General features: G+C 67.5%; 52 protein-coding genes (2 of these 52 cut by a window edge). 24 read left to right on the top strand and 28 right to left on the bottom strand.

The window, feature by feature from the left end:
* On the top strand, positions 1–179 hold the end of the coding sequence (locus ACR81A_RS02050) for a flavin monoamine oxidase family protein (RefSeq protein ID WP_440312413.1). It extends 1,126 nt beyond the left edge of the window; only the last 179 of its 1,305 coding nucleotides appear in the window; its start codon lies off the left edge, out of view; it ends in the stop codon at positions 177–179.
* Between the two features lie 111 nt (positions 180–290).
* Here the strand turns inward: ACR81A_RS02050 and ACR81A_RS02045 are convergent, their stop codons facing one another.
* The 8 genes from ACR81A_RS02045 to ACR81A_RS02010 all read right to left on the bottom strand — a co-directional run bounded on the left by ACR81A_RS02045 (position 291) and on the right by ACR81A_RS02010 (position 8,284).
* Complete coding sequence (locus ACR81A_RS02045; protein WP_440312412.1) at positions 291–1,904, bottom strand: amidohydrolase; 1,614 nt, start codon at positions 1,902–1,904, stop codon at positions 291–293.
* Between the two features lie 13 nt (positions 1,905–1,917).
* Positions 1,918–2,280, bottom strand: coding sequence for a cupin domain-containing protein (locus ACR81A_RS02040; RefSeq protein ID WP_202382329.1), 363 nt, complete (start codon positions 2,278–2,280; stop codon positions 1,918–1,920).
* Positions 2,281–2,351: 71 nt separating this feature from the next.
* Positions 2,352–3,722, bottom strand: a complete 1,371-nt coding sequence (locus ACR81A_RS02035) for an NAD(P)/FAD-dependent oxidoreductase (protein WP_440312411.1) — start codon at positions 3,720–3,722, stop codon at positions 2,352–2,354.
* Between the two features lie 110 nt (positions 3,723–3,832).
* A complete protein-coding gene (locus tag ACR81A_RS02030) occupies positions 3,833–4,861 on the bottom strand; it encodes an ATP-binding cassette domain-containing protein (RefSeq protein ID WP_202382331.1) in 1,029 nt (342 codons plus the stop codon).
* Positions 4,845–5,651, bottom strand: coding sequence for an ABC transporter permease (locus ACR81A_RS02025; protein WP_202382332.1), 807 nt, complete (start codon positions 5,649–5,651; stop codon positions 4,845–4,847). Before ACR81A_RS02025 ends, ACR81A_RS02030 begins: the two co-directional genes overlap by 17 nt.
* Complete coding sequence (locus ACR81A_RS02020) at positions 5,651–6,532, bottom strand: ABC transporter permease (RefSeq protein ID WP_202382333.1); 882 nt, start codon at positions 6,530–6,532, stop codon at positions 5,651–5,653. The genes ACR81A_RS02025 and ACR81A_RS02020 overlap by 1 nt, the downstream gene beginning before the upstream one ends.
* Before the next feature lie 3 nt (positions 6,533–6,535).
* Positions 6,536–7,651, bottom strand: coding sequence for an ABC transporter substrate-binding protein (locus tag ACR81A_RS02015; RefSeq protein ID WP_202382334.1), 1,116 nt, complete (start codon positions 7,649–7,651; stop codon positions 6,536–6,538).
* A gap of 48 nt (positions 7,652–7,699) precedes the next feature.
* On the bottom strand, positions 7,700–8,284 hold the full coding sequence (locus ACR81A_RS02010) for a helix-turn-helix domain-containing protein (RefSeq protein ID WP_202382335.1): 585 nt from the start codon (positions 8,282–8,284) through the stop codon (positions 7,700–7,702).
* Positions 8,285–8,652: 368 nt separating this feature from the next.
* Between ACR81A_RS02010 and ACR81A_RS02005 the strand changes: the two genes are divergently transcribed.
* Complete coding sequence (locus ACR81A_RS02005) at positions 8,653–10,059, top strand: MFS transporter (RefSeq protein WP_202382336.1); 1,407 nt, start codon at positions 8,653–8,655, stop codon at positions 10,057–10,059.
* Positions 10,060–10,203: 144 nt separating this feature from the next.
* Here the strand turns inward: ACR81A_RS02005 and ACR81A_RS02000 are convergent, their stop codons facing one another.
* From ACR81A_RS02000 to ACR81A_RS01985, 4 genes are read right to left on the bottom strand one after another with little or no spacing between them, the layout of a single operon-like run.
* On the bottom strand, positions 10,204–11,385 hold the full coding sequence (locus ACR81A_RS02000; protein WP_440312410.1) for an ABC transporter ATP-binding protein: 1,182 nt from the start codon (positions 11,383–11,385) through the stop codon (positions 10,204–10,206).
* A 5-nt stretch (positions 11,386–11,390) separates the two neighbouring features.
* On the bottom strand, positions 11,391–12,176 hold the full coding sequence (locus ACR81A_RS01995; RefSeq protein ID WP_202382338.1) for an ABC transporter permease: 786 nt from the start codon (positions 12,174–12,176) through the stop codon (positions 11,391–11,393).
* Positions 12,176–13,093: an ABC transporter permease gene (locus ACR81A_RS01990; protein WP_202382339.1), complete on the bottom strand. Its 918-nt coding sequence runs from the start codon at positions 13,091–13,093 to the stop codon at positions 12,176–12,178. The genes ACR81A_RS01995 and ACR81A_RS01990 overlap by 1 nt, the downstream gene beginning before the upstream one ends.
* Positions 13,094–13,098: 5 nt before the next feature.
* A complete protein-coding gene (locus ACR81A_RS01985) occupies positions 13,099–14,244 on the bottom strand; it encodes an extracellular solute-binding protein (protein ID WP_202382340.1) in 1,146 nt (381 codons plus the stop codon).
* Between the two features lie 303 nt (positions 14,245–14,547).
* Between ACR81A_RS01985 and ACR81A_RS01980 the strand changes: the two genes are divergently transcribed.
* Entirely contained in the window at positions 14,548–15,774 is a 1,227-nt protein-coding gene (locus ACR81A_RS01980) for a flavin monoamine oxidase family protein (RefSeq protein WP_440312409.1), read from the top strand.
* 28 nt (positions 15,775–15,802) lie between these two features.
* Positions 15,803–17,272: a PucR family transcriptional regulator gene (locus tag ACR81A_RS01975; protein ID WP_440312408.1), complete on the top strand. Its 1,470-nt coding sequence runs from the start codon at positions 15,803–15,805 to the stop codon at positions 17,270–17,272.
* A 45-nt stretch (positions 17,273–17,317) separates the two neighbouring features.
* Here the strand turns inward: ACR81A_RS01975 and ACR81A_RS01970 are convergent, their stop codons facing one another.
* Complete coding sequence (locus ACR81A_RS01970; RefSeq protein WP_440312407.1) at positions 17,318–18,457, bottom strand: AAA family ATPase; 1,140 nt, start codon at positions 18,455–18,457, stop codon at positions 17,318–17,320.
* A gap of 343 nt (positions 18,458–18,800) precedes the next feature.
* On the opposite strand from ACR81A_RS01970, the gene ACR81A_RS01965 reads away from it, so the two are divergent.
* On the top strand, positions 18,801–20,600 hold the full coding sequence (locus ACR81A_RS01965; protein ID WP_440312406.1) for a phospho-sugar mutase: 1,800 nt from the start codon (positions 18,801–18,803) through the stop codon (positions 20,598–20,600).
* Positions 20,597–21,517 carry an ADP-dependent NAD(P)H-hydrate dehydratase gene (locus tag ACR81A_RS01960; protein WP_440312405.1) on the top strand — a complete coding sequence of 307 codons (921 nt, stop codon included), beginning with the start codon at positions 20,597–20,599 and terminating at the stop codon, positions 21,515–21,517. The genes ACR81A_RS01965 and ACR81A_RS01960 overlap by 4 nt, the downstream gene beginning before the upstream one ends.
* Before the next feature lie 21 nt (positions 21,518–21,538).
* Here the strand turns inward: ACR81A_RS01960 and ACR81A_RS01955 are convergent, their stop codons facing one another.
* The 6 genes from ACR81A_RS01955 to sdhC form a co-directional block, all read right to left on the bottom strand.
* Positions 21,539–22,840, bottom strand: a complete 1,302-nt coding sequence (locus ACR81A_RS01955; protein ID WP_440312404.1) for a thymidine phosphorylase — start codon at positions 22,838–22,840, stop codon at positions 21,539–21,541.
* 167 nt (positions 22,841–23,007) lie between these two features.
* A complete protein-coding gene (locus tag ACR81A_RS01950) occupies positions 23,008–23,985 on the bottom strand; it encodes a YihY/virulence factor BrkB family protein (RefSeq protein WP_440312403.1) in 978 nt (325 codons plus the stop codon).
* A gap of 38 nt (positions 23,986–24,023) precedes the next feature.
* On the bottom strand, positions 24,024–24,788 hold the full coding sequence (locus ACR81A_RS01945; protein WP_202382348.1) for a succinate dehydrogenase iron-sulfur subunit: 765 nt from the start codon (positions 24,786–24,788) through the stop codon (positions 24,024–24,026).
* A 3-nt stretch (positions 24,789–24,791) separates the two neighbouring features.
* A complete protein-coding gene (sdhA, locus tag ACR81A_RS01940) occupies positions 24,792–26,624 on the bottom strand; it encodes a succinate dehydrogenase flavoprotein subunit (protein ID WP_202382349.1) in 1,833 nt (610 codons plus the stop codon).
* A 44-nt stretch (positions 26,625–26,668) separates the two neighbouring features.
* Positions 26,669–27,112: a succinate dehydrogenase hydrophobic membrane anchor subunit gene (locus tag ACR81A_RS01935; RefSeq protein ID WP_202382350.1), complete on the bottom strand. Its 444-nt coding sequence runs from the start codon at positions 27,110–27,112 to the stop codon at positions 26,669–26,671.
* Positions 27,113–27,127: 15 nt separating this feature from the next.
* Positions 27,128–27,544, bottom strand: coding sequence for a succinate dehydrogenase, cytochrome b556 subunit (sdhC, locus tag ACR81A_RS01930; RefSeq protein ID WP_440312402.1), 417 nt, complete (start codon positions 27,542–27,544; stop codon positions 27,128–27,130).
* 199 nt (positions 27,545–27,743) lie between these two features.
* On the opposite strand from sdhC, the gene ACR81A_RS01925 reads away from it, so the two are divergent.
* Positions 27,744–28,874: a mannose-1-phosphate guanylyltransferase gene (locus tag ACR81A_RS01925; protein WP_202382352.1), complete on the top strand. Its 1,131-nt coding sequence runs from the start codon at positions 27,744–27,746 to the stop codon at positions 28,872–28,874.
* Here the strand turns inward: ACR81A_RS01925 and ACR81A_RS01920 are convergent.
* Positions 28,871–29,587, bottom strand: coding sequence for a hypothetical protein (locus ACR81A_RS01920; RefSeq protein ID WP_440312401.1), 717 nt, complete (start codon positions 29,585–29,587; stop codon positions 28,871–28,873). The genes ACR81A_RS01925 and ACR81A_RS01920 overlap by 4 nt on opposite strands.
* Positions 29,588–29,622: 35 nt before the next feature.
* The gene (locus ACR81A_RS01915) at positions 29,623–30,429 is read right to left on the bottom strand and encodes a GntR family transcriptional regulator (protein ID WP_202382353.1); all 807 of its coding nucleotides are present in this window, start codon (positions 30,427–30,429) and stop codon (positions 29,623–29,625) included.
* A 181-nt stretch (positions 30,430–30,610) separates the two neighbouring features.
* Between ACR81A_RS01915 and ACR81A_RS01910 the strand changes: the two genes are divergently transcribed.
* The 4 genes from ACR81A_RS01910 to ACR81A_RS01895 all read left to right on the top strand — a co-directional run bounded on the left by ACR81A_RS01910 (position 30,611) and on the right by ACR81A_RS01895 (position 34,846).
* On the top strand, positions 30,611–31,690 hold the full coding sequence (locus ACR81A_RS01910) for an ABC transporter ATP-binding protein (protein WP_440312400.1): 1,080 nt from the start codon (positions 30,611–30,613) through the stop codon (positions 31,688–31,690).
* A gap of 88 nt (positions 31,691–31,778) precedes the next feature.
* Positions 31,779–32,957 carry an ABC transporter substrate-binding protein gene (locus ACR81A_RS01905; protein ID WP_440312399.1) on the top strand — a complete coding sequence of 393 codons (1,179 nt, stop codon included), beginning with the start codon at positions 31,779–31,781 and terminating at the stop codon, positions 32,955–32,957.
* Between the two features lie 166 nt (positions 32,958–33,123).
* Positions 33,124–34,008: an ABC transporter permease subunit gene (locus tag ACR81A_RS01900; protein WP_202382356.1), complete on the top strand. Its 885-nt coding sequence runs from the start codon at positions 33,124–33,126 to the stop codon at positions 34,006–34,008.
* A 28-nt stretch (positions 34,009–34,036) separates the two neighbouring features.
* Positions 34,037–34,846: an ABC transporter permease gene (locus ACR81A_RS01895; protein ID WP_202382357.1), complete on the top strand. Its 810-nt coding sequence runs from the start codon at positions 34,037–34,039 to the stop codon at positions 34,844–34,846.
* Positions 34,847–34,879: 33 nt separating this feature from the next.
* Here ACR81A_RS01895 and ACR81A_RS01890 read toward each other — a convergent pair whose 3' ends face one another.
* Entirely contained in the window at positions 34,880–35,662 is a 783-nt protein-coding gene (locus ACR81A_RS01890; protein ID WP_202382358.1) for a TetR/AcrR family transcriptional regulator, read from the bottom strand.
* A 148-nt stretch (positions 35,663–35,810) separates the two neighbouring features.
* Between ACR81A_RS01890 and ACR81A_RS01885 the strand changes: the two genes are divergently transcribed.
* The 3 genes from ACR81A_RS01885 (at position 35,811) to ACR81A_RS01875 (ending at position 40,437) form a co-directional block, all read left to right on the top strand.
* Positions 35,811–37,220, top strand: coding sequence for an amino acid permease (locus tag ACR81A_RS01885; protein WP_202382359.1), 1,410 nt, complete (start codon positions 35,811–35,813; stop codon positions 37,218–37,220).
* A 135-nt stretch (positions 37,221–37,355) separates the two neighbouring features.
* On the top strand, positions 37,356–38,981 hold the full coding sequence (locus ACR81A_RS01880) for an amidohydrolase (RefSeq protein ID WP_440312398.1): 1,626 nt from the start codon (positions 37,356–37,358) through the stop codon (positions 38,979–38,981).
* 40 nt (positions 38,982–39,021) lie between these two features.
* A complete protein-coding gene (locus ACR81A_RS01875) occupies positions 39,022–40,437 on the top strand; it encodes an APC family permease (RefSeq protein ID WP_337248962.1) in 1,416 nt (471 codons plus the stop codon).
* A gap of 76 nt (positions 40,438–40,513) precedes the next feature.
* On the opposite strand, the gene ACR81A_RS01870 is transcribed toward ACR81A_RS01875, so the two are convergent.
* Positions 40,514–41,347: a biotin--[acetyl-CoA-carboxylase] ligase gene (locus ACR81A_RS01870; RefSeq protein WP_440312397.1), complete on the bottom strand. Its 834-nt coding sequence runs from the start codon at positions 41,345–41,347 to the stop codon at positions 40,514–40,516.
* 226 nt (positions 41,348–41,573) lie between these two features.
* On the opposite strand from ACR81A_RS01870, the gene ACR81A_RS01865 reads away from it, so the two are divergent.
* From ACR81A_RS01865 to ACR81A_RS01855, 3 genes are read left to right on the top strand one after another with little or no spacing between them, the layout of a single operon-like run.
* Positions 41,574–43,181 (top strand): carboxyl transferase domain-containing protein, encoded by a 1,608-nt coding sequence (locus ACR81A_RS01865; protein WP_202382363.1) that lies wholly within the window; start codon positions 41,574–41,576, stop codon positions 43,179–43,181.
* Positions 43,178–43,492, top strand: a complete 315-nt coding sequence (locus ACR81A_RS01860) for a hypothetical protein (RefSeq protein WP_337248963.1) — start codon at positions 43,178–43,180, stop codon at positions 43,490–43,492. The genes ACR81A_RS01865 and ACR81A_RS01860 overlap by 4 nt, the downstream gene beginning before the upstream one ends.
* A 38-nt stretch (positions 43,493–43,530) precedes the next feature.
* Complete coding sequence (locus tag ACR81A_RS01855; protein ID WP_202382364.1) at positions 43,531–44,217, top strand: NUDIX hydrolase; 687 nt, start codon at positions 43,531–43,533, stop codon at positions 44,215–44,217.
* Between the two features lie 16 nt (positions 44,218–44,233).
* On the opposite strand, the gene ACR81A_RS01850 is transcribed toward ACR81A_RS01855, so the two are convergent.
* Together ACR81A_RS01850 and dgt are read right to left on the bottom strand one after the other, a co-directional pair.
* Complete coding sequence (locus ACR81A_RS01850) at positions 44,234–44,761, bottom strand: hypothetical protein (RefSeq protein ID WP_202382365.1); 528 nt, start codon at positions 44,759–44,761, stop codon at positions 44,234–44,236.
* A gap of 159 nt (positions 44,762–44,920) precedes the next feature.
* The gene (dgt, locus tag ACR81A_RS01845; protein WP_440312396.1) at positions 44,921–46,534 is read right to left on the bottom strand and encodes a dGTP triphosphohydrolase; all 1,614 of its coding nucleotides are present in this window, start codon (positions 46,532–46,534) and stop codon (positions 44,921–44,923) included.
* A 76-nt stretch (positions 46,535–46,610) separates the two neighbouring features.
* On the opposite strand from dgt, the gene ACR81A_RS01840 reads away from it, so the two are divergent.
* Together ACR81A_RS01840 and ACR81A_RS01835 are read left to right on the top strand one after the other, a co-directional pair.
* Positions 46,611–47,183: a hypothetical protein gene (locus ACR81A_RS01840; RefSeq protein WP_440312395.1), complete on the top strand. Its 573-nt coding sequence runs from the start codon at positions 46,611–46,613 to the stop codon at positions 47,181–47,183.
* Between the two features lie 116 nt (positions 47,184–47,299).
* Entirely contained in the window at positions 47,300–48,013 is a 714-nt protein-coding gene (locus ACR81A_RS01835) for a YceI family protein (protein WP_440312394.1), read from the top strand.
* Here ACR81A_RS01835 and ACR81A_RS01830 read toward each other — a convergent pair.
* On the bottom strand, positions 48,010–48,699 hold the full coding sequence (locus ACR81A_RS01830; protein ID WP_440312393.1) for a TetR/AcrR family transcriptional regulator: 690 nt from the start codon (positions 48,697–48,699) through the stop codon (positions 48,010–48,012). The two genes, ACR81A_RS01835 and ACR81A_RS01830, sit on opposite strands and share 4 nt — an antisense overlap.
* Positions 48,700–48,842: 143 nt before the next feature.
* Here ACR81A_RS01830 and ACR81A_RS01825 point away from each other — a divergent pair, with 143 nt between their 5' ends.
* Entirely contained in the window at positions 48,843–49,628 is a 786-nt protein-coding gene (locus ACR81A_RS01825; protein ID WP_202382369.1) for an SDR family NAD(P)-dependent oxidoreductase, read from the top strand.
* Between the two features lie 75 nt (positions 49,629–49,703).
* Here ACR81A_RS01825 and ACR81A_RS01820 read toward each other — a convergent pair whose 3' ends face one another.
* Positions 49,704–50,900, bottom strand: a complete 1,197-nt coding sequence (locus tag ACR81A_RS01820; RefSeq protein WP_202382370.1) for a RimK family alpha-L-glutamate ligase — start codon at positions 50,898–50,900, stop codon at positions 49,704–49,706.
* A 27-nt stretch (positions 50,901–50,927) separates the two neighbouring features.
* Here ACR81A_RS01820 and ACR81A_RS01815 point away from each other — a divergent pair, with 27 nt between their 5' ends.
* From ACR81A_RS01815 to ACR81A_RS01805, 3 genes are all read left to right on the top strand, one after another.
* Positions 50,928–51,404 (top strand): ATP-dependent zinc protease family protein, encoded by a 477-nt coding sequence (locus ACR81A_RS01815; RefSeq protein ID WP_440313120.1) that lies wholly within the window; start codon positions 50,928–50,930, stop codon positions 51,402–51,404.
* Positions 51,405–51,475: 71 nt separating this feature from the next.
* Positions 51,476–52,573 (top strand): N-formylglutamate amidohydrolase, encoded by a 1,098-nt coding sequence (locus ACR81A_RS01810; protein WP_440312392.1) that lies wholly within the window; start codon positions 51,476–51,478, stop codon positions 52,571–52,573.
* Complete coding sequence (locus ACR81A_RS01805; protein ID WP_202382372.1) at positions 52,563–53,195, top strand: GNAT family N-acetyltransferase; 633 nt, start codon at positions 52,563–52,565, stop codon at positions 53,193–53,195. The genes ACR81A_RS01810 and ACR81A_RS01805 overlap by 11 nt, the downstream gene beginning before the upstream one ends.
* On the opposite strand, the gene ACR81A_RS01800 is transcribed toward ACR81A_RS01805, so the two are convergent.
* A complete protein-coding gene (locus tag ACR81A_RS01800) occupies positions 53,192–54,535 on the bottom strand; it encodes an anaerobic C4-dicarboxylate transporter (RefSeq protein WP_202382373.1) in 1,344 nt (447 codons plus the stop codon). The two genes, ACR81A_RS01805 and ACR81A_RS01800, sit on opposite strands and share 4 nt — an antisense overlap.
* Positions 54,536–54,683: 148 nt before the next feature.
* Here ACR81A_RS01800 and ACR81A_RS01795 point away from each other — a divergent pair, with 148 nt between their 5' ends.
* Positions 54,684–56,075, top strand: the 5' portion of a protein-coding gene (locus ACR81A_RS01795; RefSeq protein WP_440312391.1) for a SulP family inorganic anion transporter. It continues 252 nt past the right edge of the window; the window shows 1,392 of its 1,644 coding nt (coding positions 1–1,392); the start codon lies at positions 54,684–54,686; its stop codon lies beyond the right edge, outside the window.

Raw genomic sequence — 56,075 nt, 5'->3', positions numbered from 1 at the left:
CCTGGATGACGCACCGCCCAGGCCAGCTCACGCGCGATCTTGCCGAGCTGCAGGAGCCCGCTGGCGCCGTGCACTTCGCGACAACCGACAACGCAAACCTCTGGGGCGGGTTCATCGACGGCGCCATCGAGAGCGGCCTCCGGGAGGCCCGCCGGGTGGCGGCCGCCCTTCGCGCATAGCAGCGCCCCCTCACCACGCGAATCGGGGTCACTTCGGCAGGGTGTTGCGCACGTATGGTGTGCGACACCGTGCCGAAGTGACCCCGATTCGGGTGCAGGGCGGCCGGGCGACTACGCCTCGTGGACCACGCGTCCCTCGACCACGGTGAGGCGGATCGGCAGCTCGGGCAGCTCGTCCGGCGTCGCCACAACCGGGTCGGCACCCCACACCGTGAGATCGCCGACCGCGCCCACGGCCAGCACGCCGCGGTCTGCGTGGCCGCGAGCCTGGGCCGGCCACAGCGTGTACGCGAGCACCGCTTCTTCACCCGTGAGCTGCTGGTCCGGCTCGAAGACGTGGGCGTGCGCATCGCCCGGCGTGTGCCGGCCGCGCGCCCAGGCCATGCCCAAACGCGGGTCGTACTGCGCCACCGGCCAGTCCGAGCCCAGCGTCAGCTGCACGCCAGCGTTCAACACATCGCGCACGCGATAGCCGGTCGCGTCGCGTCCCTCGCCGAGGCGAACCGTCCAGTTGTCGCTGTGGTCGGCCGCGCGCCACTGCATGTGCAGGGGCTGCATCGACGCAGTCACGCCCGAGCCGCGCAGCTGCGCCACATCCTCATCCGACAGCACCTCAAGGTGCTCAATCGAGTGGAACGGCAGGCCGTCGCGCTCCGGCAGGGTGGCGTACACGTCGAGCACCTGGCTCACCGCATAGTCCCCCACCGCGTGCGTCGCAATCAGCATGCCTGCATCGTGGTACGCGCGCACCACCTCGCCGTAGCGCTCCCAGCTCGGCCAGAACGGCACCCGACCATCGCCGCAGGCATCAACGCGGTGCAGCCACGCGGTGCCCGTGTCGATCACCCCGTCGCTGAAGAGCTTGATCGCGCCGGTCTGCCACAGGCGTCCCGCCCGATCCTTCCCTGAGATCACGCGCGCCACGTCCTCATCGGTGTCGCTCACGGCGTGCCAGTGGTGCACGGTAACGCGATGATCCAACTCGCCACGCTCTTCGAGCTCACCGAGCAGCTCGACGGTGCGATCCTTGCCGTCCATGATCGCGCCACCCGTAAGCCCCACCGCCGCGAGCGTGCGGAACATGTCGCGCAGCCCCTCACGCTCTTCCTCGTGGCTCGGCTTCGGCGCAGCATCAAACAGAATTTGGTACGCGGTCGGCTCACGAAGCTCGCCGGTGGGCGTTCCGTCCGCATCCACCACGATCTCGCTGGCGTCCTCGAACTCACGCGCCCCGGTGATCCCCGCTGCGGCGAGCGCCGGGGCGGTGCCGAGGCCGGTGTGCAGGTCGTAGCAAATGAGCGCGACCGGGCGACGGGGCGCCGCGTCGGCGAGCAGATCACCACGCAAACCGGTCTCTTCAAACGGCTCGTACTCGAGGTTCCAGCCGCGCACCCACGCCCCCTCGGGGAGACGTGCGTGCTCTGCCGCAATCGCCGCTCGCAGCTCGTCGATCGTCTCGAGCCCGCCCAGGTTGATCCCGGCGGTCACCTCAGCCGCCCAGTGCGGGTGCGTGTGCGAGTCAAAGAAGCCCGGCGTGATGGTGGCGCCTGCAAGATCCCGCACCGCGATCCCACGCTCTTCGGCCGCCGCACGCACCGTGGCGTCGTCCCCGATGAGCGCGATCCGCCCCTCCTGAATGAGCAGCGCCGTCGCGTCCGCGCCGGTCTCCGTGTTCGTGCGCAGCCGCGCGCCAACCAGCGCGAGATCGCCTCCGAGCTGTGCCATGTTGCTCCTAGCCTTAGTCCTGGATCGTGGTGAAGTGCTTGCGCAGCGGCTCGTGCACATGCCAGGTGCCCGCCCAGCCGGACGGCATCACCATCACGTCACCGGGACCGAACTCCTCCGGCGCTGCGCCGGCCACCTCAATCGTGACACGACCGGACAGGATCGTGCAGATCTCCGTGTACCCGATGCGCTCCGCCGTGAACGAACCCGGCGTGCACTCCCACAGTCCGGTGTCGATGCGATCGGCAGAGCCACCCGTCCACACCGGAAGCGAGGCCTCGGTGAGGCCCGGGGTCGTTGCGGTCGGCTTGGGTGCGTGCGCTCCCAGATCGGCCGCGGCCGTATCGTGCACAGCAAGCGTGGGGATCGTGGTCATTCGTGGTCCTCCTGAAACTGATGGGAAATAGTTGCCGACCCAGCTCGGCCAGGCCGGCAGATCGGGATCGGCTAGCCGCGGCCCGTAATGACGTCGGCGATGTGCGCGATCGGTGAGGTCTTCTGGCGGCCAGCAAGCTCACTGCGGTCAGCAACGCCGTACGCGGCGTACAGCCCCTTGGTTGCAATCCAGCGGAGCGGCTCCGGCTCCCACTTGCGCACGCGGTGGTTCACCCAGGGCAGGCTAGCGATCTCGCTGTCATTGCCCAGAATCAGGTCGGTGATGGTGCGACCGGCGAGGTTCGTCGAGGTCACGCCGGTGCCGACGTAGCCACCACCCCAGGCGATCCCGGTCTGCCGATCGAGGCCGACGGTCGCAGCCCAGTCACGCGGCACACCGAGTACGCCCGACCATAGGTGTTCGACCGCGGCGCCACGCGTCGCCGGGAAGAAGCGGTGCAGGATCTCGCTGAGCGTCTTCGCCGTCACCTCAGGGGTCTGGCCATCGGTGTCCGTCTTCGAGCCGTACTTGTAGGGCACGCCGCGGCCGCCAATCGCAATGCGGTCATCGGCGGTGCGCTGCGCGTACATGTAGACGTGCGCGAAGTCGCCAAGCACCTCGCCCTGGCTCCAGTTCAGCTCGTCCCACACGTCCTTCGAGAGTGGTTCGGTGGCGATGAGGGAGGAATTCATGGGCAGCCACAGGCGGTGCAAGCCCTTGAGGTTGGCGGTGAACCCCTCCGTGGCGCGCACCACGTACTGTGCGGACACGGTGCCGTGCGTGGTGCGAACCGTGTGCGGGCTGATCTCCACTGCGCGAGTCCGCTCGTAGATCTCAACGCCCAGGCGCTCCACCGCGTCGGCGAGGCCGCTGGCAAGCTTTGCGGGTTGGATCCGCGCGCTGTGCGGGTGCCACACTGCCGCCCGCGTATTCGCCACATTGATCTTGGCCATCGCCTCGGGGGCTTCGAGCAGCTGCAGGTCCGCGTACTTCCACTGCTGCTCGGCTGCCGCGTAGGAGCGAATGCGCGCTTCCTGGGCCGGGGTGTACGCGACGTTGAACTCGCCGCCCTTCTTGATGTCAGCGTCGATGCCTTCGGCGGCGGCAACGCGAATCACCTCGTCGACGGTCTCGTTCATGGCGCGCTGGAACCGCTCCGCCGCATCACGGCCGTGCGTCTTCACGTACTGCTCGCGCCCACCCGTGATCGCGGAGGTGAGCCAGCCACCATTCCGACCAGAGGCCCCATATCCCACGTGGCGCTGCTCGATGATCACCACGCGCAGGTCGGGCTGCGCCTGCTTGAGGTAGTACGCGGTCCAGAGGCCCGTGTAGCCGGCACCGACGATGGCCACGTCGGCGCTGAGGTTACCCGGCAGTTCAGGTCGCGTCTTGGGGGCGCCAATCTGCTGCCACCAGTGGGACACGTTGCCGTTGATCATGATGCTTCTTTCTGTGAGGGGTGGGGTGATGCAAGTTCAGAAGGGGACGCATCCGCGGGTGCGGGTACGCGGTGCCGGGCGGTTGGCCTCGCCCGGCACCAGTGTCGAAGTCAGGCGGGCAGTGTGGCCACCTGGTCGGGGTGCCATGCGAGGACTGCGGGGCCACCAGTAGTCCCGAGCCACTCGAGTTCTTCAGCGCCGCGAATCACACCGGCGATCGGTTCGGGGATCCCTGTTCCGCTCAACTCGATCTCGTGCTTCCAACCGGAGCCAAGGTAGACCGACTGCCGGACTGTGACCTGAGCGCTCTGCATCCCAAACGGGACCTCTGAGCCGGGCCGCAAGAGTTCGCCGTGCTCGGGACGAACCACCGTAGTGGTCACCCCATCTTCGCTCGGCACCATCGTCGACTCCCCAATGAACCCAGCGACGAAGAGCGATGCCGGACGCTCGTAGAGCTCCTTTGCGGTGCCAACCTGCTCGATTCGACCGTTGTTGAAGACGGCGATCCGGTCCGAGAGCGTGAGCGCTTCTTCCTGGTCGTGCGTGACGAACACAAAGGTTCGGCCCACCTCGCGATGGATGCGACGCAGCTCAAGCTGCAGGCGCTCCCGCAGGTTCTTGTCGAGCGCGCCGAGCGGCTCGTCGAGAAGCAGAACCTTCGGCTGGAACACCAGAGCGCGAGCAAGCGCAACACGCTGCTGCTGCCCGCCCGAGAGCTCGGCCGGGTAGCGATCTTCATACCCCGAGAGGCCGGCCGTCTCGAGCGCTTCGTGCACCAGAGTTGCGGTCTCCGATTTCGAGACCTTCCTCCTGGCGAGCGGGAAGGCAACGTTGTCGAACACACTCATGTGCGGGAAGAGCGCATAATGCTGAAACACGATCCCCAGATCGCGCTTGTGCACGGGGACGTCCGCCATCTGCTTCCCGTCGATGCGCACATTCCCGGTGGTGAGGTCGGTGAAGCCTGCAATGAGGTTGAGCGTCGTCGTCTTGCCAGAACCCGACGGTCCGAGGAACGTCATGAACTCGCCAGGCTCGACGGTGAGACTCACGTTATCGAGCGCGATTGACTTGGGGTAGTGCTTGGAGACTCCGTCGAGGCGGATCTCTGCGCCGCGGTTACTTGGCTCGGGCACGGGTTTTCCTTCCGGAGAGGGTGAGTCCCAGCACGACGAGCGCGGTCGTGATGAGGAGAATGACGGTTGCCGCTGCGGCAAGCGTCGGATCGGTGTCGCGTGTGACGCTGGAGTACATCAGCACGGGAAGCGTGTTCAGGTACGGGCTCTTGATGAAGAGGGACAGCATCACTTCATCGAACGAGGTGACGAACGCGAAGAGCGCACCCGAGATCATGCCGGGCACAATGTTCGGCAGTGTCACACGCATGAATGTGGTGAACCGATTCGCGCCGAGGCTCATCGCAGCCTGTTCGAGGCGCGAGTCGAACCCAGCAAACCCGGCGGTGATCGCCACCACCGTGAACGGGAGAGCAAGTACAGTGTGCGCGAACACGAAACCGAGCAGTGTGCCGACGAGCCCAGCTTTGAGGAAGACCGCGTACAAACCGATCGCCACAACGATGCCGGGCACGACCATGGGTGAGAGTAGACCGAAGGTCAGACCTGCAATCAGCTTCTTGTTTGCCATCTGCCGCAGGCCCAACGCTGCGAGAAGGCCAAGCAGTGTCGCCAGTGCCGCGACCAGCAGCCCGATCAGCAATGAGTTGCCGAGTGCAGCCGTCCACTGAGGGTTTGTGAAGAACGACTCGTACCATCGCCAGGACCACCCGGTGGGAGGGAAAACAAGCGATGCTTTGTCAGTGAAGCTCAGCGGAATCACAATCAGGCTGGGGGCGACGAGCCAGATCGAGACGAGCGCGGCGACCACCCAGAGGATGGTCTTTGTAACTGGATGAGTTTTCAGCATTACAGCACCTTCACCTTGATGCCCTTGCGGCTACTGAGCTTCGCAATCAGGCCGATGATGCCCAGCAGGATCACCGTGATGACGAGCAGGATCACGCCCAGCGCGCCACCACGACCCCATTCGAGCAGGCCGGAAACCTGTGCGTAGATGGATTGTGCAAGCATGCTGTCGGACGGGGATCCCAGGAGCGCCGGAGTGACGTAGAAGCCGAGCGCCTGAATAAAGACCAGCAACGAGCCTGCGGCAACACCTGGCATACTCAGCGGCACGAAGACCTTCAGAAATGCAACCGATGGCCGGGCACCGAGTGATCGCGCCGCGGTCACGAGGCGCAGGTCGATGCCGCTCATCACTGCGTAGAGCGGCAGCACCATGAACGGCATGAGCACGTGGCTCAGGCCGATGACCACTCCTGTGTTCGTACGCAGCAGCTCGAGGGGACCGATCCCGATCAGGCCGAGCAAAGAGTTCACCACGCCGCCGTCCTGCAGCAGCACGATCCAGGCAAAGGTTCGGATCATGAGTGAGGTCCAGAACGGGATCAGTGCGATCACGACGAGCACGGTTCGAGCTTTCGCCCCCACAATCGTCATGAGGTAGGCGTAGGGGTAGGCGAGCGCCAGACAAATCACCGTCGCGAGGAGCGCGTTTCCAAAGGTACGCGCGATCACCGCGAGGTTGTTGGGATTGGTCAGCGCCCAAGAATAGTTCTCTAGGCCGAGCGTCGGCTCGCTGAAGCTCCGCCACACGCTCTCGAGCAGCGGGTATGCGAACACCCCAATCAGGAGGGCGTACGCAGGGAGCAGCAGAAGCCACGCCCGACCGGAGGGGCGAGGAGCTTTGGGCTCCCTTCCGCCTCCGATCAGTGCGGTCTCAGCCATGGTTTAGCCCTGCATCCAGTCGAGCCAGCGGTTCAGCTCGGTGTCGTAGTTCTTTGCCCACCAGCCAGCGTCGGTGGCCACCATCTGCTCGGCAATAGCCGGATTGGTGGTCAGGTATTCCGCACCAAGCTCAGAGAGCTTCGGCTGAGCGTCCTTGTGCACGGGCGAGTAGGACGTCAGCTCGGAGAGCTTTGCTTGCTGCTGCGCACCCAAGTAGTAGTTGATGTAGGCGAATGCCGCATCAGGGTTCTTCGCGTTCTTCGGGACCGCGAGTGCGTCTGCAATCACCAGGGACTGGTTCCAAATCGGCTTGTAGTTTGCGCCGTTCTCGACCGCGGCAAAACCTCGACCGGACCAGACGAGCGCCATGTCGGCTTCGCCAGACTCAATCATCTGCTGCGACTCTGCGCCGGTCTTCCAGTAGATGAGACTGTCACGGATGCCATCGAGCTTGTCGTATGCCCGATCCATGTCGAGCGGGTAGAGCTTGTCGGCAGCAACGCCGTCGGCGAGCAGGGCTCCCTCGTAGACACCGGGGCCAATGTCTTCGAACCCAGCAATGCCTCGCTTGCCCGGGAACTTCTCCGTGTCAAAGAAGTCGGCCCAGCCTGTCGGGGCGGTGGAGTACTTGTCGGCGTTGTACATGATGACGTAGCCGTACTGCATCGCGGGAACGTAGCACTCACCGACAAGGCTGCTCGGGGCGTTGGACACATCGACAATGCTGGTGTCGAGATCCATGAGAAGTCCGTCTTCCCCACACTGCATATCAGCCCAGATGACGTCGGTGTCCACGACGTCCCAGGTGACCTGCTTGCTCTCCACCTGCGCCTTCACCTTCGCGTACTCGGTGGGGCCGTCATCAAGCATCGTCGCGCCCGACTCCTTGGCAAACGGAACGGACGCCGCTTCGACCTGCCCCTCCTGGTAAATGCCGCCCCAGGAGGCGAGTGTGAGGGTAACGCCGTCAAGCGCGTTTTCTTTAACGGTGCCGGCAACTGCGGGGCCGTCGCCCAGGTCAACTTCGACCGGAGCGCTGCCACCGGAGCAACCGACGAGGGATACAGCCAGAGCGAGGCCACCGACAGTGGTGAGCACAGTTCGCTTGCGGTTGATCATCGTGATCTCCTTGCGTGGGGATGGGTGTGGTGGGAGGTCTGGGTGGCGCTAGACGGCAGCGTCGGTGGGGTGAAACTCTTCGGCGGCAGTCGGCGGGCTGTTGATCCACAGCACCTCGGCTTCCGCGTCGGACTCGTTCACGATGCGGTGCGGCACAGAACTCAAAAACTCAATCGAGTCGTCCTTGTGCATCTCGTACCGCTCACCCGCGAGTTCAAGCACCACGGTGCCCGCAACCACGATCAGGAATTCCTGGGCGTTGCCGTGACTGTAGGGGTCGGAGCCGGTGCTTCCGCCCGCGGGGAAGGATCCCGAGTAGATCTCAAGGTTTCGCAGAGGTTCTTGCGAAATCACAAACTTCTCGGCGCCTGCCAGGGGCAACGTCGGCCGGTCGGCGGCGCGCAAGACGCCCCGGGTGTGCCCATTCGAAGCATCGAGGAGATGCGCGGGTGTGACCCCAAGCGCTGCAGCGATCTTTCGCAGGGAGGCGACAGAAGCGTTAGTACGGCCGTTCTCAAGCTGGCTGAGAAAGCTCGAGCTCACGCCCGCCGCTGCGGCGAGCGCGCGCAGGCTGAGACCGCGCAGTTCACGAAACTGCGCGACGCGCTGGCCAAGCTCTTGATCATCGGTCATTCGGAACCCCCGTTGCTTCCGAGCGGAGTTCCTGCTACACGCACTGGGCGTGATTCTGAACACCACTGTTCTTGTCACTGAACACAATGTTCAGTGATGCGCCCAAGCTACCGGGCTATTTCGACAAGCGCAAGCACGTGCGCCGCCGTAGCAGAGAAACCACTGGTCACCCTCCGAAAACTCGGCACGGTTCCCAGCGCGGACACTTGATTCGCTTCCAGCGCGACACATCGCGCAATGTGGCCGCCGGTGAGGCGTACCATGGTGCTACGGATTCCCACAAAGGACTCCCGGTTTCCTTGGCGCAAGCCGACTCACACCACACCGACGTTTTTGGGCTGGCGCTTCGTCCCACCCGAAAGCCCCACATGAGTTCCTCCGCAGTCGCCTCAGCGACGCCCGCCACACCCCGCAATTCGCCGTCTCGCGTGATCCTCGCCAGCCTTATCGGCACGACGATCGAGTTCTACGATTTCTACGTCTACGCAACCGCGGCCGTGCTCGTTTTCCCGCACCTCTTCTTCCCCACCGGGAATGACACCACCGCGCTCCTCGCCTCATTCGCGACGTTCGGCGCCGCAATGCTCGCGCGCCCCATTGGTGCGGTGTTCTTCGGCCACCTCGGCGACCGTTTGGGTCGCAAGACCACGCTTGTCGCTTCACTCATCACCATGGGTGTCGCGACCTTCCTCATCGGCGTGCTGCCCACGTACTCGCAGATTGGCGCGTGGGCTGCCGTTCTCCTCCTCCTCATGCGCCTCGCGCAGGGCTTCGCGATCGGCGGCGAGTGGTCTGGCGCCGCTCTCGTCGCAACGGAAAACGCTCCAGAAGGCAAACGCGCCTGGTACGGCACGTTCCCACAGCTCGGCGCCCCGCTCGGCTTCATCATCGCGAACATGTTGTTCTTTGTGATCAACGTCGCACTCGCTGATCCCGATCAGCCCGGGATCGCATCCGAGGCCTTCCTCAGTTGGGGCTGGCGGATCCCGTTCCTCTTCTCCGCGGTGATGGTGATCGTGGGCCTGTGGGTGCGCCTCAAGCTCGTCGAGTCGAGCGCGTTCGAGCGCACGAAGGCGAGCGGCAAGGTGACGCGCATGCCGCTCGCCGTGGCGTTCCGGGATCACTGGCGCGCGCTCATCCTGGGCACGTTTGCGATGCTCGCCACCTACGTGTTGTTCTACCTGATGACGTCGTACACGCTCACGTTCGGCACCCGTCCGGGGCTCGAGGCCGCCCAGCAGGCAGCCGCGGAGGCCGGCACCGACTTCGACGCGTCGAGCTACGTTCCCGGTCTCGGCTATGCGTACAACGACTTCATTCTGATGCTGGTGTTCGGAGTCGTCTTCTTCGGCATCTTCACGCTCGTGTCCGGGCCGCTCGCAGATCGCTTCGGGCGGCGCCGCACGCTCATCTGGGTGACCGTGGCCATCGCGGCCTTCGGCTTCCTGTTCGTGCCACTGCTTGCGGGCGACACCGCGCGCGTGATGTTCTTCCTCGCGCTCGGCTTCACACTGATGGGCCTCACGTTCGGCCCGATGGGCGCCTTCCTGCCCGAGATGTTCCCCACCCACGTGCGCTACACCGGGTCGGCGATCGCCTACAACGTGTCATCGATCCTGGGCGCCGCGCTCGCCCCGATCATCGCGGTGTGGCTGTGGGGGCTCGCTGATGGCAGCCCCGTCTACGTGGGCCTCTACCTCACTGGTGCGGCGATCCTCACGCTCGTCTCGCTCATCCTGACGCCGGAGACCAAGCACATCGACATGGAGGCGTAGCCCACACCCCGTTCGACCCCGCACAAGGGCAGGTTCCCGCCGGGAGGGCACGAAATCTTGCGAGATTCGATGCCCTTCCGGCGGGAACCTGCCCGTGTGGGGTGGTGTGGGGTGGGGTCGGGATGAAGGCCCCTGCGAACCGGCCTAGGTGGCCGACTCGCCCGCCTCACCCGTGTCGACGAGCAGCACGCCCGAGTCGATATCCCACATCATCGCGACCTCATCGCCGCGGTTGTGAATGCGCGCCTCCTGCCCGAGACGAACCGCACCCTCTGTACCATCGGGCAGCCGCACCGTGTAGCGCCGCGATGCTCCCAGGTAGGTCACATCGAGGATCCTCACGGGGATCGCGTTCTGCGTCTCGGTGGGGGCCGTGCCCGCCGGCTCGAGCCGCAGGTTTTCGGGTCGGATCAGGATCGCGAGGTCCGAATGAATCGACTGCCCATCGGCAACGACGCGGTGCCCGGCAACATCGATCGCAGTCTGTCGCTCCCCCACCGCGGTGCCCGTACCGAGCAGCACGGTCGATTCACCGAGGAAGCGCCCCACGAAGAGCGTCTGCGGCGCCTCGTAGAGATCCTCGGCGGTGCCCACCTGCTCGATCTTGCCGTTGTTGAAGACCGCGATGCGATCCGACATCGACAGCGCTTCCTCCTGATCATGCGTCACGTAGACGAACGTCGAGCCGACCTCGCGGTGAATACGCTTAATCTCGGTCTGCAGCCACTCGCGCAGCTTCTTGTCGAGTGCGCCGAGCGGCTCGTCCATGAGCAGCACGCGGGGCTCGTAGACCAGCGCGCGAGCGAGTGCCACACGCTGCTGCTGGCCTCCGGAAAGCTCCGACGGGTAGCGATCCCCGTACTCGCCCATGCGCACCATCGCGAGAGCCGCCGACACCTTCTCCTGCTGCTCGGCCTTGCTCAGCTTGCGGCGCTGCAGCGGGTACGCGATGTTCTCGGCCACCGTCTTGTGCGGGAACAGCGCATAGTTCTGGAACACCATGCCGATGTCGCGCTTGTGCGGCGGCAGCTTCGCTACGGGCTTGCCATAGATGTGCAGGTGCCCCTCGGTGACACCGGTGAACCCGGCAATCATGTTGAGGGTAGTGGTCTTGCCCGAACCCGAGGGGCCGAGGAAGGTCATGAACTCGCCGGGTTCGATCACCAGATCGATCTCGTCGACCACAGCCTTGTCGCCGTAGCGCTTCGTCACCTGGGCGAGGCTAATGCCCGCCTCGCCGATCGTGTGGATCGTCTGGGTGTTGAGTCCCTCGGAGCGGAGTTCCGCCTCGTGCCCCTCGGGCACCGGGATGTCGTTGTGAGTCATAGCGTTCACGCTACCGGTCGCTTTCTCTTCCGCGTGGCGAACTGGGCGATGAGCATCACGACCACCGAGGTGAGCATCGTGATCACCGCCACGGCGGCCACCGTGGGGTCATTGGTCTGGGTGACGCTGTTAAAGATTTTCACCGGCAGCGTTTGCAGGGAGGGGCTCTGAATAAACAGCGACAGGATCACTTCGTCGAACGAGGTGACGAAGGCGAACAGCGCACCGGCGGTGACGCCGGGGGCGATGAGCGGCAGCGTAATGCTGAAGAAGGTGCGTACCCGGCCGGCGCCGAGCGACGCGGATGCCTGTTCAAGCCTGGGATCGAGACCCTGCAGTGACGCCATCACGTTCGTGATGACGAGCGGCATAGCGACGATCGTGTGGGCGAGGATGAAGCCGGGCAGGGTGCCCAACAGGTTCATCCGCAGGAACAGGGAGTACAGACCCACCGCGAGAACGATGCCCGGCACGATGAGCGGTAGCAGGAAGTAGCCTTCCAGGAGCCCCTTGCCGCGGAACTTCACCTTGGACAGGCCGAGTGCTGCAAGCACGCCCACCGCGGTCGCGACGATCATGGTGAGCAGCGCGACCTGCAGTGACGAGAAGAGCGACTTCATCCAGCTCGGATCAGTGAAGAAGTTCTCGTACCAGCGGGTCGAGAAGCCCTTCGGCGGGAAGTTGAACGAGGGAGCCTCGTTGAACGACATCGGCACGATCACGAGCGTGGGCAGGATCAGCCAGATCACGATCAGCACGGCGAAGACACCGAGTACACGCTTGAACGTCATTAGCGATTCACCCCCGGGAACAGGCTGCCACCCTTATTGAGCCGTGACACGACCACCAGGATCAGGATCGTGCACACCAGCAAGAAGATGCCGAGTGCGGTGCCCTGGCCCCACATGAGGAAGACGCTGATCTGCTGCTGAATCATCGCGGAAATCATGATCTCCTTCGACGAGCCGAGTAGCGCGGGAATGATGTAGAAGCCGAGGCCGAGGATGAACACCGTCACGCCACCCGAGAAGATCCCGGGCTTCGACAGGGGGAGGTACACCGTGAAGAATGCAGTGACGGGGTTCGCGCCAAGGTTTGAGGCCGCCGGCAGGAGTCGCTTGTCAATCTTCGACATCGACGAGTAGAGCGGCAGCACCATAAACGGCAGCAGCACCTGGCTCATACCGAGCGCGACACCGAAGGTGGTGCGGATGAGCGGGATCGGCCCGATGCCGAACCATGCCGCGAGAATACCGTTGATCGGCCCCGTGTCCTGCAGGAGCACCATCCACGCGAGGGTCCGCACGAGGATCGAGGTCCACAGCGGCATCATGATGAACAGCTGCATGAGGTTGCGCGTGCGGTCGGACACGATGGTCATGAGGTACGCGTACGGGTACGCGAGCACGAGACAGACAATCGTCACGATGATCGCGGTGCCGAAGGTGCGCAGCACCACGTTGAGGTTTGCCTCGGTCGTGAACAGCCAGACATAGTTCTGCATGCCGGGCTTCGGGTCCGTGACCGAGCGGATGAACACATCGATCAGCGGCGCGAGGAAGAACAGGGAAACGATCACGAACGCCGGGACGAGGAGGAGGAGCGGACGCCAGTTCTTTGGCCCCCGCTTCTTCGCGGCCCCGGGGTCCGCACCGAGGGCGATCGCACGTGTCGACGTATCGCCCTCGGTGACGGTGTGGTCAGTCATGGTGATCAGTTACCGGTCGCCCAGCCAGCCCACGCAGCGGCGAGAGCGTCGTAGTTCTCGACCCAGAAGTCGACGTTCGGCGCAATGCCGGTGTCGAGGTGCTCGGTCGTCATCCAGGTGGTGAGCTGCTCATCCATCTTCGGCTTCGCGTCGATGTTGACGCCACCGTACGAGGTCTCTTCGGTCATCTTGGCCTGCTGCTCAGCGCCCAGCGAGTAGTTCACCGCGGCGAACGCTGCCTGCTTGTCCTTCACACCCTTGGGGATGCCGTTCGAGTCGACCATGATCATCCACTGATCCCACATCGGGGCGATCGGTGCACCCGCGGAGGCGGCGCCGTAGCCGCGGCCCGACCAGACGAGACCCATCACGGCCTCACCGGACTCGAGCTGCTGCTGTGCAGCCGCGCCGGTGGTCCAGCCGATCACGTTGTCGCCGAGCTCCTTGTACATGTCGAACGCGCCCTCGATGTCTTCGGGCTTCAGGTTCTTCACGTCCTTGCCCTGCGCGGTGAGCGCGAACTCGACCGTCTGCGGGTCGACATAGGTCGACTGGCTGACCGTGCGCTTACCCGGGAACTTCTTGGTGTCGAAGAAGTCTGCGGCGCTCGTTGGCGGGTTGTCGCCGAAGGCTTCGGTGTTGTACGCAACGACCAGGCCGTAGAGGATCTGGGGAACCATGCACTTGTCGGTGATGGTGCCCTCGGGGATCTTCGAGATGTCGATCTGCGAGTAGTCGTACTCCTCGTACAGGGTGCCGCAGCCGCGCGCCGTGTCGAACTGCGTCGTGTTGACGATGTCCCAGCTGACGTTGCCGCTGTCGACCATGGCCTTCAGCTTGCCCGCGTCGAACGCGTCCTGGTTGAAGGTGGCCCCCGATGCCTCAGCGAAGGGATCCCAGAGGGCGGCCTTCTGGCCGTCCTGGAAGACGCCGCCGGAGCCGGCGAACGTGAGCGTGGTGCCCTCGAGTGCGCCCGCCTTGATCTCGCCGGCGACCGGGGTGCCGAGGTCGCGCTCGGGCGCCGCCTCGGGCTCAGCGCCGCCGCTGCAGCCGACAAGTGTCAGCGCGAGCGCGGCGGTGCCCGCGGCGAGCGCGATGGCTCGGCGGGCGGCAGGGCGACGGGCCCCCTGCAACGTGTTCAGAGTGGACATGTGTTCCTCACTTCGTCGTGATCGTGGTCCTCATGATCGTGGTGTGCCAGGCTGATTCGCCCCGCGAACGGGGAATCGGACGACCCCGGCGACCCCGAAGCTAGCAGCCATTCGCGCCCGCACCCCCCGCCCTGTTACCTGTTCGTTACCGCCTGCCGCATGTTTCATAGCTTCGTACACCACCCCCGGGCGGGGGTGTACAAACATAAGCAATCGGGCGCGAGAGCCGGATCGAGACCCACGAGTGCGCAATGGATCCCTACGATGGGAGCCACACGCAAAGCTGTTCAAGGAGGAACACGCATGGACGTCTTGGTCGTTGGAGCAGGTCTCGCCGGGCTCACCGCCGCCTGGGAGCTCGAGAAGGCCGGGCACCGTTGCACGGTGCTCGAGGCGCGAGATCGCGTGGGCGGCCGCACCTGGTCGGAACGCCTCGGCAACGGCGAGGTCACCGAGCGCGGCGGCGAGTACATCTTCCCGACCGAGTTCGCGATCCGGCGGCTCGCCGCTGAGGTCGGCGTGCCGATCATGTCGCACAACGTGCGCTATGGCCGACGCACGGTTGCCGGCCGCATCATCTCGTTTGCCGAGCTCAGTGAGACGAGCGAGCGCGTCCGCGCTACCCTGGCCACCATGATCGCCGACGGCGAGAGAGAGGTGTCGCTCGAGCGCGCGTTCGCCGAAGCGCTCGGCACCGACTACCGCCTCGACCCCGTGTACCGCCGTACCACCACGTCTGCTGCGGCAGATCCCGCGCTTGTGAGCGCCGAAGCCGTGCTGCTGCACGAGTCCTCCACCGTAGACGGGTACATCGAGGATGGCGGCCGCTTCGTGGGCGGCAACCAGGCACTGTCCATCGAGCTCGCGCGGCGCCTCGGTGACCGCGTGCGGCTGGAGAGCCCGGTGCAGGCGGTTGATCAGAGCGAAAGCGGCGTGCAGGTCACGCTGAGCGATGGCACGCGGCTTGAGGCCGACGCCGCCGTGATCTCCGTCCCCCTCCCACTGCTGCGTGAACTCGAGCTCGGCTTCGCGCTCCCGGAGGCACAGCAGCGCGCCCTCGACCACCGCTTCATGGGAGTCGCAGCGAAACTCGGCATCCCGTTCAGCCGCGTCGACGATGACATCGCCCTGCAGAACCCCGAGCACACGTGGTGGTCGTGGCGTTCGCTGAGTATCGACGGTGTCAGCCGAATCAACGCGCTCTCCTCTTTCGCCGGCGGCCCGTTCGCGCTGGACGCCCTGAACGTGACCGCGGGCTCCGACGGCTGGGTGGCCGCGCTTCGCGCGATGCGCCCCGAACTTGAGATCGACGGCGATGTGCTGCTCACCACCTGGGCGGACGACCCGTGGGCGCGCGGTTCATACTCCGCTCCCGGGCTCGAGTGGGCCGCCGCCGACGCGACCGCATTCAACTCCGCTGCCGGCCGCGTGGCCATCGCGGGCGAGCACACGGGCCTCGCCCAATCGCTCTCCGGCGCCGTCGCCTCGGGTGTGCGTGCCGCTGCCGCGCTCATCCAGATGGAGAGATGATGCTCCCGCACCGACGACCGCACGCCCGATGACGTTCACCGTCCGCTCACTCCTCACGACCCCCGCCGCGGGAACCCGCTCGCTCACCCCCGGCGTGGGTGAGGAGCGCCCGATCGCCTGGGCGCACGTGTGCGAGCTGGCGGAGCCGTGGGAGTGGCTCGGCCAGGACGCACTCGTCATGACCACGGGCCTCGGTGTCCCCGCCGAGTCGGCCGCACAGATCGCCTACCTGGACGGCATGCACCGGGCCGGGATCGCGGCCGTCGCGATCGACGCCGAGATGCCCGCACACCCGTTCACGGCCGAGGCACTTGCCCATGCGGCGCGCATCGGCTTCCCCGTGCTCGAGACCGAGTACGACGTGCGGTTCGTCTCGCTCGCCATGCTCGTCGCCGAGGCGGTGCAGCGCGAACGCGCCGAGCGTGTGCAGCAGACGGAACGGATGTACGCCGCGCTCAGCGAGCACGCGGTCGACGATGGGATCGACGCTCTGCTCGACGAACTCGGTCGGATCCTGCGCGCCGCGCTCAGCCTCGCCCCGCGCGACTCGAGCGTGGGGCCGGGCGCACTGCACCAGCTGGCGCCCGGTACCTGGGCGGTGCCCATGCTCTCACCGGGGGAGATCGAACTCCGTGTGGCGCACGCCGGGCCCATCGACCGGGCGCAGCTGCGGCATGCCGCGGGCATCGTCGACAACGCGCTCTCGGTGAAGGTCGCGGCGCGGCGCAGCGACTGGCTGCACGGCTCCCTACTCCTCACCGACCTCTGCGACGAGTCGGTCGCCTCGGCGCCCGCAGATCACCTCATCGCGGCGTACGGCCTTGAGCCGCCGTTCCAGCTCGCCGTCTCGCAGCGGCCGGATGCCCGCGCCACGCTCGACGAGGTGCACGCATCCTTCGGCACGGCGCAGGTCGCCGCTCTCGCCACGGTGAAGGACAGTCAGGTGCTCGTGCTCGCTGCCATGGGGGCCGACGTCGAGCCCCTGTTCGAGGCGCTCGCCGGCAGCCACGCGGGGCTCGGCGTGAGCGCCCCCTTCACCGACCTCGATGCGCTCCCCACCGCGCTGCGCCAGGCACGCAGCGCGCTGATCCGCGCGCACCAATCCGGCAAGCTGCTCCGCTTCGAAGAGCAGGCCAACACGTCGCTGTTCCTCCCCTCCGATCCTGATCAGTTGCGCGAAATTGCGCGCCAGGTGCTGGGTCCGCTCCGCACCTACGACGAGCAGCGCGGCACCTCGCTCACGCACACACTGCGCGTGTTCCTTGAGGAGAACCGGAGCTGGGTGCGTGCCTCCGAGCGATTGTTCGTGCACCGGCAGACCCTCATCGCGCGCATCTCTCGCATCGAAAAGATCATCGGCCGCGACCTCTCCTCGATGGAGGACACGGCAGAGTGCTGGCTCGCCGTGCAGGCCGCGATCCGCAGCGGGGATCTCGCGCCCAGCGATCCCCCGGCCGATGACCCCGAGCGCGTGGACCCCGCGGGTTCTGGCGGGTAGCTCACCTGTCTCGATCGGGATCGCAACCGCACACCGGCGCGGCGTCTACCGCTTCGGCCACACCCAGGCGGGCGCATCGAGGAGTCCCTGCCCGCGCACCTGGGTGCCCCAGCCCGCAGACTCGAGCTCGATCTCTGAGCCCGCCGCAGCGAGCGCCCGGCGGAGCGGAGCGGCGTGTGTCACGACGAGCACCTGTGTGCGCCGGGCTGCCCGCGCGATCAACGCACCCAGCGGTTCGAGCAGCCCCGGGTGGAGCGAACCCTCCGGCTCGTTCAACACGATGAGGGGAGGCGGCTCCGCGGGCAGCAGTGCGGCGCAGAGCAGCAGGTAGCGCAGTGTGCCGTCGGAGAGTTCGGCCGTGCCGAGCGGGCGCAGAAGCCCCGGCTGGTGCAGCAGGAGTTCGAACACCCCGTCGGTCACCGCAATTTCCACGTGCGAGCCAGGGAAGGCATCGGCCACCGCCTCCCGGAGCGGCCCGTCTTGCCCCGCCTCAATGGCGGTCGCCCACACGGACGCGAGATCCGAGCCATCATCGCTCAGCCAGCGGGTGCGCGTGCCCACCTGCGCCTGGCGGGCGGGCGCTGCGCGATCGGTGCGGAAGTGGTCGTAGCACCGCCACTCAGACATGCGGGTGCGTAGCCGCAGCGTGTCCGCGAGCGTGCCCGCGTCGTCGAGGTCGCGCAGCACGCTCTGATCGGGCCGCAGGGTCTGCGGCACCGCGCGCCACCCGTCCTCCCGCACGCGCACGGCCCCGCGCGTGCGGTCGATGAACACCGCCGACGGCCGGGCGATGCTGCCGGTAAACACCTGCTCGCGCTTGATCTCGGGGTCGTGCAGAAAATAGCTGCGACCGGGATCCACCTGCGGCTGGCCGAGATCGAGCAAGTACCCGTACTCATCTGCGCCGATGCCGAGCCGCAGCGAGATGGGGCCCTTCCGCACGGTGCCCTGCGCGCCTGGCCCGCCCGGCCGCTCGGGCCCCGCCCACAGCGCGCTCGCAAGCCCGCCCTCGCGCGCTACCGCGCCAATGATCTCGCCTGCCCCCGCCGCAGCGAGGAGCCGCAGCGCCCGGTACAGGCTGGTCTTCCCCGTGCCGTTGGCGCCAGACACGACCGTGAGCGGGCTGAGCGGCACCACAAGATCGACGAGCGAGCGATACCCGGAAACCGCGAACGTGGTGATCATGCAGCCAGTGTGGCACGCACCCCTGACAACGCAGGAGCGGCCGCCCCCCGGGTGGGGCGGCCGCTCCTGAAAATGTCACTCGGTCAAACTAGCGCGGGCACACGCAGCGCTCAGCCGTCGGGACGCCCGCAAGGGCCTCCTCGATGTGCTCGCCGCAGCCGGCCCAGGTCATCTTGCTGCACTCATCGCAGCGTACAGAAGCGCACATGGGCGATCCTCTCTCAGAGCGTTCAGGTGCCGAGCGCGACACCCGACGGCCAGCCTACCCCGGCTGCGGGCGGGTCGCTGCCTGGGGTGGTAGCTTGAAATTACTTCGGCATCAGCCGGGGAGGGAGCATACGTGATGGGACAGCGAGTGACGACAACCCCCGGACGTGACGCAGAACCGTTGCTCGACATGGCGCTCGCCTGGGCCGAGCAGGATCCCGACGCGGAGACGCGGGAGGAGACGACCGCACTCGTCGCCCGGGTCCGCGCGGGCGACGAGGCCGCGCGCGTAGAGCTCACCGCGGCCTTCGACGGGCGCCTCGCGTTCGGCACCGCGGGCCTCCGCGGCCCGCTTGGCGCTGGCCCACTGCGGATGAACCGCGTAGTCGTCTCGCAGACAAGCGCCGGCTTCGCCGAATACCTGCTCGACCGCGCAGCCCGCGGCGAGACGGAGACCCCGCCGTCCATCGTGATCGGCTACGACGGCCGCGTGAACTCCGATGTGTTCGCGCGCGACACCGCCGAGATCATGGCCGGCGCAGGCATCCGCGTCTTCCTCTTCCCCGAGCCTGGCCCCACCCCGCTCACCGCCTTCGCGGTGCGGCACCTCGGTGTCTCTGCCGGCGTCATGGTCACTGCGAGCCACAACCCGCCGCGGGACAACGGCTACAAGGTGTACCTCGGCGACGCCGACGCGGGATCCCAAATCGTGCCACCCGTCGACGGTGACATCGCCGAGCGCATCGATCGCATCTCTGCGCGCCCGCTCAGCGAGCTGCCGCGCAGCTCCGAGTACACGGTGCTCGGCCCCGAGGTCGCCGACGCGTATGTCGCAGACACCGCCGCTGCCCTCGTCGCGGGCTTCCCCCGCGACGCTGCGGGAGCAGTCGCTGCGGGATCCGAATCTGATTTGCGGATCGTGTACACCGCGATGCACGGTGTTGGCTCCGATCTCGCGCGCCGCGTCTTCACTGCCGCGGGGCTGCCCTCGGTGACGGTCGTTCCCGAGCAGGATCGCCCGGATGGCGCCTTCCCCACGGTCGCGTTCCCGAACCCCGAAGAGCCCGGCGCGCTCGACATTGCGTTCCGAGTCGCCCGCACCGTGGACGCGGAGCTCATCGTTGCGCACGACCCCGATGCGGATCGGCTGGCAATCGCGCTGCCCGACGCCACCGCTGCCGAGGGCTACCGCCGCCTCACTGGCAACGAACTTGGCCTGCTGCTCGGGTGGCGCGCCGCCGAGCGCGAGCGTGTGCGCGCCGAACTGCTCGGCACCGAGGCCGCCGGCGCACTCGCGTGCACGATCGTCTCCTCCCCCGCGCTCCGCGCCGTTGCCGCTGAGTACGGGCTCGACTACGCCGAGACGCTCTCAGGGTTCAAGTGGGTGTCGCGCGTACCCGGCCTCATTTTCGGCTTCGAGGAGGCGCTCGGCTACCTCACCCACCCCGCAATCGTGCGCGACAAGGACGGCATCTCTGCGAGCGCCGACGCAATCGCGATGGTGCGCGAGCTTGCCGCGGCCGGCCGCACCGTGTGGGACCTGCTCGACGACGCGGGAGAGCGCTTCGGGCACTTCGCGAGCACGCAGATCACCCTGCGCCTCGACTCGATGGCCGCGGCATCCGCGCTGTCCGCCCGCATTCGCGAGGAGCCGCCCACCGCGTTCGGCGAGGTGGCCGTTGCCGAGCTGCAGGATCTCCTCACGCCCGGTCTCGCCGAGGTGCCCGCCGATGTGCTGCGCTTCGACCTTGCGGACGGGGCGCGCGTGATGATTCGCCCGAGCGGCACCGAGCCCAAGCTCAAGGTCTACCTCGACACATTCAGCGCCAAGGGTACGGCCGCCGAGCGGCGAGAGGCCGCGCAGAGCGCGCTCGACACGCTCGCCGCTGCGCTCCGGGACACGCTGGCCGCGCTGCAGGAGCCCGTGGCGTCATGATCTTCGAGCGCACCCCGAGCGACGTGGCCCGTTGGCTGCGGCGCCCGGGTGCGCGCGACGACAAGTATCGCCGCGGTGTGCTCGGCGTGCGCACCGGATCGGCACTGTACCCGGGCGCCGCCGTGCTCGGGGTCGGGGCCGCCTGGCGCACCGGGCTCGGTCTGCTCCGCTACGTGCCGCCCGTCGACGTCGCGGCATCGCCGTGGGGCTTGCCCTCCCCCGCGGCTGCCGTCCTCGCGGCGCACCCCGAGACCGTGTTCGGCCCGGCACCCGAGGGGGCACGGCCCTGCGATGCCTGGCTCATCGGTTCGGGCACCGACCCCGCTGCCCGCGCTGCCGCGGAGACCGCTGCGCTTGCTGCGCTCCTTGCAGGTTCGGCGCCCGTTGTTGTCGACGCTGGCGCGCTCGGCCTCGCCGCCGCGCTGAGCGCCGCCGAGCGAACGGTCGCTGCGCCCCTCATCCTCACTCCGCACGCAGGCGAGTTCACCCGGCTGTGGCAGGCGGTGGATCTTGGCGCCGTTCCCGCGGCGCTGCGTTCACCGGAAGATATCGCGGGGCGCGGGGTCGCCGCCGCCGAACTCGCGGCGGTGCTCGGCGTCACCGTACTGCTGAAGGGGTCACGCACGATCGCCGCGACACCGCACGGACACCAGTTCGTCGGCCCCGAAGCAACGCCCTGGCTCGCCACTGCTGGCACGGGCGATGTGCTCGCCGGCGTACTCGGGGCGCTCCTCGCCGCGCACACGGAGGCCGTGCGCCAGGATCCCGATCTGCTTGCAGAACTCGGCATCGCCGCTGCGCAGCTGCACGATCGCGCAGCCCGCATCGCGGCCGGAGGCACCGGCGTGCAGCGCCCCATCACCGCTGGAGACGTGGTGAGCGCCCTCCCTGCGGCATACGCGGAGCTCGCGGCGTAGAGATTCTCGCGGCGGGCCGAGTTAGGCGACCACGCGCCCTGCAACAAGCGGACGCACGGTCGGGGCGGCCTCACCCAGCTCAACCGCGGTTGCAAGAGACTCGAGCCCGCGGGCCAGTCGGCCCGGCGTATCGCAGCGCACCTCGAAGAGCGGATCGCCCGCGCGCACAGTGTCACCCGGGCGCACGAGCACCTCAACCCCCGCGGCATGGTCGACCGGGTCACCCGGCCGCGCGCGGCCCGCGCCCAGCCGCCACGCACCGACGCCCACGGCGCGCGCGTCGACTCGCTGCACGATGCCGTCGGTGGCAGCCCGAACGATCTCGGTTTCACGTGCAACGGGGAGCTCTGCGTCGGGGTCGCCGCCCTGCGCTGCGATGAGGCGCCGCCACGAGTCCATGGCCCGCCCGTCGGTAAGCGCGGGGGCGGGGTCGACATCGGTGAAGCCGGCGAGGTCAAGCATCTCGCGGGCCAGCGCAAGCGTCAGCTCGACCACGTCTGCGGTGCCGCCGCCGGCCAGCACCTCGACCGACTCGCGCACCTCGTTCGCGTTGCCCACCGAGCGGCCCAGCGGGGCGTCCATGTCGGTGAGCAGCGCCACCGTCTGCAGGCCGGAGTCGGCGCCGAGCTGCACCATGGTCTGTGCGAGCTCCTGCGCGTCCGTCAGGTCGGGAAGGAACGCCCCGGAGCCGAACTTCACATCGAGCACGAGACCATCGGCGCCCTCAGCGATCTTCTTGCTCATGATGGACGACGCGATGAGCGGCACCGCTGCGACTGTCCCCGTGACGTCGCGAAGCGCGTACATCGCGCGGTCAGCAGGGGCAAGGCCCGATCCTGCGGCGCAGATCACGCCGCCCGTGTCCCGCAGCACCGCGTACATTTCCTCGTTCGAGAGGGCGGCGCGCCAGCCCGGGATCGATTCGAGCTTGTCGAGCGTGCCACCCGTGTGGCCCAGGCCACGCCCCGACAGCTGCGGCACGGCGACACCGAGCGAGGCGAGGAGTGGCACGAGCGGCAGGGTGATCTTGTCGCCGACGCCGCCCGTCGAGTGCTTGTCGATGGCCGGGCGGCCGAGGCCTGTGAACGAGAGGCGCTCGCCGCTCGCGATCATCGCCGCGGTGAGCTCGCGGATCTCGCGGCGCCCCATCCCTTGAATCACGATGGCCATGAGCAGTGCGCTCATCTGCTCGGGGGCCACAACGCCGCGCGTGAACGCGTCGACCACCCAGGCGATCTCGTCGGGGCGAAGCTCCCCCGCGTGGCGTTTGGTGTTGATCAGATCGACAACGTCGTGGGGCTCGGTCACGTGCGCGTTCACCATGCCGCCAGCCTAAGCCCCTCGGCTCTGCGCCACGCCGACCTTTCCCCACACCCACAGCTTTCAGGGTCACTTGGGCAGGGTGTCGCCGAGCACCTGAAAGCGACACCCTGCCAAACTGACCCCGATTCGGCGGGAACGTGGGCTGGCAGGCCGCAGCGCGGCGCAGATCAGGCAGCGTGCGGGGGTGGGGCCTCGGGCAGGCCCAGGGTGCGGTCTTGCCCCGTCGCGATCCAGCACGAGGTGAGCAGCAGCGCGCGGCAGATGAAGTTGAACCAGAGGAGCAGACCAACGAACACCGCGAAGGTGGCGAGGAGCGGGTTGCTCGTCGCGCCGCCCAGCAGCGCGGAACCGAGAATCTTCAGTCCGAGCAGCGCCGCACCGCCGAGCGCGCACCCGGTGAGCAACGCCCAGCGCGGCACGCGCACTTCAGCGAGCAGGCGGTGCATCGCCATGAGCACGAGCACGTCAAACACGAACATCGCGCCGTAGCGCACGAGCGTGCCGAGCCAACCGAAGAACCAGCTGTCGCCGTCCGCGCCGATGAGTCCGAGCAGCCAGTCTGCGAGGCCCGAACTGAGCACGGTGAGGCCCGCGGACACGAGGATGGCGACAAAGAAGCCGACCGCAAGCGCGAGGTCGCGCAACTTCAGCAGGAGCGCGTTGCGATACTCCTTGACCTCGAGGCCGAAAATGATGCGAATGGAGCGACGGGTGCCGGTGAACCAGTTGAGCGCCACCCAGACGAGCGCACCACCGGCAACGATGCTGCCCCAGTTGAAGGTGCGCCCCTGGAGCAGCATGCTGATGTCGACCGCGTAGCCGTGGCCCGGCCCGACGAGCCCGGGCACAAACGTGTTGAGCTGATCGACGAGCGTGTCAACGAGCTCGGGCCGGCCACTCAGCACGATCCCGAAGATGCCAAAGCCGAGCCAGAGCCCCGCGAACACGGCGAAGAGTGCCTGGTAGCTCATGCCGCCGGAGAGCACGCTGCCGCCCACGTTCGTGAAGTGTGAGAAGGTGCGCACGGGGTGCAGGCGCTGCGCACGCTGCCACAGGGTCATCCCCTGGCGCACCACCTCAGACACACGAGACGCCCCGGTCGTTTCCTCAGCGGCGGCTGGAGAAGCGTCACGGGGCGTCGTCATGATGCCATGCTAGCGGGCTTGCGGCCCGCAGCCGGGACTTAAGAGGTCTTGCCGGTGCGGATCGCAGCCTTGACCTCGGCAATTGCCTTGGTCACCTGGATGCCACGCGGGCAGGCGTCGGTGCAGTTGAAGGTGGTGCGGCAACGCCACACGCCCTCGGTGTCGTTCAGCACGTCGAGGCGGACCTGAGCGTTGTCATCGCGCGAATCGAAGATGAAGCGGTGCGCGTTGACGATCGCGGCGGGGCCGAAGTACTGACCGTCGGTCCAGAACACGGGGCACGAGGTGGTGCACGCCGCGCAGAGGATGCACTTGGTCGTGTCGTCGAAGCGCTCGCGATCCTCGATCGACTGAATGCGCTCCTTGCCGCCCTCGGGGGCCGAGTTCGACACGAGGAAGGGCTGCACCTCACGGTATGCCGCGAAGAACGGCTCCATGTCGACGATGAGATCCTTCTCGAGCGGCAGGCCCTTAATCGCCTCAACGTAGATCGGCTTCGAGATATCGAGGTCCTTGATCAGCGTCTTGCAGGCCAGGCGGTTGCGACCGTTGATACGCATCGCGTCCGAGCCACAGATGCCGTGCGCGCACGAGCGGCGGAAGGACAGCGTGCCGTCCTGATCCCACTTGATGCGGTGCAGGGCGTCAAGGATTCGGTCCGTCGGATACATCTCGACGTCGAAGTCCTCCCAGTACGCCTCACGCCCGGACTCGGGCAGGTAGCGACGCACCAGCAGGGTGACGGTGAACGGCTTGGGGGCTTCCTCGACCTGTGCGGGAGCCTCGGTGGTAACGGTGCTCATGGCCTAGTACTTCCTCTCCAGCGGCGGGTACCGCAGTTCGCCCTGCTCGTTCTTCGTCATAACGACGGGCTTCCAATCCAGACGGATGTGGTCCTCGGGGTTCGCCGAGTGCGGGTTGCCCGTGAGGTACGCCATCGTGTGCTGCATGTAGTTCTCGTCGTCGCGCTTCGGGTAGTCGTCGCGCATGTGGCCGCCGCGGCTTTCCTTGCGGTTACGCGCAGCGAAGACGAGCACCTCTGCGAGGTCGAGCAGGAAGCCGAGCTCGATCGCCTCGAGCAGATCGGTGTTATAGCGCTGGCCGCGATCCTGCACGCCAACGTTCTGGTAGCGCAGGCGCAGCTCGTGAATCACACCGAGCACCTCGGTGAGCGACTCCTCGGTGCGGAACACCTGAGCGCCGCGGTCCATGGCCTCCTGCAGCTCCTTGCGGATGTCTGCGACGCGCTCGGTGCCGTTTCCGTTGCGGAAGCCCTCGACCATGTCGCGGACGAACGCTGCGGGGTCCTCGGGCAGCGGCGTGAAGTCAACCGTCTGCGCGTAGTCGGCAGCGTGGTTGCCCGAGCGCTTGCCGAACACGTTGATGTCAAGCAGCGAGTTGGTGCCGAGGCGGTTCGAGCCGTGCACCGAAACGCACGCGCACTCGCCGGCGGCGTAGAGGCCGGGAACGACGGTCGTGTTGTCCGAGAGCACCTGCGCGTCGTTGTTCGTGGGGATGCCGCCCATCGCGTAGTGCGCGGTGGGGAACACGGGAACGGGCTCGGTCACCGGGTCGACACCCAGGTAGGTGCGCGCGAACTCGGTGATGTCGGGGAGCTTCGTCTCGAGCACCTCGGCGCCCAGGTGGGTGCAGTCGAGGTAGACGTAGTCCTTGTGCGGGCCGGCGCCGCGGCCGTCGAGCACTTCCTGCACCATCGAGCGGGCGACGATGTCGCGCGGCGCGAGGTCCTTAATCGTGGGCGCGTAGCGCTCCATGAAGCGCTCGCCCGAGGCGTTGCGGAGGATAGCGCCCTCACCGCGTGCGCCCTCGGTGAGGAGGATGCCAAGGCCGGCAAGGCCGGTCGGGTGGAACTGGTAGAACTCGATGTCCTCGAGCGGCAGGCCCTTGCGCCAAACAATGCCGACGCCGTCGCCCGTGAGGGTGTGTGCGTTCGACGTCGTCTTGAACACCTTGCCGAAGCCACCGGTGGCGAAGACGATCGACTTGGCCTGGAAGACGTGCAGCGCACCCGTCGCGAGCTCGTACGCGACGACGCCCGAGGGCTTCTTCACGCCATCGACCTCAGTCATGACGAGGTCGAGCACGTAGTACTCGTTGAAGAAGTTGACGCCCAGCTTCACGCAGTTCTGGAACAGCGTCTGGAGGATCATGTGGCCCGTGCGGTCTGCTGCGTAGCAGGCGCGGCGCACCGCAGCCTTGCCGTGATCGCGGGTGTGGCCGCCGAAGCGACGCTGGTCGATCTTCCCGTCCGGCGTGCGGTTGAAGGGAAGGCCCATGTTCTCGAGGTCGATGACCGCGTCGATGGCCTCCTTCGCGAGGATCTCAGCCGCGTCCTGGTCGACGAGGTAGTCGCCGCCCTTGACGGTGTCAAAGGTGTGCCACTCCCAGTTGTCGTCCTCGACGTTGGCGAGCGCCGCGGCCATGCCGCCCTGCGCCGCACCGGTGTGCGAACGGGTGGGGTACAGCTTCGTGATGACCGCGGTCTTCGCCTTGGGGCCAGCCTCGATGGCAGCACGCATGCCCGCGCCACCGGCGCCGACAATCACCACATCGAACTGGTGGTAGGTGACGCCGTCCTTGACGGTAACTTCTTCGCCCTGGTGGGTATCTGTAGTCACGTGATTCCTATTCTCGTTTCAGAAAACCTGTGCCGGAGACCCGGTTATGCCTTGCAGAAGGACGCGACCAGCGCCGGATCCGCGCCCGCGGGGCAGGGATCAAGCGTGTAGATCACGAAGGTGCCGAGCAGGATGAGCAGCGCGGCCGACAGGAACAGGGCAACCTTGAACGCCTTCGCAAGCCCGGGACGGGTCACGTAGTCGTTCACGATGGTGCGCATGCCGTTCGCGCCGTGGATGAGTGCGAGCCAGAGCAGGAGGGTGTCCCAGATCTGCCAGAACGGGCTCGCGAGCTTGCCCGCAACGAAACCGAAGTTGATGGCGTGAACGCCACCCTCGGTGAGGAGCAGGTTGGAGGCCAGGTGTCCGAACACGAGAACCAGGAGGAGCACGCCGGAGACGCGCATGTAGATCCAGCCCCACTTCTCCCAGTTGGTGCGCTTCTTGGCGGGGGTCTGCGAGCGCGGAGCGTCAATCGTCATCGTCATGTCTCTACTCCTCGCTTAGTGACCGAAAACGTTCATCAGGTGGCGAGGCAGGAAGCCTGCCATCGTCACGACCCAGAGGCCGATGACGATCCAGAACATCACGCGCTGGTACTGCGCGCCCTTGCGCCAGTAGTCGACGAGGATGATGCGAATGCCGTTGTACGCGTGGAAGACGATGGCGGCGACCAGCGCGGCCTCGCCGAGGCCCATGACGGGCGTCTTGTACGTGCCCATGACGGCGTTGTATGCCTCAGGGCTCACGCGAATGAGTGCCGTATCGAGCACGTGTACGAGCAGGAAGAAGAAGATGGCAACGCCGGTGATGCGATGCAGCACCCACGACCACATTCCTTCATTGCCGCGGTAGAGCGTGCCGCCCGGGCGGCTCTTCTGCTTTACCGCGGGCGCGGCCTCTGCCGTTTGGGCTGACACGGGCTTCCTCCTTGGTCCTGCTTTGTCGGGTGATCCCCGGCAGCTGACTGTGCGGTCCCAGACACGGCTATCGCATTCGAGGCGCCCCCGGAAGCGTGCATGGCTGAGAATCCACTGCGTCCCCATTATGACACCATTCGCGTGCATGCTCGGCACCACGCCCGGAACCTCGCTCAGGGCACCCGGGTAGTCTGGCTGTATGACCGACGCACCCGCGCCCAGCCCCGCTATTGACCGGCTCACCTGCGTGATTCCCGCTGGCGGCGTGGGATCCCGGCTCTGGCCGCTCTCCCGCGCCAACGCCCCGAAGTTTCTGCTGGACCTCACAGGTTCGGGTGACTCGTTGCTGCGAGCTACCTGGGATCGCCTCACCCCGATCGCCCCGGCAGAGCGCCTCATGGTGGTCACGGGAGTGTCTCACCGCGAGTCGGTTGCGGAGCAACTGCCCGAACTGCTGAGCGAGAACCTCGTCACGGAGAGTGAACCGAAAGACTCCTCGGCGGCCATTGGCCTCGCTGCGGCGCTCCTTGAGCTCCGCGATCCCGATGCGATTCTGGGCTCATTCGCGGCGGATCATGTGATTCGTGGCGATGTGCTGTTCCAGCGCGCCGTGACCACCGCGGTTCAGGCGGCGGACCAGGGGTACATCGCAACCATCGGCATCCACCCCTCACACCCGGCGACGGGCTTCGGCTACATCTCCTGCGGCCAGGCGCGCGGCGATCTCGCCCCGTTCGACGTGTACGAGGTCACCGAGTTCGTGGAGAAGCCGGACGCCACGAAGGCTGAGGAGTACCTCGCACACGGCGGCTACCTCTGGAACGCGGGCATGTTCATTGCGCGCGCCACGGTGCTGCTCGATCAGATGGCGCTCGCCGAGCCCGAGCTCGTTCGGGCGTTGCGCGAAATGGCGGCGAGCTGGGACACGGAGCAGGGCGCGGCTGCGCGCGAGCGGCTCTGGCCCACCCTGCCGAAGATTGCTATCGACTACACGGTTGCTGAGCCCGCGGCAGCGGCGGGCAAGATGGTGTGCGTTGCCGCACACTTCGATTGGGATGATGTGGGTGACTTCGCCTCCGTCGCGAACCTCCTCACCCGCGGGCGTGGCAGCGACCTCGCCGTGCTCGGCGATGGCGCGCAGGTGCTCTCCGATGCCTCGAGCGGGATCGTGGTGTCCGAAAGCGATCGGCTCGTCGCCCTCGTGGGCGTCGAGGACGTCGTGGTCGTTGACACCGCGGACGTGCTGCTGGTTACGTCGAAGCGTCGCGCGCAAGACGTGAAGAACCTGGTCAACCGCATGAAGGTGTCAGGCGGCGGCCACCTGCTCTAGTGTGACGCGACGAGCGCGAACGGGTAGCGCGCGGAGCCAGCCACGCGCACCGCGTCCGGCAAGCCCGCGAGCCCGCGCTCGGGGTCGACGCCCGGGAAGCGGTCGCCCGTTTGCCACTCGGCCTCGCTCGAGAGGATGACGCGGCCGCTCGCGTTGATCAGGGTGACCCCGCAGCTGAGTTCTGCGTGCAGGGCATCTTCGAGCGCGGAGACGAGCACGTCGGCACAGATCACGCCCACGAAGCCGGAGTCGAGCTCGACGGGCAGCGCGGAGGTGATGGTGATCTCGTTCGAGCACAGGTAGTCGACGAACGGGCCGGCGATGTGGCGCGACCCGGTTGCTTCGGGCACGCGGTACCACTCCAGGCGCACGAGGTCGATTGCGGCCTGCCCCGGCCCAAAGGTGGAGGAAGCAAGTAGACCGCGCTCGGCGCCCTGCCACCAGGCGAGCGGATTCCCCTCGGACACCACGGCGTCGCTCGCGCAGTAGCCCGCGCCATAGACGGGCCGATCAACGGTGTCGAGCACCGCGTGTGCGTCGGCCTCGACAAGCGCCGCCAGCTGCGGGCCTGTCATCCGGCCGTCGCGGAGCTGCTCGGCGAGCTGCGCGCGGAGCTGTGGCAGCCAGGCTTCCAGGGGCGCAAAGACGCCATCAAAGAACTCCTCAACGCGTGCGAGTGCGCGGTCAAGCTCGTGTTCCAGCAACTGCTGCACGTCGTTCCTCCTCTGCGTTGAGGCCTCCGCGACGATCATTCCCCGCGGCTGCGAGCTTCTAGTGTGTCATGAACGTCGTCACTCTGGGGACGCGCAAGCAGCTCGGTTCGAAACGAGACCAGCCAGCGCACCGAGGAGCGCACCGCGTCCCGCACGGCGGAGCGCGCCGCGGACACGTCCCCGGCCTGCGTCGCGGCAATCTGCGCGACAAGCCCATCGTGGGTGGCCATGCGTGCGGCCCGATCCAAATCTTGAAGCGCGAGCAGCGGGGTGAACTCGGTCTGCACACGAACGTGCTCATTCGTGAGTCGCACCGACTGGCTCAGTGCTGCGAGTTCGAGCTGCGCCTCGGTGATGCGGCGGCGCCAAGCCGCCCGGTCGAGCTCGCGGGCGTCCTCCAAGATGCCGGCAACAACGCCGAGCTCCTCTGGGGTGGCGCGCTGGCACGCGTACTCCGCGCAGGCCGCGGCAATCACCTCGTAGTGCACTCCCAGGTCGGCGAGCGCGACGCGCGGCATCGCCATGAGCGCGCGGGCGTTCACCTCTTCGACCGCGCGGTGACTCGGGCGCACGAAGCTGCCTCCGTTGCGCCCGCGGCGCGTCTCGATGAGCCCGCGGTGGCGCAGCGTGCCGAGCGCCTCGCGCACCGTCACCACGGCGACGCCGAGCAGCGCGGAGAGCTCAGTCTCGCTGGGCAGCCGCTCCCCCTCGATGAATGCGCCGACCGAGATGGCCTGCACGATGCGTGACTCGACGAGCTCGGTGCGTCCTTCCTCGCCGATCGGGGCGAAGGCCGCGGTGCGGAGGCGACTCGGGGGCGAGTCAAGCAGCGTTCCGCTCACGTGTCTCCTCCGGGTCGAGTTCAGGCTTCCGTCGAGTCTGTCACGCGAAACGTGAGGAATGGCTGTGCCGCTCCGTCATCGAATCGTGATCTTCGCGGTCTCACTCGGGTATTTAACCTATAAACCCATATGTTATGGTTCTTCTCATTGGTTCGACAACGACGTTGAGGAGCAGCGCACCATGCCCCACCCCACCCCACACGCCGACGGCGCAGACATTGCGGTTTCCGTCCAGGGCGTGCGCAAGCAGTTCGGTGATCTCGTCGCCGTCAACGAGCTCGACATCGACATCCGCGCGGGCGAGTTCTTCTCCATGCTCGGCCCCTCGGGCTCCGGGAAGACGACCGTGCTGCGGATGATCGCAGGCTTCGAAGAGCCGAGCGCGGGCAAGATCCTGCTGCACGGCGCCGACGTCACGAAGTCCGCGCCGTTCGACCGCGAGGTCAACACCGTCTTCCAGGACTACGCACTCTTCCCCCACCTCACGATCGCCGAAAACGTGGCCTACGGGCTGAAGGTTCGCGGGGTCGGCAAGGTCGAGCGCGCGACCCGCGTCACCGAAGCACTCGAGCAGGTGCAGCTGGGGCACCTCGCCGAACGCCGCCCCTCGCAGCTCTCGGGCGGCCAACGCCAGCGCATCGCCCTCGCTCGCGCCCTGATCCTGCGCCCCAAGGTGCTACTCCTCGATGAGCCGCTCGGCGCTCTCGACAAGCAGCTGCGCGAACAGATGCAGTTCGAGCTGAAGCAGATTCAGCGCGAGGTGGGCATCACCTTCGTGTTCGTCACCCACGACCAGGAAGAGGCCCTGACGCTCTCCGACCGCGTGGCGGTGTTTAACGGCGGCAAGATCGAGCAGGTCGGCAGCCCCCGCGAGGTGTACGAGTTCCCGCAAACCGAGTTCGTTGCGCGCTTCCTCGGCATCACGAACTTCCTCGCGGGCGACGCCGCGCAGCGCATCCTCGGCGTCGGCACCGCGCACAGCGTGCGGCCCGAGCGCGTGCAGCTCGCCGACCCCACCGCCCCCGTCGAGTCCGGCACCGTCGCGCTGCCGGGCAGCGTCATCGAGGCGGTGTACGCGGGTGCGCACACCCGCTACCTCGTCGAGACCGAAGGCGGCGTGCGGTTCATCGCCGAGAAGCAGAACTCGCACACCCCGCACCTCCACCCCAGCATCTCGCGCGGCGACACGGTGAGCTTGCGCTTCGCACGGGACCACGCGGTCGCCGTGCCGAGCGCCGCCGCGGTTCCGGCTGCAGCCTAAGCTCCGGGCGCCGGCCCACCCCCTGAAGCACACCCGGCGCCCGGACCCGATCCACCCACCACACTCAATCGACAACACAGGAGTTCCGATGAATAAGAAACTGCTCGCCCCCGCGGCCCTCGTTGCCGCGGTCGGCCTGGCCCTCGCGGGCTGTTCGAGCACCGATGGCGGCGGCGACAGCGCTGGCGGCGTCTCGATCGATGTCCCCGAAATCCCGGCGATGGACAAGCTGGGCGATATGGAGAAGGAGGTGAACATCGTCGCGTGGTCGGGCTTCGTCGAGCCGGCCTGGGCCGATCAGTTCACCGCCGACACGGGCTGCGTGGTCAACCGCAAGGTGGCCGCGACGAGCGACGAGATGGTGCAGCTCATGCGTACAGGCGAGTACGACCTCGTGTCTGCCTCGGGCGACGCGAGCCTCCGCCTCATCGTCGACGGCAACGTGCAGCCGCTCAACACCGAACTGATTCCCAACTTCGGCGACGACATCGTTGAGGGCATGAAGGGGCAGCTCTACGACACGCTGAACGGCAACGTCTACGGCATTCCGATCGGCCGCGGCGCGAACATCCTCGAGTACAACAGCGAGGTCGTCACCGAGGCACCCGACAGCTGGGACGTCGTGTGGGAGAAGGACAGCCCCTACGCCGGCAAGATCGCCGCCTACGACAGCCCCATTTACATCGCCGACGCCGCGATCTACCTGATGGAGCACCAGCCGGATCTCGGGATCACGAACCCCTACGCGCTCGACGCCGATCAGCTCGCTGCGGCGACCGAGCTCCTGAAGCAGCAGAACGCGATGGTCTCCGAGTACTGGTCGCCCGCCACGAACGTCACCTCGTTTACGGGCGGCAACTCGGTTGTCGGCACTTCGTGGGAGGTGCTGCGCAAGGCTACGCAGGACGACAAGTTCAAGAGCGTGCTCCCACAGGAGGGAGCAACGGGCTGGTCTGACGCGTGGATGCTTGCCACCGAGGCGAAGAGCCCGAACTGCGCGTACGCGTGGATGGACTACACCTCCGCTCCCGAGGTGAACGGCGCGATCGCCATGAACTTCGGCATGGGCCCGGCCAACGGCGCGTTCTGCGAGCTGAACGATGAGGCGAAGGCGCACTGCGACTACTTCAACGCCACCGACGAGGACTACTACAAGCAGGTGTGGTTCTGGACGACCCCGATTGACCAGTGCCTCGACGGCCGCACCGACGTGAAGTGCACGAACTACCAGGACTGGACGAACGCCTGGGCCACGGTGAAGGGCTAACCGCCTCGAACCACACGTGGGAGGTGGATCCGCGCCGCGTCGCCGACGCGGATCCACACCCCATCCCATCCGGGGTGCGAGGCGCCCCTTCCCCCCGCACAGTCACAACGCGCACCGCCGCGCGCTATTCCCCACCAGCCACCGTCTCTCGCAGCGAGGAAGCCCCGTGAGCACACACAACGTTCTCGAACGCCGCCGCAAGCCCCTGTCCACCGCGCTCGCGCGGCACCCCCGCGCACGCCTCGCCTCGCTCCTCGCGCTGCCGATGACGTGGCTTGTCGGGGTCTACATCCTGTCCCTTGCGCTGCTGCTCATCACTGCGTTCTGGACCACGGATCCGTTCACCTCGCGCGTGAAGCCCGGTTTCACGCTCGCGAACTTCCAGCAGCTGTTCACCGTGCCGGCGTACCTCGCCACGGCACTGCGCACGCTCGGCATCGCGCTCGCCGTGACCGCGATCTGCGCGCTCGTGTCGATCCCGCTCGCCGTGTTCATGGCGAAGGTGGCCGGGCCCAAGCTGCGCGCCACACTCGCGATCCTCATCACGCTGCCGCTCTGGGCGGGCTACCTCGTGAAGGTGATCGCGATGCGCCTCGTGTGGACCGACTCCGGCTTCTTCAACTGGGCGCTCTCGCCGCTCGGGATCGAGGGCCCCGGTTTCGGGGTGCTCACCGTGATCCTCACGCTCGTGTACCTGTGGTTCCCGTACATGGCGATCCCCGTGTATGCGGCGGTCTCGCAGATCCCGACCAACCTCTTTGACGCGTCCTCCGATCTCGGCGCGAGCGGTGCGCGCACGATCCGCACGGTGGTCGCTCCCCTGCTGCTCCCCTCTCTCATCGCCGGCTCGATCTTCACGTTCTCGCTGAGCCTCGGCGACTACATCTCCGCGATGTACGTGGGCGGCTCGACGCAGATGATCGGCAGCATCATCGCGCAGAACATCAACTTGAACCCGCCGCTCGCCGCTGCGTTCTCGGTCGTGCCGATCGTGCTCGTGGTCATCTACCTCACCGCCGTGCGCCGCACAGGCGCGCTGAACAATCTGTAGCCCGATCCGGCTCGACAAGGAGACCTCCATGCTTCGCCTGAACCGCGGGACCAAGATCGTTCTCGCCCTCGTCACGCTCATCGCGCTCGGTTTCATGTACATCCCGCTCTTCGTGATTGTCATGAACTCGTTCAACTCCGGCCGGGTGGCCGGCTGGCCCATCCCGGGATTCTCGCTCGAGTGGTGGCAGAAGGCGCTCGTCAACCCGGCGGTGCACGCAGCAGTGCTCAACTCGGTGGTGGTCGCGCTCATCGCCACCGCAATCGCCCTCGTGCTCGGCACGCTCGCGGCGTTCGCCCTGCAGCGCTTCCGCTTCTTCGGTCAGCAGACGGTCAACCTACTGATCGTGCTGCCGATCACGCTGCCCGGCATCGTCACGGGTGTCGCGCTCTCGAACACGTTCCACCAGGTGCTGAAGCCCATGGGGATCCACGTGGGCTACTGGGGCATGATCATCGCGCACGCCACGTTCTGTGTGGTGATGGTGTTCAACAACGTGATTGCACGCCTGCGCCGCATGAACCCGAACCTCGAGGAGGCCTCGATGGACCTCGGTGCCGGGATCGGCCAGACCTTCCGCCTCGTGACGTTCCCGCAGTTCCGCAGCTCGTTCATCGCGGGCGGCCTGCTCGCATTCGCGCTGTCCTTCGACGAGATCGTGGTGACGATCTTCACCGCGCCGCCCGGAGTGGAGACGCTGCCGCTCTGGATCATGAACCAGATGGCCCGCCCCAACGAGGTGAATCAAGTGAACGTCGTTGCGACGATCATGATTCTGCTCTCCCTCATTCCCGTGTACTTCTCGCAGAAGGCGTCGGCCGCGGGCGACGTAAAGTAGCCCGGAGTCACGGGCGGGGACGCGGGGCAGGGGTCAGTCTGATGACTCCGGCCCCGCGTTTTCGCGCGCGGAATCATGCGGCCGAAACCCGAGCGCCGTGTACTCGGCCCGGAAGCCGGTGAGGATCGCGCGGAGGCCGAGCTCAAACGCCAGGTCTGCGGCCCGGCCGCCCCGTTCGGCGAGGTGTGCCGCGCGTGCGGCATAGGCCGCGGAGAATTCGGGCACGTCGTCGCGCGGACCAGGATCGAGCATCGTGTCATCCGCCGCAAGGTCGAGCGCCGAGCCGAGGATGAACGACTCGAGCGCCACCATGAGCGACAGCGCACGGTCGCCCGGCCAGCCGGCGCGCACGAGCGCGGCGATCACCGCCTCGTACATCTGCGAGGTAATCGAGTTCTCAGCGAGCGGCAGGGTGGCAAGCAGCGCAATTGTGGGGGGATGCGCCGCAAACGTGTTGCGGTAGTGCGTGGCCCAGCCGGCGAGCGCGTCGTCCCAGGGCTTGTCTGCGAACATGTCGACCGCGATGCGGTCGCTGATCAGCTCACGCACTCCGGCGATAAGCTCGGCCTCACCCTCAATGTGGTTGTACAGGGCCGACGGCCGCACGCCGAGCTCGCTCGCGATGGCACGCATACCGACGCCGTGCGCGCCGCGCTCGTCGATGAGGCGCAGCCCGGTTTCGAGGATGAGGCGGCGAGACAGGACACGGTCGCGCGGCCGCCCAACGCGCCGTTTGGGCGCGGCCGGTGCGCTCGTCCCCCCTCCGGTTCCGCTGGGATCGCGGGTGGGGGTGGGCTTCTTCGCCGGTGTCGACATCGTGTTCCTCCGCACCCAGCTTGCCACGATCCGACACGTGCGCGGGTTCAGAGTCGCGCTCGGGCGCGTTTCGTACTAGTCTCACTCCCGACCGTAAAAGAACCCTGTTCATTTACGAGTCCGCACGAACCGCATCAAAGGAGATCCAGTGACAGAACCCGCCGCACGAAACGGGCTGAAACGAGAGCTTGGCCTCGGAGGCCTCGTCCTCTTCGGCCTCGCGTACATGGCGGTCGCGACCGTATTCACCACCTACGGCATCGTGAACCAGATCACCGAGGGCAAGCTGCCCCTCGCGTACGTCATCGCCCTGCTCACCATGCTCTTCACCGCGAACAGCTACGCGGCGATGGTGCGCAAGTACCCCGTGGCCGGCTCGGCATACACCTACACGCAGCAGGCCTTCGGCGGCGGTGCAGGCTTCCTCACCGGCTGGGTACTGCTGCTCGACTACCTCTTCATCCCGATGATCAACTTCATGATCCTCGGCCTCTACGTGTCCACGCAGTTCCCCAGCGTGCCGGCCTGGATCGTCTCGCTCATCACGCTGATCGCGGTCTTCGTCTTCAACGTGCTCGGCATCAACCTCGTCAACAAGCTGAACATCGTCATTGTGAGCATCTCGGCCGCCGCGGTGATCATCTTCGCCGTGTTCGCGATCAAGACGGCCATCGCCGATCCGAACGCCCCGAGCTTCATCGAACCCTTCATCCCCGGTTCGGCGGGCTTCAGTCCCATCTTCACGGGCGCCGGCATCCTCGCACTCTCGTTCCTCGGCTTCGACGCCGTGTCCACGCTCTCCGAGGAGGCGAAGCACCCGCGCCGCGACATCCCGCGCGCCATCATCCTCACCGCCCTCATCGGCGGTGCGCTCTTCATCTTCGTGTCCTGGGTGGGAGCCCGCGCGTACCACCTCGACGACTGGAGCCAGGCCCCGCGCGAGCTGCTCGACGCGGCCGGCGTGGTGCTCGCTCACCACGTCGCGGGCGAGTGGCTGGGCATCCTCTTCGTCGTGTTCACGGTTGCCGGCTGCTTCGGCTCCGGCCTTGCCGGCCAGGTCTCGGTCGCGCGCATCCTGTACTCGATGGGCCGCGACGGAACGCTCCCGAAGCCGCTCGGCATCCTGTGGAAGCGCTTCGGCACCCCCGTGGTCGCCGCGGCAACCGTGTCGATTGTTGCCCTCGCAAGCCTCTTCCTCACGCTCGAGCAGGCCGCGTTTATGATCAGTTTCGGCGCGCTCGCGGCGTTCGCGATGGTCAACCTCTCCGTGATCCGCGTCTACCTCTTCCCGAAGCGTGGCGAAGCGGCACAGCGATCCGCCAAGGATCTGATCCTGCGCGGCCTCTTCCCGCTCATCGGCTTCGCCCTCACCATTTGGCTCTGGACCTCGCTCGAGTCGATGACCTGGATCGTGGGCGGCATCTGGTTCGTCATCGGCCTCATCATCCTGATGGCGAAGACGAACTTCTTCCGCAAGCCCGTGCCCCGCATGGACTTCTCGGAGGGCCCCGAGACCTCGGTGGTCGACGCCATGGGCGAGGCCGTCCCCTTCAAGTAATCTGAGCGCGGCGGGTGCGTCACTGCCCCGCCGCAGCTCACCCTCCCCTTCCATCGCTCCCCGGAGCGCTCCACCCCACCAGCACGGCACCGCAGCCACTGCGATTTGGCGCCGAGCAGCAAGGACGCAGAGACAATGAGCATCACCGTATTCACCGGCGGCACCATCCTCGTTGACCCCGCTCGATCGGGATCCCCCCTCACGAGCGACGCGATCGCCTTCGAAGACGGCGCGGTCGTTGCGCTCGGATCGGACGCCACCGCGCTTGCCGAGCGCGCGGGCGCGACGCTCATCGATCTCGCGGGCGGTACGCTCGCCCCCGCACCCGGCGACGGCCACGCGCACCCCATGCTCGGCGGCGTGGAGGCGCTGGGCCCGGCAATTCGTGCCGCGGCAGACAAGCAGGGCATCATCGACGCGGTCGCCGCGTGGAAGGCTGAGCACCCGGACGCAGAGTGGATCGTGGGCGGCAGCTACGACGCCACCTTCTCCGAGGGCGGGCTGTTCGATGCACGCTGGCTCGACGAGGTGACGGGCGACACCCCCACCATCCTGCGCGCCTGGGATTACCACACGGCCTGGGTCAACTCCGCGGCGCTCGCGGCAGGCGGCATCACGGCGGACACCCCCGATCCCGATCTGGGTCGCATCGTGCGTCGCGCAGACGGCTCACCGCTCGGCACCCTGCAGGAGGCCGCAGCGAACAACTTCCTCGCCGACGTCGTCCCCGCGTTCCCGCTCGAGCAGCGGCTCGACGCGATCGAGCGCGCAACGACGCAGTACGCCGCGCTCGGCATGACCTGGGTGCAGGATGCCTGGGTGGAGCCCGGGGACCTGCCCATCTACCTCACCGCTGCGGAGCAGGGCCGCCTGCACACGCGCATCAACCTCGCCTTCCGCGCCGACCCCGCACGCTGGCGGGAGCAGCTCGCCGAGTTCACCTCGGGCCGCGCGAGTGTCCGTGCGCTCGGCGCCGACCGCCTGAGCGGCGAGACCGTGAAGTTCTTCGTTGACGGCGTCATTGAAAGCCACACGGCGGCGCTCCTCGCCCCCTACGCCGACCGCCCCACCGACACCGGCCTGCCCAACTGGGATGCGGCAGAGCTCACCGCCGCCGCAACCGCGTTCGACGCCGCCGGCTTCCAGCTGCACCTGCACGCAATCGGTGATGCCGCGAACCGCAGCGCGCTCGACGCGATCGAGGCGGCCATCGCCGCGAACCCTGCGCGGCAGCGCGACCACGTGATCGCACACGTGGCCCTCCTCGACCCCGCCGATGTGTCCCGTTTCGCGCAGCTCGACATCATCGCGAACTTCGAGCCGTACTGGGCCCAGTGCGACGCGGTGATGCGCGACCTCACGATCCCGCACCTCGGGCACCCGCGCGAAGACTGGCAGTACCTCATCGGCTCGGTGCACCGCAGCGGCGCGACAATCTCGTTCGGCAGCGACTGGCCGGTGACCACGATCGACTGGCGCCCCGCCGTGTCGACCGCGATCACGCGCCACAGCCACGAGGAGCCGGGCGCCGCGGCGTGGCTGCCCGACGAGCGCGTCGACGCAGCGACCGCCTACGGCGCGTACACGCGCGGCATCGCGCGCCAGGCACTCGCGGCCGACACGCGCGGAACGCTCGAAGTGGGTCGCACGGCCGATGCTGTCTGGCTCGCCGAAAATCCGCTCGAAATCGCGGCGGAAGCGATCGCTGAAGTCCGCGTGCTCGGCACGTGGCTCGCCGGAGACCGCACTTTCACCCCATAATCCACAAGTAAGAACGCTTCGTCGATTCAAAGGAGACATCGTGAGCGCATCGAATCAACCCCAACTGAAACGATCACTTGGCCTGGTCGGACTCACCCTCTTCGGGGTGACGTACATGACGGTGATTACCGTCTTCACCACGTACGGCATTGTCAACCAGGTCACCGACGGGCATCTCCCGGCCGCCTACGTGATCGCGGTGGTCGCGATGCTGTTCACGGCGGCGAGCTACGGTGCGATGGTGCGCCGATACCCGGTGGCGGGATCGGCGTACACGTACACGCAGCAGTCCTTTGGCGGCGCTGCGGGCTTCCTCACCGGCTGGGTGATGCTGCTCGACTACCTGTTCATCCCGATGATCAACTTCATGTTGATCGGCATCTACCTGAACACGCAGTTCCCCGCCATCCCGGTCTGGGTGTTCACGCTCGCGGCGCTGCTGCTCGTGCTGCTGTTCAACATCCTGGGCATCAACCTCGTCAACAAGGTGAACTTCGCGATCATCGCACTGTCGGTGCTGCTCGTGGTCATCTTCATGGTGCTCGCGTTCAAGCACGCGCTCGGTGGCAACACCGAAATCAGCCTGATCGAGCCGTTCACCTTCGGTGAGGGCGGCATCGGCGCGATCGCCTCGGGTGCCGCGATCCTCGCGCTCTCCTTCCTCGGCTTCGACGCGGTCTCCACCCTGTCCGAGGAGGCGAAGCGCCCCCGCAAGGATATCCCCCGCGCGATCGTGCTCTCCACGCTCATCGGTGGCCTGTTCTTCATCCTCGTGTCGTGGGCCGGCGCGGTCGCGTACGCCCCGGATTGGAGCTCGCTCAGCGACGCCGAAATTGAAGCGGCCGGCGTGACGGTGATGAACAACATCGGCGGCGAGGCGTTCACCGCCTTCTTCGTGGCCGTGTACGTGGTCGGCGCGTTCGGCTCGGGCATGACCGGCCAGGTGTCGGTTTCGCGCATCCTCTACGCGATGGGCCGCGACGGGATGCTCCCGAAGCCGCTCTCGCGTCTGCACCAGCGCTTCGGCACCCCAATCGTCGCCGCGGTGACGGTCTCCGTGTTCGCGCTGTCGAGCCTGTTCCTCTCGCTCGACACCGTGGCGTTCATGATCAGCTTCGGCGCGCTCGCCGCCTTCGCGATGGTCAACCTCTCCGTGATCCGCACATACCTGTTCCCGAAGGGCGGGCGCCGCGAGCCCGTGACCGCCACGCGGGTGCTGAAGTACGCGGTGGCGCCGCTCATTGGCTTCGCGCTCACGATCTGGCTGTGGACCTCGCTCGAGGCCCTCACCTGGCTCGTCGGCGCAATCTGGATCGTGGTGGGCATCGTGATCATCGCGATCGTCACGAAGGGCTTCCGCAAGCCCGTGCCCATGATGGACTTCTCAGAGGGGGATCCCACCACCGAGCAGATCGACGCGCTCGGCGAGGAGTACCCGCTCGAGGGCACTCGCTAACCACACACGACGGAGCCCGCCACCACGATGCAGCAATCGTGGTGGCGGGCTCCGTCATGTGCCGTCCGGAGTGCGCTCAGCGGAGGTGCTCCACGTCGCCCGCCGAGACGGTCAGCTGGCCCCCCGTGGGCAGATCGACCACGAGCGAGCCGTCCGACGCGAGCTCGCGCGCGCGACCGTCCACGATCTCGTCGCCCGGCAGGTGTACGCGCACCTCGGTGCCGAGCGTCAGCGAGTTGCGAGCGGCGCGCGCACGTGCGGCCGCCGGATTCTCCGCAGCGAGCGCGAGCAGCTGCCGCAGCGCGGTCAGGTAATCGGCGAGCACCTCGTCGATCAGCGCGTTCCCTGCCGGATCAAACACCGTCTCCGCGCCGCCCACATCTGCCCCGGCGGCGAGCAGCGAGGTGGCACGTCCCGTCGGCAGCTCGAAGTCGGGGATCAAGAGATTGATCCCCGTCCCCACGATCACCGAGCCGTCGGGCAGCAGTTCGCACAGGATCCCGCACAGCTTGAGCCCCGGCCGCCCGGCGATCGCGTCCTCCTCGTCGCGCACGTGCACGTCGTTCGGCCACTTCACGCCGACGCGCATGCCCTCGCCGAAGCGCGACTGCAGCGCCGAACTCATCGCCGCCCCGACGAGGAGCGGCAGCCAGCTGAGCGGAAGCCCCGCGCCCGCGCCGCGCACGAGGAGGGACGCCGCAATCGACTGCCCGGGTGGGGTCACCCAGCCCCGGTCCAGGCGGCCGCGCCCCGCGGTCTGGTCTGAGGTGAGCAGCAGCGTGCCGTCGGGCAGCGGCTCTCCCACCGCCGCGCGCTCGCGCACGAGCTCGCGCAGTTCGGCGTTGGTTGAGGGGGAGCTCTCCCGCCACAGCACCCGCGGAAGGAGTTCGGACGTGCGCGTGAATTCCATGCCCCAACGCTACCTGCCATCCTCCCCTCCCCTCTGCGAATCGGGGTCACTTGGGCAGGGTGTCGCGGGGCGGGCCGGACCAACACCCTGCCCAAGTGACCCCGATCCGGAGGGGCGCGGGAGGGGCGCGGGAGGGGCGGGTTTGGTGGGATTCAACCAAGGTTTTGGGATTCCGTTGGAGGGGTTCGGAGGCTTCCGGCATGGGTGCCGCGCTAGGCTGGCTTCCGTGACTGCAGAGAACGCCACCTCAGCGACCCCCGGACCCGCCACGACCGCGGGTCGTATCGCCGACCACCGCCGGAAGTACCAGGAGGCCGTGGGCGACCGCGACGCCGCAGCCGCAGCGAAGCAGCACCCGCGCGGCAAGATGACCGCGCGCGAGCGCATCGCCGGCCTGCTCGACCCCGGCTCCTTCGTCGAGTTCGACAAGTACGTGAAGCACCGCAGCCAGGGCTTCGGCATGGAGAAGAGCCACCCGTTCGGCGACTCCGTCGTGACCGGCGCCGGCACGATCCACGGCCGCCAGGTCGTCGTGTACTCGCAGGACTTCACCACCTTCGGTGGCTCGCTCGGCGAGGTTGCCGGCGAGAAGATCGTCAAGGCCATGGAGTTCGCGCTGAAGACCGGCGCACCCATCCTTGGCATCCTCGACTCCGGTGGGGCGCGCATTCAGGAGGGCGTGGTCGCGCTCTCGAAGTACGCGAACATCTTCCGCCTGAACACGATGTGCTCGGGTGTCATCCCGCAGATCTCCATCGTCATGGGCCCGTCGGCCGGCGGCGCGGTGTACTCCCCCGCGCTCACCGACTTCGTGATCATGGTCGACAAGACGAGCCACATGTTCGTCACCGGCCCCGACGTCATCAAGACGGTCACGGGTGAAGAGGTGGGCTTCGAGGAGCTTGGCGGCGCACTCACGCACAACAAGACGAGCGGCGTCTCCCACTACCTCGCAAGCGACGAGCTCGACGCACTCGACTACGCGCGCGCACTCATCAGCTACCTGCCGGACAACAACCTGGCTGAGGCGCCCGTCTACGACAGCGACACCGCACTTGAGATCACGGACGCTGACCGCCGACTCAACACGCTGATTCCGGATAGCCCGAACCAGCCCTACGACATGAAGACGGTCATCGAGGCGATCCTCGATGGCGGCGACTTCCTCGAGGTCCAGCCACTCTTCGCACCGAACATGCTGATCGGCTTCGGCCGCGTCGAGGGCCGCACGGTCGGCATCGTCGCGAACCAGCCGAACCAGATGGCCGGCACGCTGAATATCGACGCGAGCGAGAAGGCTGCGCGCTTTGTGCGGTTCTGCGACTCCTTCTCGATCCCGATCCTCACGCTCGTCGACGTGCCCGGCTACCTGCCCGGCACGGACCAGGAGCTGCAGGGCGTCATCCGCCGCGGCGCGAAGCTGCTCTACGCCTACGCTGAGGCGACCGTGCCGCTCGTGACGATCATCACGCGCAAGGCATACGGCGGAGCGTACATCGTGATGGGGTCGAAGCAGATGGGCGCCGACTTCAACATCGCGTGGCCCACCGCTGAGATCGCCGTGATGGGCGGCTCCGGCGCCGTCAACATCCTCTACCGCAAGGAGCTCGCGGCCGCCGCCGAGCGCGGCGAGGACGTCGAGGCGCTGCGTGCAGAGCTCACCGCGAAGTACACGGCTGAGGTCACCTCGCCGTTCCTCGCGGCTGAGCGCGGCGAGCTCGACAACGTGCTCGAGCCCGCAGGCACCCGCCTCGCGGTGATCAAGTCCCTCCGCGGCCTCCGCGGCAAGCGCACCGAGCAGCCGGCCAAGAAGCACGGCAACATCCCGCTGTGAGCGCCGTGGATACGACGAACGACGACCTCGCTCGCCCCGCCGACTCGCAGCTGCCGCCCGATGCGGCGGCGCGCGATGCGGCGAAGCGCGAGGAGCTCGGCCCGCAGGACGACGCGATCTCCGGTTCGGACATCACGTTCGTCACCCGTCAGGTCAGCCCGGCAGAGCGCGCCGCGGTCATCGCGGTGCTCACGCAGGTGCGCGCAGAGGAGACGCAGAGCGTCAAGCGCGTGGCGCGCCGCGACCGCGAGCCGTGGGCGCGCTCGCAGCGCGTCCCGGAGGGTATCTCCGATCTGCTGATCGAGGGCTAGCCGGGACCTGCCCAGCTGTCACGGCTAGGCTGGGCCGTATGGAACGCTCAGTTGCCGAGGCCGAGCGTGAGCTCCGGGCGCTCATGCACCGCGACCTCACGCTGCGTTTCCCACCGCAGGGGGCGCTCGCGGACACCCCGCTGCGCCACTCCGCAGTGTTAATTCTGTTCGGCGCACTCGACCGCGTACCCGCGATCTCCGGGCCAGCCACGGTACCGGCGGAGCTTGACGTGCTGCTCACCCGCCGCGCGAACGGCATGCGGCACCATCCTGGGCAGATCGCGTTTCCCGGCGGGGGCGTCGACCCCGAGGACGTGGACTCGGTTGCCACGGCGCTTCGCGAAGCGAACGAGGAGACCGGCCTCGACCCCGCCGGCGTCGACGTGCTCGGCTCGCTACCGCCCGTGCACATCCCGGTGAGCAACAATCTCGTCACCCCAGTGGTTGGCTGGTGGCGCCTCCCCAGCGCGGTTGCCGCAGACCATTCGGAATCGATCGAGGTATTCCGCGCGCCGGTCGCCGAGCTCCTCGAGCCCGCTGCGCGCGGCACCTCCGTGCTGTCGCGGCCCGGGATCACGCACCGCGGGGCCGCGTTTCAGCTGAGCGAGCGATTCGGCTCGCACACGGTGTGGGGGTTCACCGGGATCTTGCTCGCCTCCCTATTCGACGAGCTCGGCTGGGCGCAGCCGTGGGATGCATCGCGCGAATTCCCCGTGCTCCCCTAGCTCGGTCGATTGAGGGCTACGCGCAGTTGCCACACACGCCAGAGAGCGCCATCAGCATGAAGCAGTTCGGGCATACCGGCTGCACGCGCTCGGGCGCTGCTGCGGGCTTCGCCTTGGGCTCGGCCTTCGGCTTCGCGGCCGCCGTACGGCGCGATCCCGATCGCGCCTTCTTCGCACCGCCCAGCGGCTCCATGCTCTCGGTTTCGGCGGCGACGCCACGGCCGTGATCGGGGTGATCGACCGCCCAGGCGCCCGGGGTCCGCACACTGCGCCAGCGCGGTGCGGCCTCGCCCACGACGGCGATGATCTCTTCTTCGCTCTGGAATCCGACGGTGTACCCGCGGAAGATCTGCACCGCGGGCGCCCCATCCGAGCGTTCCACCAGGATGCCGCCCTCGGTGCGCATCAGGCGGTCGATCGGCATGCGGCTGAGCAGCCGACGGAGAAACACCCGGTTCGGCACACTCGCTTTGCGGTGCACGAGGGCTTCGTCGAGCGAGCCGTAGCGGTTCATGATCGAATCGCGTGCTGCCGGCTGCTCCATGTGTGCCCTCCCCAGGGTGTGTGGGCCCAGAATAGGCCATCTCCCAGTATCCCGCAGACTCCATTCCCGTGCGCGCACGCTGCATTCCGGGCGCGGTGCCGCGGCCGCTTTCGGACCCCGGCTCAAGACCCGACAGATTGGGATCGCGAGCGCTGCCCGCTACCCCCGCGTCAGCTCGCCGTGGGTGATGCGGGCCTGCTGGTCGCTCAGCGCGGCGACATAGTCGAGCACGGCGCGCGCCCTGCCTTGGCGGCGCAGGCCGGCGTCGCTCGTCTCCCCGGTGAGCAGCTCCGGGCGCTCGCGGCGCAGAGCGAAGTAGCCGGCAGTCGCCTCGTCTACCCACTCGAGCAGCCTGCGCGGCGCTCGCCCGGCGTCGACCGAGTCGGTGAGCCAGGCGTCGAAGCCGAGCGCGAGGTCGGCCATCACCCGCGCCTGCCCCCGTTGGGTTTGCCCCAGCTCGGGGCGTTCGAGCACGAAGTGCGCATGCACAAACTTCAGCACCATGACCTCGTGCCAGGCCCGGGTGTTCAACCGCACATGGCCGCTGCGCACGTGCGGTGCTTCTTCCACCACGATCGAGGTGCGGAGGTGCTCAATCCAGCGACGCGTGAAGCCGGACACGGCGCGCTCGCTGTCGATGCCGCCGTCATAGGGCGCGGCGAGCAGAGACTCTCCCACCTCCTCTGCCACGCGCGCGACCGCCTCCGTGAAGGCCTCGCGGTCCGCGATCCATGCATCCTTCAGCGCGAGCCTGCGCCACAAGAGCTCGAGCGAGTGGCCGGGTGCGCGCCAGCTACCGCCCAGTTCTTCGGGATCGGCTGCGGCGAGCGCGGCGGCGCGACTCAACCAGGCGCGCAGTTCTCCCGTCACCGCGGACTGCTGCAGCACCCCTGCGCGCGCAAAGTCATCAAGATCGTGCACGGCGTAGGCGATGTCGTCGGCAAGGTCCATAACCGCGCACTCCACCGTCTGCATGCCAGGCGCAATGCTCGGGTATGCCGCTCGTGCAGCCGCCATCTCGATGGCATCGAGCGCGTAGGCGGAGAACTTCTCGGCCCCGTCGCGCTCATCAGCCCCCACGCCACGGGGGCGCTCGGCAACCGGACGCTCCGCGACCCCGATCCCAATCCATTCCGCGCGCGTCCACGGGTACTTGAGTGTCGCCGCCCGGGTCGCGGCGGTGAGGTTCAGGCCAGGGAAGTCGCGGCCCAGCGTGTCGAGCTGGGTGAGGATGCGGAAGCTCTGCGCGTTGCCCTCAAAGCCCTCCGGCAGCCCGAAGCGCTCGCGCGCCACACGGTCGAGCACGCGCTCGCCGAGGTGGCCGAACGGTGGGTGGCCGAGGTCGTGTGCATGGGCCGCCGCCTGCGCAACCACGGTGTCGCAGCCGCCGAGACGAGCGATGACTCCGCCCGCCGCGTCGTCGCGCGGCGCCTCCCCCCGCGTGAACGCGGCGTGCACCGCAGCCTGCCCGGCGAGCTGGGCCGCGATCACTCGCGCCACCGCGCTCACCTTGAGCGAGTGCGTGAGGCGGTTGTGCATCACCGGGCCGACGCCCGACTGCGGCACCACCTGAGTCACGTCGGAGAGGCGCGCGAAATACGAGGAGAAGCGGATCCGCTCAAGATCGATCCTGAACTCCTGTGCCGCGGGCGACTCTTCAAGCGGCCCGTCGGCGTCGTGAATCCCCGCGGATCGGTGCTGGGAGGACTCGTGTTCCACGTACCTCCGAGCACTGCGCGACACTGCACCTGCTGCAACCCCAGCCTCACTCATGTCCCCATTCAAGCAGCACCCGAGCAAAATTCAGGCCGCCGCTACACTGGGGCGCAGAACCGGGAAGGGGCGCATCGTGAGCAACGCCGCACAGGAGTCTGGAAATCGCACCCGTGGCGAGCGTGTGCCCGCCATTGAGCGGGCCTCCCGCAAGCCCTGGGACGAGTGGGTGACACTCTTCGAGGCCGCTGGGGCGGCACGGCTGCCCCACCCCGAGATTGTGCGGATCGCCCGCGCCGAGCTTCCCGCCGATCTGGAGAACCCGGATTGGTGGGCGCAGGGCGTGGCAATCGCCTACGAGCACCACGCTGGGGTGCGAGTGCCGGGCCAGTCGTCGACGGGCACGTTCCGCGTAAGCGCAAGCCGCACCGTGCCGCTCGACCGTGACGCGGCAATCGCGGCGTGGACCGCAGCCTACGGGGATCGCAGCGAACACCTCGGGCATGCGGCGGGTGAGCCCCGCCCGTCGCGCACGGAGAAGCGCAGTTTCTGGCGTTTCGACCTCGCCGACGCGGGCCGGGTCGAAGTGTCGGCCACCCCGAAGGGAGACGATCGCGCAACGCTCACCGTGAGTCTTGAGGGCCTCACGGATGGTGATCGTATCGAGGAGTGGCGTGCGCACTGGAAGTCGCTGCTCGCCGCCCTCTAATCGTCACTTCCAGGGTTTTCCCGAGAAGCTCGGAGGACGCTCATTGGCTGGGCTGCCACAGTAGTGATCAGTTCACCCACTCGAGGGTGTTCACCGGGTGGGAAAAAGGAGCCGCAGTGCAGAAATCGCAGAAGGTGCTCGTCGGAGTTGGAGCGAGCGTCCTCGCCCTCGCCGCGATAGCCGCGATCGCTGGCCCCATGGTGTACCGCGACTTCATCGCGGAGCCCGCGGCCGACGCGCCAGCGCTGTCCGGCAGCGAGCAGATCATGGGTGAGTCGAGCGGCGCACCACTCGATCCCGCCGTGCTTTCGGGGAAGTGGCAGGTCGCTGACGGTTCGGAGGCGGGTTACCGCGTCAACGAGGTGCTGAACGGCACCGATGTCACCGTCACCGGCCGCACGCCCGAGGTGAGCGGCACCTTCCAGATCAGCGCCGACGGCTTGACGCTCGAGCAGGCTGAGCTCACCGTCGACGTTGCCTCGATCGCCACCGACAGCGCCCCGCGCGACGCGTACTTCCGGGACGATGCGCTGCGCACGGATCAGTTCCCGGAGGCGAGCTTCTCCCTCACGGAGCCCGTCACCCTGCACGAGATTCCAAACTCGGGCGACACCGTGCGCACGGCAGCCGCTGGCGAACTCACCATTGCGGGCGAGACCCGCGCGGTGACCGCGACGGTCGAGGTGCGCAGCGACGGCGAGCGCACGGAGATCGCCGGCACGATCCCCATCACGTTCGCCGACTTCGGGGTCACCGCACCGAACCTCGGCTTCGTCTCCGTCGAACCCACCGGTCAGGTGGAGTTCCAGCTCGTGGCGAGCCGCGGCTAGCCCGGATCCCGCTCCGCGATCCCTAGCTCTTCGTCCTCAATCTCGATCCCCCGTGCGAGCTGGGCGAATGCGGAGCGAGCGAGTCGTGCGGGGGTCCCCGCCGAGCCATCGGGATCGGCGCCCAGCGATGCCCAGTGCTCAAGCCCCAGTCTGATCGAGTCAGTCGCGGCAGCGGCCAGTACTCGCACCCCAAAATTCGCCACGGGCGACTCCGTGAGCTCCGCGATGATTTCACGCAGCCGACGCTCGGACTCCGCGTTGACGCGCGCCCACACCGTGCGAAGCGCAGCGTCATCGTCCATCGCCCGCAAGACACCGCGCGACCAGCGGAGGCCCTCACGTTCTGCGTCGGTGGTGGGCAACAGGAGTGAGTCAATCAGCTCGGGCACCGCGCGACGCGGGTCTCCTTGCGCGGACGCGGCAAGCGCCCGCTGCCACTCCCCCGCGCCCACCGAGAGCAGCGGCGCGACCGCGTCCTCCTTCGTGCGGAAGTAGCGGTAGAACGTACGCAGCGAGACGCCGGCCGCAGCTGCGATCGACTCCACGGTCACCTGGCCAGCGCCGTGCTCTGCGAACAGCGTCGCCGCAGCTCGCGCGATGTCGAGCTGCGTCGCGGCTCGACGGCGCTCAGTCAGACTGAGGCTCGGGGCCGCCTCGGTCCCGGCAGGTTCTGGCACGTTTCCCACGTGTGAGAGCGTACTCGACCCAGACCAGCAGTGCACATCTTGACACACTGACACAACGTGCCACAATGGCACTGTATGCACAGACTCGCGCTGCGCCAGCCGCACCGCGGGCACCCAATCCACACCAGTGAAGGATGGACACTATGAACCGCTACGAAGGCCGCCGCGCGCTTGTGACCGGCGGTGGCTCCGGCATCGGCCAGGCCACGGTGCTTCGCATGCTTGCCGAGGGCGGACGCGTGGTCGCGGCCGATGTCTCGGACACCGGTCTCGCAGACACTGTCGCGAAGGCGGGCGCCGCAGCAGATCGACTCCACACCGTGATCGTCAACATCTCCGAGGAGGCGTCGGTGCGCGCTGGTGTCGCTGACGCGATCGCCTGGCTGGGCGGGCTCGACGTGCTCGTCAACGCCGCGGGCATTCTGCGCTCCTCGCACACGCACGAGACCAGCCTCGATTCCTTCGAGCAGGTACTCCGCGTCAACCTGGTGGGCACCTTCCTCATGATTCGCGAGACGATCCCCGCGCTCCTCGAGGGCACGGGCTCCGCCGTAGTGAACTTCAGCTCGACCTCAGCTACCTTTGCGCACCCGTACATGTCCGCCTATGCGGCTTCGAAGGGTGGCGTGCAGTCCATGACCCACGCGCTCGCGGCAGAGTATGCAAAGCAGGGGATCCGTTTCACCGCCGTGCAGCCGGGCTCCATCTCCTCGGGGATGACCGACGGCACAGGCGAAAGCAAGCAGAGCCAGGGCCCCGGCCTCCCGGAGGATGCCGACATGATGTTGTTCATGAAGCTGCAGCCAGCGCTGGGCGAGGGCTTCGCCGGCCCCGAGACGGTGGCGAGCGTCGTGGCGATGCTCGCAAGCGAGGACGGCAAATTCATCACCGGCACCGAGGTGCGCATCGACGGCGGCACACACTTCTAAGCTGCCGCTCGCCGCGCCCTTGGCGGTGGGCCGGTCCACGCAGCGTGATGCGCGCACCGGCCTGCGCCGTGGCGACTAGCCCTCCGCGAGCTCCTGCGCCTCTGGCGGGAGCTTCCGCACACGAGCGCGGCGCCGGCGGCGCTCCGGGATCATCGAGCGCATCTCCTCAAGCTTGCCGAAGCAGAGCAGCCGATCCTCCGCCTCAAGCACCACGTGCTTGCGCGGGTTGGGGATCACCTGCACGCCGCGATGCAGCGTCAGCACCGTGATGTCGCGGTCCCAGAGTCCGAGCTCCCCGAGCGGCTTGCCCACGTGCTCGGAGCCCGCGTGCATCGAGATCTCCGCAACGCCGTACCCGGTGGACACGCTGAGGCGCTGACGCACATCGATCTCGGGGAAGTTCACCTGGTTCGCGATGTAGTCGATGATCGCGCCCGCGACGTCGAGCCCCGTCGCTGCCTCAATGCCCTGCAGACCGGGCGAGGAGTTCACCTCCATGACGAGCGGGCCGTCGTCGCCCTCAAGCATGTCGACGCCGGCGACGCGGAGTCCCATGATCTGCGCGGCACGCACCGCGGCCTGCTCGTACGCGGGCTCGAGCTGCACGGGCTCAACCGTGCCGCCGCGGTGCACGTTCGAGCGGAACTCGTCGCCGCTCGCCACCCGGCGCATCGCCGCAACCACGCGGTCTCCCACCACGAGCGCGCGCACATCGCGGCCGCGGCTCTCCGAGATGAAGCGCTGGATCAGCACGTTCTGTCGGGTGGAGTGCAGCGTCTCAATGATCGCCTCGGCAACCTTCACCTGCGGGGCGAGGATTACTCCGATGCCCTGCGTTCCCTCAAGCAGCTTGATCACCACGGGGGCGCCGCCCACACTCTCGATCGCGGCGCGCACGTCGGCGCGGTTCCGCACGAACGCCGTTGCAGGCATCGCGATCGAGTGGCGCGACAGAATCTGAATCGCTCGCAGCTTGTCGCGCGAATTCGAGATGCCGTTCGCGGTGTTCGGCGTATACACGTCCATCTGCTCGAACTGGCGCACCACTGCCGTGCCGAAGTATGTGATCGAGTTCCCGATCCGGGGCAGGATCGCGTCGTAGTCGCTCAGCTGCTTGCCCCGGTACAGCAGGTCGGGTTCATCGCCGGCGAGGTCAATCCCAAAGCGCAACGTGTTGAGCACGCGCGCCTTGTGGCCGCGCTGCTCGCTCGCGGCCATGAGGCGCTGCGTCGAGTACGCCTGCGGGGCGCGCGAGAGAATCGCGAGTTTCACCGTAGTTCCTGCCAAGATAGAAGCGTGATCGGACAAGACCATTCAAGCACTCTCACGGGGTGGCGCGAGTGGGTGTCGCTGCCTGAAATCAATGTGCCCTGGATCAAGGCCAAGATCGACACGGGCGCGCAGACCTCTGCACTCCACGCGACGGGCATTTCCGAGTTTGAGCGTGACGACGCGCCGTGGGTGCGCTTCACCGCACACCCCTGGCAGCTGAGTGATGAGGATGCGGCCGAGGTTGAGCTTCCCGTGCACGATCGTCGCACCGTGCGCAGCTCCTCGGGGCACGCGCAGGAGCGTCCCGTGGTGCTCATCGACGTGCAACTGGTGGGCCGCACGATTCGCGCCGAGTTCACCCTCACCGACCGCGAAGAGATGCTGTTTCGAGTACTCATCGGGCGCGAGGCGCTGCGGCAGGGGTACATCGTTGACTCCGACGCTTCGTTTCTGGGCGGCAAGCCGCCGCGACCCGTCCGTCGACGCAACCGTGGTCGCGCGTAGCCCTTCACGCCGCGCTTTCGCTACTTGTGTTCCCCCTAGTCAGCTTCCATGCAGCTCGCTAGTCTGAACCCATGAGCGCCAGCAACCTGGATCTGATCCCTCGCGGAACCGTGTTCACGCCCGAGCAGATCATCCACTACGCCGATCCCGATACGCGCAGTCTCGAGCAGGCCATCATTGACGCCGATCTGCTCGTCGCGACCCCGCACTCGGGCGCTGCGATCCCCGAGGAGCTCGCCGAGTTCCTCTCCCCCGCGCTCACCCGCCGACTGCAGTATGACTTCAGCGACGTGGCGACCGCATCGATCGTGCGCCGCTGGGCCGAGATCGACCCGCGCATCGTCGCGGTCATCAACCCGCACCCGCGCCTCATCCGAGACCCGAACCGACGCAAGCCCGACGATGTGCGCGCCGATCTCGCAGCCGCGATCGAGCGCGTCCGTGCCGCGGGCGCGTGGCAGAAGGTTGACCTCACGGGCGTCGATGCGATCCGCCCGGTCACCTTCTCCTTCTTCCCCATTCTCGAGATCCCCGAGACCGAGGAGGGGCTGCAGCGTCTCGTCGACGCGTTCGCCGAGACCGCCGAGGCCGGCCTGGGTGTCTACGAGCGCACACGCGAAGCGCTCACCGATGCATTCGTGGCGCACGGACTTGAGCACGGTGGCTCGTTCACCCGCCTCTCGTTCCACGACACGATGAACACCACGACGACCCGTGAGGGCGCAGTAAACGTTGCGCGGGCCGAGGCCGATCGGCTGGCCGCCGTCGTCGCGCTGTCCAACCGCGGTGACCACCAGGGCGAAGAGCGCGATCCCGAGGATCGACCGACGATGGACCCGGCAGCGTTGCGCGAGCTCGCGGAGGCGCATCGCGCAGGCTTCGAAGTGAACGATCCCGCTGCGGTGCTCCTCAACCAGCCGTACCTCGGCAGCGAAGAAATCCGTGCGGCGGGCGCACGCTTTGGCGCGATGCGCGCCGAGGCTGACGCGGCGGGCCTGCGGCTGGGCGCGGTGCAGGCGGAGTTCCTGCGCGAGTATCTGCTCGGGCCGGCCGCTGCCGCGGAGCTGCAGGAGCCTGGCACTGACTGGGTGACCGAGAACCCCGATCACATCGACGCCGTCGCCCACGCGTGCAAGCGCGCGTGGGACGCATTCCGCGATGCCCAGTAGCCCCGCACCCGAGTCTGCCTTCACCGTTCGCCCGCTCACCGCGGCCGACATCGAGGTGACGGCCCGCGTCCTCGCAGAGGGCTTCTGGGACGATCCGGTGTGGGGGCCCGCGTTCCCCGCGCACCCGGAGCGCATGGCGCACGCCCTCGCGCATTGGCGGTTCATGGCCGACCAGGCCGTGCGCTACGGTGAACCCCTCATCGCGGAGCTGCCGGACGGCACGGTCGCCGCGGTCTCAACCTGGTTCCCGCCGGGCCAGGACGAGATCCGTGAGGTTGATCTGCCGGCCTACGAAGCCATGCTGCGCAGCACGATCGGCGATGCCGCGGCAGAGGCGCTCCTCTCGGAGGGGGAGCTCTTCGCAGACGCACGTCCAAGCGAACCGCACGCGTATCTCTCCATGCTCGCGGTGTCCCGCGAAGCGCGTGGGCTTGGGATCGGCATGCGCCTCGTCCAGGCTGCCCTCGAACGCTACGACGCTGCCGGCCTCCAGACCTATCTGGAATCGTCGAACCCCGCGAACGATGCGCGCTACGAGCGCCTCGGTTACCGCCCGGCGAAGCAGATTCACATTCCAGGTTCGCCGACCGTGCAGAGTTACCTGCGGCCCGCTGCCGCCTAGCCGCCCCAGAGAACGCCGAACAGGGCGCCCGCTGCGATCGTGGTCACCGCGAGGATCAGCGTCGGCAGGAAGAACGAGTGGTCGACAAGCTTCGTGCCGAGCTTCGTTGAGCCCGAGTGATCGAAGTTGGCCGCCGCAATCTGCGAGCCGTTGGTGGGCAGCAGGTAGATGCCCGCGAAAGCACCGGCCCACATGCCTGAGAGCAGTCCGAGCGGGATGCCCGCCGCGAGACCGATCGGCACAATTGTTCGCGTTGCCGTCGACTGGCTTGTCGTGAGCACGCAGACGAGGAACACACCGAGCGCGAAGATCCACGGTGCCGCGGTCACGAGACCACCCACGCCGTCAGCGATGAGCGTCGTGTGCGCGCCGAGGAACGTGTCGGTGAGCCAGGCGAGGCCGAAGAGGGCGATCGCGGAGACCATACCGGCCTTGAACACAGTCATCGTGGGGATCTCGGAGACCTTGGGGCGCGACACCACGAGGATGAGCGTGCCCACCACGAACATGACGATCTCGATGATCGGGGTCATCGCGATCGGGTCGCCCGCTGCGTCAAGCGGGCGGAGGCCCTTGAAGAGGCCGAAGGCCACGATCGCGGCCACACCGAGCAGGAAGATCACTGCTGCGTTGCGGCCGGCCGCGGTGACGGTCACCTCAGCGCGCACCTCGGCGGCGTTCGCCGAGGGAGCGGGGATCTCACCCTTCGCGATCTTCGCCTGGATCTCGGGATCGTCCGCGATCTCCTTGCCGAGGCGGTTCACGACGATGCCGGAAATGATGATGCCGACGATCGCGGCGGGGATCGTCACCTTCAAGATGTCGACGAGCTCGAAGTTCCAGGGGGCGGTGTCCGTGAGGGTCACCATGGCGGCCATCGCGGCGGAGACCGGGCTACACGCGAGCGCGACGCCTGTCGCGACAACTGACAGCGAGAGTGGCCGGGAGGGGCGCACACCGTTGCGGTAGGAGAGGTCCTGAATCACGGGGAGGAGCGGGTAGAGGATGTTCGACGTGCCCGCACCCACTGCGAACAGGAACGAAACGAGCGGCGCGACGAGCGTGATCTGCTTCGGGCTGCGCGCAATCAGCTTCGCGGCGATCGACACCATCCAGTCGATTCCGCCCGCCGACTGCATCATCGACGAGGCGAGCACCACCGAGAGCACGATGAGCAGTGCATCGACGGGTGGTGAGCCGGGGGCCAGGCGGAACACGAATACGAGGATCGCGACGCCAGCACCGCCCCAGAGACCCAGCCCCACGCCACTCGACCGTGTACCCATCACGATACAGCCGAGGACAACGAGGAGCTGCGTGATAAACAGCACGATATCCATAGGTTCCCCCTTGTTTCTTCTTGGGCTTCAGAGTAGCGCTGCACACCGCTCAGGCACAGCACATTTTTCCCTCGTTCACTCGGCTGCCTCCCGCGGCGCTACTTTTCAGCGATGAGGCATGATGGAGGGAGAGACGAGGGAGGCGAGGATGACCGCGATTCTGGCGGGCCTGCGCGGCCTGCTGCCCACGCGCGAGGACTATCGAGGGCTGCGCACGAGTTGGCGGGCGGACCTCATCGCCGGCCTCACGGTGGGAATTGTTGCGTTGCCACTCGCGCTCGCTTTCGGCGTGAGCTCAGGTGTGGGCGCAGAGGCTGGACTCATCACCGCGATCGTCGCCGGACTCGTCGCCGCAATCTTCGGCGGCTCGAATGTGCAGGTCTCGGGCCCCACCGGCGCGATGGTGGTGGTGCTTGCCCCAATCGTCGCGGTGCACGGCGTCGGCGCCGTCGCGGTGGTCAGCCTGCTCGCGGGCCTCATCGTGCTCGCAGCCGGGGTGCTGCGCCTCGGCCGCGCCGTGAGCTACATCCCGTGGCCGGTGATCGAGGGATTCACCGCGGGGATTGGGATCATCATTTTCCTGCAGCAGGTCCCCGCCGCCCTCGGCGTCGACGGCTCCGGCCGTTCGTCGAACGCGGTCGTTGCCGCATGGGAGGTCCTGCAGGATGCGAGCTGGCCGGCGGCTCTCTTCCCCCTCGCTGCGGTGGCGGGTGTCGCCGCCATCATGCTCCTCCTCGGTCGATTCGCGCCAGCGATCCCCGCGTCGTTCGTCGCGATCCTCGTCGTCTCCGTGATCGCAGCGCTCGCGGGATCGCCGCTGCCGACCATTGGCGCGCTGCCGCACACGCTCCCCGCACCGGCGCTCCCCGCATTTGACCCCGCGATGCTCTCGGCGCTCGCCGGGCCCGCCGTTGCCGTTGCCGCGCTCGCGGCAATCGAGTCACTCCTCTCCGCCCGTGTCGCCGCAACGATCGCCGACACGGGCCAGGTCAATGCGGACCGTGAACTGTTCGGCCAGGGGCTCGCCTCGATCGCCTCCGGTTTCTTCGGCGGCATGCCCGCCACCGGCGCCATCGCCCGCACCGCCGTCAACGTGCGCAGTGGCGCCCGCACGCGCATGTCCGCGGTGGTGCACGCGCTCGCGCTGCTCCTCGTGGTGCTCGTCGCCGCCGAGGTGGTGGGCGCGATCCCACTCGCCGCCCTCGCCGGTGTGCTGATGATGACGGCCGCGCGCATGGTGTCCCCTGGCACGATCGGTCGCGTGCTGCGCTCAAGCCGCTCGAGCGCAGCGGTGTTCACCGTGACCCTCTTTGTCACCGTGGCGTTCGACCTCGTGATCGCGGTGGGTATTGGGCTCGCCGCCGCCGCGTTCTTCGCGCTGCGCACACTGAGCAAGCAGAGTGATGCCGAGCGCGAGGAACTGCCCGGTGAGGCTGCGCCGGGCGACGAGCGGATCGCACTGTTCACCCTGCACGGCTCGCTGTTCTTCGGTGCGGCGGATCGCCTGGTCGAGCGGATCACGGCGGCTCCCAACGTCGAG

The sequence above is a fragment of the Leucobacter chromiireducens genome, assembly GCF_051993095.1.
GTDB classification, from domain to species: Bacteria; Actinomycetota; Actinomycetes; order Actinomycetales; family Microbacteriaceae; genus Leucobacter; species Leucobacter chromiireducens.
The sequence above is the reverse complement of the archived record's forward strand: the minus strand, read 5'-3'. Positions and strand labels throughout refer to the sequence as shown.

What these genes read in the sequence shown, in the direction of transcription:
- ACR81A_RS02045 (WP_440312412.1), bottom strand. Translation starts at nt 1,904, where the DNA reads ATGGCACAGCTCGGAGGCGATCTCGCGCTGGTTGGCGCGCGGCTGCGC.
- ACR81A_RS02040 (WP_202382329.1), bottom strand. Translation starts at nt 2,280, where the DNA reads ATGACCACGATCCCCACGCTTGCTGTGCACGATACGGCCGCGGCCGAT.
- ACR81A_RS02035 (WP_440312411.1), bottom strand. Translation starts at nt 3,722, where the DNA reads ATGATCAACGGCAACGTGTCCCACTGGTGGCAGCAGATTGGCGCCCCC.
- ACR81A_RS02025 (WP_202382332.1), bottom strand. Translation starts at nt 5,651, where the DNA reads ATGCTGAAAACTCATCCAGTTACAAAGACCATCCTCTGGGTGGTCGCC.
- ACR81A_RS02020 (WP_202382333.1), bottom strand. Translation starts at nt 6,532, where the DNA reads ATGGCTGAGACCGCACTGATCGGAGGCGGAAGGGAGCCCAAAGCTCCT.
- ACR81A_RS02015 (WP_202382334.1), bottom strand. Translation starts at nt 7,651, where the DNA reads ATGATCAACCGCAAGCGAACTGTGCTCACCACTGTCGGTGGCCTCGCT.
- ACR81A_RS02010 (WP_202382335.1), bottom strand. Translation starts at nt 8,284, where the DNA reads ATGACCGATGATCAAGAGCTTGGCCAGCGCGTCGCGCAGTTTCGTGAA.
- ACR81A_RS02005 (WP_202382336.1), top strand. Translation starts at nt 8,653, where the DNA reads ATGAGTTCCTCCGCAGTCGCCTCAGCGACGCCCGCCACACCCCGCAAT.
- ACR81A_RS02000 (WP_440312410.1), bottom strand. Translation starts at nt 11,385, where the DNA reads ATGACTCACAACGACATCCCGGTGCCCGAGGGGCACGAGGCGGAACTC.
- ACR81A_RS01995 (WP_202382338.1), bottom strand. Translation starts at nt 12,176, where the DNA reads ATGACGTTCAAGCGTGTACTCGGTGTCTTCGCCGTGCTGATCGTGATC.
- ACR81A_RS01990 (WP_202382339.1), bottom strand. Translation starts at nt 13,093, where the DNA reads ATGACTGACCACACCGTCACCGAGGGCGATACGTCGACACGTGCGATC.
- ACR81A_RS01985 (WP_202382340.1), bottom strand. Translation starts at nt 14,244, where the DNA reads ATGTCCACTCTGAACACGTTGCAGGGGGCCCGTCGCCCTGCCGCCCGC.
- ACR81A_RS01980 (WP_440312409.1), top strand. Translation starts at nt 14,548, where the DNA reads ATGGACGTCTTGGTCGTTGGAGCAGGTCTCGCCGGGCTCACCGCCGCC.
- ACR81A_RS01975 (WP_440312408.1), top strand. Translation starts at nt 15,803, where the DNA reads ATGACGTTCACCGTCCGCTCACTCCTCACGACCCCCGCCGCGGGAACC.
- ACR81A_RS01970 (WP_440312407.1), bottom strand. Translation starts at nt 18,457, where the DNA reads ATGATCACCACGTTCGCGGTTTCCGGGTATCGCTCGCTCGTCGATCTT.
- ACR81A_RS01965 (WP_440312406.1), top strand. Translation starts at nt 18,801, where the DNA reads ATGGGACAGCGAGTGACGACAACCCCCGGACGTGACGCAGAACCGTTG.
- ACR81A_RS01960 (WP_440312405.1), top strand. Translation starts at nt 20,597, where the DNA reads ATGATCTTCGAGCGCACCCCGAGCGACGTGGCCCGTTGGCTGCGGCGC.
- ACR81A_RS01955 (WP_440312404.1), bottom strand. Translation starts at nt 22,840, where the DNA reads ATGGTGAACGCGCACGTGACCGAGCCCCACGACGTTGTCGATCTGATC.
- ACR81A_RS01950 (WP_440312403.1), bottom strand. Translation starts at nt 23,985, where the DNA reads ATGACGACGCCCCGTGACGCTTCTCCAGCCGCCGCTGAGGAAACGACC.
- ACR81A_RS01945 (WP_202382348.1), bottom strand. Translation starts at nt 24,788, where the DNA reads ATGAGCACCGTTACCACCGAGGCTCCCGCACAGGTCGAGGAAGCCCCC.
- ACR81A_RS01935 (WP_202382350.1), bottom strand. Translation starts at nt 27,112, where the DNA reads ATGACGATGACGATTGACGCTCCGCGCTCGCAGACCCCCGCCAAGAAG.
- ACR81A_RS01925 (WP_202382352.1), top strand. Translation starts at nt 27,744, where the DNA reads ATGACCGACGCACCCGCGCCCAGCCCCGCTATTGACCGGCTCACCTGC.
- ACR81A_RS01910 (WP_440312400.1), top strand. Translation starts at nt 30,611, where the DNA reads ATGCCCCACCCCACCCCACACGCCGACGGCGCAGACATTGCGGTTTCC.
- ACR81A_RS01905 (WP_440312399.1), top strand. Translation starts at nt 31,779, where the DNA reads ATGAATAAGAAACTGCTCGCCCCCGCGGCCCTCGTTGCCGCGGTCGGC.
- ACR81A_RS01895 (WP_202382357.1), top strand. Translation starts at nt 34,037, where the DNA reads ATGCTTCGCCTGAACCGCGGGACCAAGATCGTTCTCGCCCTCGTCACG.
- ACR81A_RS01890 (WP_202382358.1), bottom strand. Translation starts at nt 35,662, where the DNA reads ATGTCGACACCGGCGAAGAAGCCCACCCCCACCCGCGATCCCAGCGGA.
- ACR81A_RS01880 (WP_440312398.1), top strand. Translation starts at nt 37,356, where the DNA reads ATGAGCATCACCGTATTCACCGGCGGCACCATCCTCGTTGACCCCGCT.
- ACR81A_RS01870 (WP_440312397.1), bottom strand. Translation starts at nt 41,347, where the DNA reads ATGGAATTCACGCGCACGTCCGAACTCCTTCCGCGGGTGCTGTGGCGG.
- ACR81A_RS01855 (WP_202382364.1), top strand. Translation starts at nt 43,531, where the DNA reads ATGGAACGCTCAGTTGCCGAGGCCGAGCGTGAGCTCCGGGCGCTCATG.
- ACR81A_RS01850 (WP_202382365.1), bottom strand. Translation starts at nt 44,761, where the DNA reads ATGGAGCAGCCGGCAGCACGCGATTCGATCATGAACCGCTACGGCTCG.
- dgt (WP_440312396.1), bottom strand. Translation starts at nt 46,534, where the DNA reads ATGAGTGAGGCTGGGGTTGCAGCAGGTGCAGTGTCGCGCAGTGCTCGG.
- ACR81A_RS01825 (WP_202382369.1), top strand. Translation starts at nt 48,843, where the DNA reads ATGAACCGCTACGAAGGCCGCCGCGCGCTTGTGACCGGCGGTGGCTCC.
- ACR81A_RS01810 (WP_440312392.1), top strand. Translation starts at nt 51,476, where the DNA reads ATGAGCGCCAGCAACCTGGATCTGATCCCTCGCGGAACCGTGTTCACG.
- ACR81A_RS01805 (WP_202382372.1), top strand. Translation starts at nt 52,563, where the DNA reads ATGCCCAGTAGCCCCGCACCCGAGTCTGCCTTCACCGTTCGCCCGCTC.
- ACR81A_RS01800 (WP_202382373.1), bottom strand. Translation starts at nt 54,535, where the DNA reads ATGGATATCGTGCTGTTTATCACGCAGCTCCTCGTTGTCCTCGGCTGT.